Here is a 47,970-nt window from a genome sequence, read left to right on the forward strand (position 1 = left end):
GCGAGCAAGCGGCCAGCAGCAGTGCCGCGGCCAGGACATTCGGGAAGGTTCTCATGCGGCTGCGCTTTAATGCCAGGGAGGCGCCAAGACCAGTGGGAGGGGCCCCGCAGGGCATCAGGTTGCGGTGAACGGTAGCGCCGGGCGGAACGTCGCTTGTGCGCGATGCATGCGCGATGTGGTTCGCGGAACTTGCGCCAAGCCGTGATTTGTCTAAGGGGACTTTCGACAGGGGCAGCCTCGAGGCTGCTAAACAAGGCAAAAGGGATTCGAAAGAGCCATGGCCAAAGACGGCACCAGGAACCGTCCGCTTTCGCCCCATCTCCAGATCTGGCGTTGGGGCCCTCACATGTTCGTCTCGATTCTGCACCGCGTGACCGGTGACGGAATGGCGTTCGCCGCCCTCGGCGTTCTGCTGTGGTGGCTTGGCGCCCTCGCCGGCGGCCCGGCGTCCTACGAGACCTTCAGCTGGGCCATGACGACGCCGATCGGCTATATCGTTCTCGTCGGCATCTCCTGGGCGTTCTTCTCCCACATGATGAGCGGCCTGCGGCACTTCGTGCTCGACGTGGGCGGCGGCTTCGAACTCAAGACGAACAAGACCTGGTCGATCGTCTGCCCGATCCTGGGCGTGCTCGCCACCGTCGCCTTCTGGGCGATCCTGCTGCTTCGCTGAGGAACGGGTATCATGGGTAACGGAACTTCCATCGGCCGCGTACGTGGCCTCGGCTCTGCGAAGCACGGTGTTCATCACTGGCTGCTCCAGCGCTTCACCGCCATCGGCAACCTTCTTTCGGTGCTGTTCCTGGTCGTCTCGATCCTGCTGCTGCCGGACATGAGCTACGCCACCGTCGTCGAATGGATCTCGCGCCCGGTTCCGGCCGTGGTGATGATCCTGCTGGTCGTCACGACCTTCTGGCATGCGCGCCTGGGCCTCCAGGTGCTGGTCGAAGACTACGTCCACGATCACGCCAACAAGTTCGCCTGCATCGCGGCGCTGAACCTTGCCGCCTGCGGCGGCATCGCCTTCGGCGCCTTCTGCATCATCCGTCTCGCGCTGGGAGCCCATTGATGTCCGCCCCTGCCTACAAGATCATCGACCATATCTATGACACCGTCGTCGTCGGCGCCGGTGGCTCGGGTCTGCGCGCCACGATGGGCTCGGCCGAAGCCGGCCTGAAGACCGCGTGCATCACCAAGGTCTTCCCCACCCGCTCGCACACCGTTGCGGCGCAGGGCGGCATCGCCGCCTCGCTTCAGAACAACACGCCGGACCACTGGACCTGGCACATGTACGACACCGTCAAGGGGTCGGACTGGCTGGGCGACCAGGATGCCATCGAATACATGGTGCGTGAAGCCCCGGCAGCGGTCTACGAGCTGGAGCACGCCGGCGTGCCCTTCAGCCGCAACGCCGACGGCACGATCTACCAGCGCCCGTTCGGCGGCCACATGCAGAACATGGGCGAAGGCCCGCCGGTGCAGCGCACTTGCGCCGCCGCGGACCGTACCGGCCACGCCATGCTGCACGCGCTCTACCAGCAGTCGCTGAAGTACGATGCGGACTTCTTCATCGAATACTTCGCGATCGACCTGATCATGGACGCCGGCAAGTGCGTGGGCGTGATCGCGCTCTGCATGGATGACGGCTCGATCCACCGCTTCCGCTCGCAGGCCGTCGTGCTCGCGACCGGCGGTTACGGCCGCAGCTACTTCACCGCCACCTCGGCCCATACCTGCACCGGCGACGGCGGCGGCATGGTCCTGCGCGCGGGCCTGCCGCTGCAGGACATGGAATTCGTGCAGTTCCACCCCACCGGCATCTACGGCGCGGGCGTGCTGATCACCGAAGGCGCGCGCGGCGAGGGCGGCTACCTCACCAACTCCGAAGGCGAGCGCTTCATGGAGCGCTACGCGCCTTCCGCGAAGGATCTCGCCTCGCGCGACGTCGTCTCGCGTTCGATGGCGATGGAAATCCGCGAAGGCCGCGGCGTCGGCCCGCACAAGGACCATATCTACCTGCACCTCGATCACATCGATCCCAAGGTGCTGGGCGAGCGTCTGCCGGGCATCACCGAAAGCGGCAAGATCTTCGCGGGCGTCGATCTCACGCGTCAGCCGCTGCCGGTGGTTCCCACCGTCCACTACAACATGGGCGGCATTCCCTGTAACTACCACGGCGAAGTCGTGACCATCGGCCCGGATGGCAATCCGGACACCGTGGTCCCCGGCCTCTTCGCGGTAGGCGAGGCGGCCTGCGTCTCGGTCCATGGTGCCAACCGCCTGGGCTCGAACTCGCTGATCGACCTTGTGGTCTTCGGCCGTGCCACCGGGCATCGCCTGAAGGAACTGGTCAAGCCGGGCGCCGCCCAGCAGGAACTGCCCAAGGACTCGGCCGACATGGCGCTCACGCGTCTTGATCACTTCCGCAATGCCAACGGCGGTTCGTCGACGGCGGAAGTCCGCACCGAGATGCAGCGCACCATGTCGGGCCACGCGGCCGTGTTCCGCACCGACGAACTCATGGTCGAAGGCAAGGAACAGCTCGCCAAGACCTATGAGCGCATGAACGACATCAAGGTCACCGATCGCGGCCTGATCTGGAATTCGGACCTGGTGGAGACGCTGGAACTGGACAACCTGATCTCGCAGGCTTCGGTTACCCTGCACGGTGCACAGGCGCGCAAGGAAAGCCGCGGCGCCCATGCGCACGAGGACTTCCCGAACCGCGATGACGCGAACTGGATGAAGCACACCGTTGGCTGGTTCAACGGCTGGGGCGGCAAGGGCGGCGAAGTCCGTCTCGATTACCGCCCGGTTCACGAATATACGCTGACGGACGACATCGAGTATATCAAGCCCAAGGCTCGCGTATACTGATCCGGTTGTTTCGAATAGTCTAGCGAAGGGCGGCGTATCGATGGATGCGCCGCCCTTTTGCGTTAACAGTTGAACTTTGCGCTGCAACTGAACGATGTTTCATGTATTTTCCTGACCAGACGCAGGTCACGAAACAGGAGGCATTGGCATGACTCGTACGGAAATGGACCCGCTACTCGAGCCGCATGTGGAGAACGATCCACTGGTCAACTCTATGGCGCAGGCTTCGGGCAAGGCCTGGGGTTGGGTCCTGGCCTATGGCATCCTGCTGTTGCTGATCGCCCTGATCGTCATATCCAACCCGCTGGTGGCCGGGGTGGCAACGGGGCTGCTGGTCGGCGTGGTGCTGGTGATCTACGGTATCGCAGGCATAGCTTCCGGATGGACCTCGCTCTCCCAGCGTGCGCGCTGGCTGGAGGTGCTGCTTGGCCTCCTTGCCATCGTCGCGGGTGTTTTCGCCGTCATGAACCCGGTGGCGGGCGCCCTGTCGCTGGTCTGGGCGATCGGAGCATGGCTGACGGTTTCGGGCGGTTTCCAGATCGCCTTCGCGCTCAAGTCTCGCCATGACAAGGGCTGGCGGCTGTTCCTGGGCGCACTTGATGTCGTGCTGGGCCTGATCCTGCTGTTCTCCAACCCTGCGACGGGGCTGGCGTTCCTGGCCGTGATCATCATGATCAGTCTGGTGGTTCGCGGCGTGTTCCTGATCATGCTGGCCATGTCTCTCCGCAAGCTCGCCCACTGACCTATTCATCTGGCGTTCATGTTTACACACGTAATCGATTACGTGTGTAAACGATGGAGGGCGCCATGCCTGCCGATACGCCATCCGACCTTTCCTCATCGAACGACCAGCCTGAACGCATTTCCGACGCCGAACATGCGGTGATGGAAGTGCTGTGGGAGCGGAGCCCGCTGACTGCCGCAGAAGTGTGCGAGCAGGTCTGCGCGCCGCGCGGGTGGAGCCTCGCCACCGTGAAGACCCTGCTTTCGCGGTTGGTCGCCAAGCAGGCTCTGGCGACGGAGCCCGATGGCAAGCGGTTCCTCTACTCTCCGCGCGTCGCCCGCGAATCCTATGTCGGCAGCGAGAGTCGCCGGCTCGTCGATCGCCTGTTCGGCGGGCGGGCCGCACCGCTGTTTGCGCATCTTGCCGAATCCGATGCACTCACCCAAGATGACATTGCCGAGATCGAAGCCCTCCTGAAGGAGCTGAAGTCATGATCGAATGGCTTACCGATACGCTCGTGATGACCGGCGCGCTGATGGCGCTGATCCTGCTGGTTCGTCGGCCGGTGTCGCGCTGGTTCGGTCCGGCGGCGGCCTACGCGCTTTGGGCGCTGCCGGTACTGCGCCTGGTCCTGCCACCGCTCGCGCTGCCACGCGGCCTTTTCGCCAGGCCCGAAATCGCGGCGGAGCCCGTAGCCGCCACGCATCAGGCGATCCCCGCGGCGGTCCAGGCAATCCACCCGCTGGCTGCGACCGATAATGTCCCGGCCATGTCCGCGGGGGAAATCGATCCGGGCATCCTGTCGCAAATCCCCTGGTTTCAACTCGCCGTCGCCATCTGGCTGATCGGAGCGGCGGTCTTCCTCGTCCAGCGTTTCCGCAACTACCGCCTCATGCGGGCAGAACTGCTGACCGACGCGCATCAGGTCGCCCACGCGGGGGACATCCGGATCGTCGAGACGCCCATGGCGGCTTCGCCCTTGGCGTTCGGTGTCAGGAACAAGGTCGTGGCGCTGCCGCAAGGCTTTCTGGCGACCGTCGATTCGGAAAGCTCCGACTTCGCGATCGCTCATGAACTGGAACACCACGCCGGCAACGATCTCCTGGCCCTGATCGTCCTGCAACCGCTGTTCGCGCTGCACTGGTTCAATCCTCTGGGATGGGCGGCATGGCGTGCTCTGCGGGCCGATCAGGAAGCGGCCTGCGATGCCCGTGTCATGGCGGGCCGCGATCGCGCGACCCGCGCTCGCTATGGCCGCGTAATCGCCTCTTTCGCGGCCGGCCCGCGACTGACGCTTGCTGCGCCGATCGCCGGCGCGCTCGCAGGCGAAAAGCCGATCATCCAGCGGCTGAAGGCGCTGGCTACGGCCGAGATTTCGCCCGGACGCCGGGTGATGGCGCGAAGCCTCTTCGCCTTCGCCGTTATTTCGGTACCCTGCACGGCAACGGTCACTTACGCCGCCATGGAAGAGCGGGACGGCGCCGAAGCATCGGATGTACCGCAGGTGCCCGAAGTTCCTTCGGTACCCGCGCCCGCCGCGCCTTCCGCGTCGCTGCAATATGGCAGCGAAGACGGCGAAGTACCGCCCCCCGCACCAGCGCCCGAAGCGCCGCAAGCTCCCGAAGTTTCGGAGGCCGTCGCGGTGTCGGACGGCTCCTGGATGCCCGCGCCGCCCGTACCGCCAGTGCCGCCAGTGCCACTCAGCCGTGGCAGCGTTCCGCCCGCCCCTCCGATTCCTCCGGCGCCGCCTCGATCTCTCGAACGCGATCGTCAGGCAGCAGATCGTCAGGCCGCACGCGCAGACTATCGTGCCGCGATGGCCAATGCCTTGCGCAACGTGCCCAAGGTCGAACAGTCGACGACCGCGGACGGCAAGATCCAGACCATCCGTATCGTGCATAAGGGTGAGGATGGCCGCCGCGAGATCCGGCAGACGATCTCGATCGACAGCACCTGTCCCGCCGATCGACAGCAGTCCGCTTCACGAAATCGCGGAGGATCAAGCACCCATATCTGCACTGGCGTTCCGCTCCAGGCGATGAACGCGTCCCTGCGAGGCATTTCTACAGCAAGGGCATCGATTGCCAGCAACCGCTCGCTGAGTAGCCGTGTAAGGAGTGAGATACTCGCGGAACTGGACGGTGAAATGGCCGATGTCCGGGCCGAAATGGCTGACCAATCCGACCGATAAAACCGTAAGGCGCGGATCGCCGGTGAGGTCGATCCGCGCCTTCCGCGCTTATGGAACCTTCTGAACGACCGGCTGGGAAGTGTAGGACACGTCGTTGTCCGCGCCCTTGCGATCCTTGGCGTCGGATTTGGCCTCCTTGGCGCTTTCCTTCGCGTCTTCGTTATGCCGCTGAAGCTCCTTGGCCTGGATGATCGCGGGCGTTGCGGGCGAGGCGGGATACTTGCAGCCACGCTCCGAACCCACGCCCTTCAGGAAGCCCCGCCGTGCCACGCCAGCCTGCACTGCTGCCAGCACGGCGCGTTCCTGCGCATTGGCGCCGGAAATCTCGCGGATCAGCCCGCGAAAGGGAATGAACGAACTCACCACCCACTTCGCCAGCTTGCCGGTGCTGACGCGATCGCGCGCTTCCTGGGGAAGATCGATGTCGTCACCCAGAATGCCGTCCAGTTCGATCACGGCGGCGCTGATCTGCCGGCAGCTGCGCATCGAACCCAGGTCGTAGGGCTTCTTGATGGCGGCGATGAGAACCGGGGGAATATCGGTCTTGTCCAGATTGAGATCGGTCACCGGCGTCTTGGCGATATCCACCGCGCTAGGCTCGCTACTGGTGATCGGCTTGTCCTGACGGGCCTCGGCAGCGGTTGTCGCAAGCAGACCGGCCGTGGCTGCCATGATCAGGATAGGGCGCATCGTTTCCTCCTGTTTTACCCCCGGGCGGCGCGGTCGCACCCACGCGCAAGGAGGGAAGCGCCAGCCTACTGGTCGATTACTGTTGGTTGAACGTGTCGCAGGCGTCCTCGTTCCCTGTTTCCAGGCCGCGCCGCAGCCACTCCATGCGTTGCGCGCTGGAACCGTGGGTGAAGCTTTCCGGACTTACCCGCTGGCCGGCATTCTTCATCAGCGTGTCGTCGCCGATCGCACTGGCGGCGGTCAGGCCTTCCTCCATGTCGCCGGCTTCGATGCGATCCTTGTTCCGGCCTGCCCAGACCCCGGCGTAGCAGTCCGCCTGAAGCTCCATGCGGACCTGGAGCGCGTTGGCCTGCTGCGGGTTCTGTCGCTGCGCCTGGCGGACCTGACGGTCGATGCCCAGCAGGTGCTGGATATGATGGCCATATTCGTGCGCGACGACATAATAGCGAGCGAAGTCTCCCTTGGCGCCCATCTTGCGGTCGAGTTCGTCGTAGAAGCTGGTATCGATGTAGATGCCCTGGTCGGCCGGGCAATAGAACGGCCCCATCGCGCTTTGGGCGGCGCCGCAGCCCGACTGGTCGGAGCCGTTGTAGAAGCGCAGATTCGGCTGGTCGAAAGCGATGTTCGCCTTCTGGAACAGCGGCTGCCAGGTCTTGTTCAGCGACGAGAGCGCATTGCACGATTCCAGCGAATAGGCATTGTCGCGGCAGATCGAGGAGGCGTCCTGCGGCTGACCCGGCGCCACTTGCGTGGAGGGTTGCTGCTGCTGGACGCTGTCCAGGGAGCCGAGCATCTGCGCCGGATCGACCCCGAAGACGAGCGCGCCGATCAGCACGATGACGAGCGATCCGCAGCCCAGCTTGCCGCCGGAACCTCCCGGAAAACCGCGCCCACCCTGGCTGACCCGGATATTGTCGGGGTCGAACTCGTCGAGCCGCATCGCTGAGATCCTTTTCGAAAGTGCCGGGCTTACATGAACTAGCCACAGGCTCAGGTTCTGTTCAATCGAATTTGCCGACAGAGGTTCCAGCGTGTCTCTGCGGCAACAAATGTCGCATCGCGTTCGGATGCCTGCGAAAATTGTAACAGCGGGGCGAAATTGATCGTATAGGCTGCAATGCGATGAACAGGGGAATGAAGGCAGGATTGGCTCGTGCCGCCGGCGCGGTGGCGCTCGGCGCTTTGCTTGTGAGCGGCAATCCCCTGTTTTCAGCGATCTCGCGCGCGGATCAGGAACTCGTCTCGCGCCTGCGCGCCCATATCGAAATTCTCGCCAGTGATGATTTCGACGGTCGCGAGCCGGGGACCGACGGCGAGGCAAAGACGCTGCGCTATCTGGGCAAGCAGTGGTTCGACATCGGGCTGGTGTCCGGCACCAACGATCCGGGGCACGAGTGGTTCGCCCCGGTAACCCTGGTCGCGCGCGAACCGGATTCGTCGGCGGCCCGCTTCCTGCGGAAAGGTGCTCGCTCCACGGTCTCTCCGCCGGGCGTGCTGGTCCTGACATCCGGCAAGCGCAGCCTGGTGCGGAACGTGCCGATGCTGTTTCTCGGCAAGGGGCGTGGGCGCGACTATACCCGCACCGAACTGGCGGGCCGGGTCGCGGTCGTCCTGGATGGCGATACCCCCGATGGCGAGCGTCAGAACGACCTTCTGGCGCTCGGCGCCTCCGCCGTGTTGACGGTGCTCGATGGGGAGCGCAGCCTCGATCAGGTCGCGGCGCGGCGCAAGCGGTCCGGCTATGCCCTGTCGGACGATTCGCTGGGCGGCGATCTGGAGGCCTTCATCACGCGCGAGGCGATGGCGGCTCTGCTCAAGGGCACGTCGCGTTCGTTCGACATGCTGGAAGCCGCCGCCTCCAAGCCAGATTTCGTGCCCATCGCGCTGGACATGACCGCGTCGTTCGAGGCGACTACGCGCGAGGCGACGATCCACACGCACAATCTCATCGGCAAGCTGCCCGGCAAGAAGCAGGACAGCGGCGCGGTGCTGTTCGTGGCCCACTGGGATCATTTCGGCGAATGCGGGGAAGCGCCGGCCGAGGACGTGATCTGCAACGGCGCCATAGACAACGCCAGCGGCGTCGCCGCGCTGACCGAAGTGGCCCGGCGCCTGGCGCGCGCACCGCAGCTCGATCGCGATGTCTATTTCCTGGCGACTACGGGCGAGGAACTCGGGCTGCTGGGCGCCCACGCATTCGCCGAAAACCCTCCATTGCCGCTGGGGCGGATCGTGGCGGCCTTCAATATCGATTCGATCGCCGTCGCACCGCGCGGCACGCCGTTCGCCATCGTCGGTCGCGGGATGACGGGGTTGGACGGCGAGATCGCCAAAGTCGCCAAGGCAGAGCGGTTCAAGCTGCGTTCCGGTGACGATGCCAACGAATATGCCCGCCGCCAGGATGGGTGGGCGCTGCTCCAGCACGACATTCCCGCCGTGATGGTGACCACGGCCTACGGCGACATCGACCGCATGCGTGCGTTCTTCGACGGCGACTACCACCGGCCCAGCGACGATCTGGAGCATATGGCAAAGCCGCTCGAACTGGGCGGCGCGGCTGACGACGTGAAGATGCTGACCGCGCTCGGCCGCTGGTTCGCGGATGTGCGGCGGGTGCCCGTCTCGCCTGTCGAGCCTTCTCCTGCAGCGCCGGAGAGAAAGCGCAAGTGAGGCGATCCGGCGCCGTTTGAAAAGGCTCTAGCCCTGACGCCCCCCTTTGATTACATGGGCCGCCACGATTCTCCCCGGTAAAGGTTATGGTGGCGCACATGGATATCCAGCTCGGACTTACTTTCGACGACGTACTGCTTCGTCCTGCGAAGTCCGACATCGTGCCTACCCAGGCCGATACGCGCACCCGCCTCACGCGCGATATCGCGCTCAATATCCCGGTGATTTCCTCGGCCATGGACACCGTGACCGAAGCCGACATGGCGATCGTCATGGCGCAACTCGGCGGCATCGGCGTGCTGCACCGCAACCTCACCATCGAGGAACAGTGCGCCGCGGTCCGTGCCGTGAAGCGCTTCGAAAGCGGCATGGTGGTCAACCCGATCACGATCTCGCCCGACGCCACGCTTGGGGAAGCGCAGGCGATCATGCTGGCCAACAAGATCAGCGGCATTCCGGTGGTGGAGAACTCGGGCAAGCTCGTCGGCATTCTCACCAACCGCGACGTGCGCTTTGCCGCCAACCCGGCGCAACCGGTGCGCGAACTGATGACGCACGAGAACCTCGCGACCGTTCAGCTGGGCGTCGACCAGGACGAGGCGCGCCGCCTGCTGCACGCCCGCCGGATCGAGAAGCTGCTGGTGGTCGATAACGCCTTCCGCTGCGTCGGCCTGATCACCGTGAAGGATATCGAGAAGGCCGTCACTTATCCGGACGCCACCAAGGACGCCGCCGGCCGCCTGCGCGTCGCCGCCGCGACCACGGTGGGCGACAAGGGCTTTGCCCGCACCGAGGCGCTGCTGGCCGCCGAATGCGACGTCGTCGTGATCGACACCGCCCACGGCCATAACAAGGACGTGGCGCTGGCGGTCGAGCGCGTGAAGAAGCTGTCGAACTCGGCACAGGTGATCGCCGGCAACATCGCCACCGCCGAAGCGGCGCGCGCGCTGATCGACGCGGGTGCCGATTGCGTGAAGGTGGGCATCGGGCCGGGCTCGATCTGCACCACGCGCATCGTCGCCGGTGTCGGCGTACCGCAGCTCACCGCGATCATGGATGCCGCCGAAGAGGCCGACAAGTCGGGCGTCCCGGTGATCGCCGACGGCGGCCTGCGCACTTCGGGCGACGCTGCCAAGGCGCTGGCCGCCGGTGCCTCGACCATCATGGTCGGTTCGATGTTGGCAGGCACCGAGGAAGCGCCCGGCGAGACGTTCCTCTACCAGGGCCGCGCCTACAAGTCGTATCGCGGCATGGGCTCGGTAGGGGCGATGGGCCGTGGTTCGGCCGATCGCTACTTCCAGGGCGACATCAAGGACCAGATGAAGCTGGTTCCCGAAGGCATCGAAGGCCAGGTCGCCTACAAGGGCCCGGCCAAGGACGTCATCCACCAGCTGGTGGGCGGCGTGAAGGCGGCCATGGGCTACACCGGCTCCGCGACCATCGAAGACTTGCGCAAGGGCGCCCAGTTCGTGCGCATCACCAATGCCGGCCTGCGCGAAAGCCATGTCCACGACGTGACCATCACGCGCGAGGCGCCGAACTATCCTTCGCGCTGATCGTCGGAAGGGCGGGGCAGCGGCATGACACCGGGCGCGCGGGTACAGGCGGCGATCGAGATCCTGGATCTCGTGATCGACGCCGCGCGCGCCAATGGCGCACCGGCTGACCGCCTGATCTCGGACTGGTTTCGCACGCGCCGGTTCGCGGGAAGCAAGGACCGGCGTGCCGTGCGCGAGCTGGCCTACCGGGCCATCAGGGCCTGCGGCGAAATCCCGGAATCCGGGCGTGCCGCCATGCTGCGGCTTGCCATCGGGGATGCTGACCTTGTCGCTCTGTTCGACGGATCGGCCCATGCTCCCGCGCCTGTCGTTGAAGGCGAGCCCGTGGCGGAGCCGGGTCTGGCACCGCGCTGGCTGGTCGAACGGTTCGCCGCCAGCGACGTTGCCGAAGCCGATGCCATGGCCTTGCTCGATCGTGCGCCGCTGGACATCCGCGTCAACACCTTGCGCAACGAGCGGTTCGATCTTCCGGAGGCGGGCGAGCGTTCCATTGCCGCGCATGGCTGGCGTTATCCGCCCGAAACGCGCATCGAACAGGCCGAAGCCTATCTTCAGGGCGCGATCGAGGTGCAGGACACCGGCTCGCAGCTGACCTGCGAAGCGGTTGCCGCGCTGCCGGGCGAAACGATCATCGATCTCTGTGCGGGCGCCGGGGGCAAGACCCTGGCTTTGGCAGCCGCCATGGACAATCGCGGCACGCTACTCGCCTGCGACACCGACCGGGCGCGCCTTTCGCGTCTGGCCCCGCGCGCCGCGCGGGCCGGGGCAACGGAAATCGAGACGATATTGCTCGATCCTGGCAAGGAAGTGCAGGCGCTCCAGCGCTATGCCGACGCCGCCGATGCCGTGCTGGTCGATGCGCCCTGTTCCGGCACCGGCACCTGGCGTCGCAACCCGGAGGCACGGTGGCGCCTGACCGAGGCTCAGCTTTCCCGCTACGTCGCCACCCAGTCGCGGTTGCTGGACGTGGCGGCGAAACTGGTGCGTCCGGGCGGTCGCCTGGTATTCGTGACCTGCTCGCTGCTCGATGAGGAAGGGGCGAACCAGGCACGCGATTTCCTGGCGCGGCATGGGGGCTGGCGCGCGGTCGTGCCGGAACTGCCTGCGGGAACGGTTCGCGGTGCCGGGCTGAGGCTTTCGCCCTGGCATGACGGAACCGATGGCTTTTTCGTCGCGCGCTTCGAGCGGCTGTGATAGCGTCGGTGCCATGATGAGGACGAAGCCCTCGGCCAAGGACATTTTGATGCGTTACACGCCTGCCGCGATTGCTCTATCCTTTGTTGCTGCCATTTCCTCCAGCGCGATCCTTTCGGAGCCCGCCAGGGCGCTCGATCCGCGTGCGGCGAATCTGCTGGCCGAAGGGCAGGCCGCGATCGGCGCTGGAAACGTCAACGGCGCTATCGATGCCTATGAAGCGGCGCTGACGGTGGAGCCGGGCAGCGTCACCGTTCTGCTGGCGCTGGCCGATGCAACGCGCACGCAGGGGCTTCAGGGCAAGGCTCTGCACTATTACCGGGTGGCGCTGGTCAGTGACCCCCGCAATCTCGCCGCCTTGGCGGGAGAGGGCATGGCGCTGGCGGAAAAAGGCGCGACCGACAAGGCGAGCCGCAATCTGGCGCGTCTCCAGACCCTTTGCGGCAAGGATTGCTCCGAAACCGAGAAACTGGCCGCAGCCATCGCGCGCACTCCGGCGACTCGCGTGATGACGGCGGAAGCCACCGCGCCGAAGCCGGTCGTGTCGGAGAACTGAGTTCGGGCGGGCCAGCGCCCGCCTCTCAGCAATTTCAGATCAGGGCGCGGAATTCTTCAAGAACGGCACGGTAGACCCGCTTCTTGAAGGGTACGATCAGGTCCGGCAGCAGTTCCGGCTCGATCCATTTCCACTCGGCGAACTCGGGAGGCGTGTGCGCCTCCAGGTCGATGTCGGCATCCCTGCCGTCGAACCGGGCCAGGAACCAGGTCTGGCGCTGGCCGCGATACTTGCCCTTCCAGAGCTTGCCGATGAGTTCGTCCGGCAGATCGTAGAGCAGCTCTTCCTTCGTTTGCGAGAGGATGGTTACGTGCGCCTCGGTGGCGCCGGTTTCTTCCCATAGCTCGCGCAGGGCTGCGGCCCGCAGATCCTCGCCATCGTCCACGCCGCCCTGGGGCATCTGCCACCAGTCGCCTTCCTTAGTGTCGATCCGCTTTCCGACGAAGACCTTCCCGTCGGGATTGACGAGCATGACGCCGACGCAAGGGCGGTAGGGCAGGGACGCGTAGTCTTTCATCGGTGCAGGGGAATCCATGGTCATCGGGAAAAGCGGGGCTGGAGAAGCGGGGCCGGACAATCGGTCGGATCATCGCGGCGCATTCCCGTAGAATGGCCCAAGCCCCCGCGCAATGCCAGCGCGTTTTATGGTTCCCGATCCGATAACCGATCAAACCCCGAGCGGTCCGCCGTGAAGACCGGATCGCGGACCCGACTGCTTTTTCCGTTTTGCGCGGATAGCAAGCGAGCATAGTCTGGTGGCGGGAAAAGCAATGGCCGGCATCAGATCGGCAGCCCCGGGAGACAGCGATGGTGGCGACGACCTTATCGGATAGCGCATCGACCAGACGGAAGAACGCGGATCCCGCCGGCAACGGGACGGTCGAATCGGTCGTGATGCGGTTCGCCGGTGATTCGGGTGACGGGATGCAATTGACCGGCGGTCAGTTCACGCTTTCCACGGCCCTTGCCGGGAACGACCTGGCGACATTCCCGGATTTTCCCGCCGAGATTCGCGCGCCGCAGGGCACCCTGTTCGGAGTCTCGGCCTTCCAGATCAATTTCGGCTCCAGCGAGATCACGACGGCAGGCGACGCGCCGGATGTGCTGGTGGCGATGAATCCCGCCGCCCTGAAGACCAACATCCATGCGCTGAAGCCGGGCGGGCTGGTCATCATCGACACCGGCGAGTTCGGCAGGCGCAATCTGGAAAAGGCGAACTACGCCGCGAGCCCGCTGGAGGATGGCAGCCTTGCACGATGGGCCGTCCTGGCGTTCGACATTTCTGCGCTGACGCTGGAGGCGGTCAAGCCCTTCGGCCTGGGCAACAAGGAGGCCCTGCGGTGCAAGAACATGTGGACCCTGGGGCTGGCGCTATGGATGTTCGACCGCGACCGGGGCCCGCTGGTCGAGTGGCTGCAGGGCAAGTTCGCGAAGAACCCCGTCCTTGCGAGGGCCAATATCGCCGCGCTCAACGCCGGACATGCCTATGCTGAAACGGCAGAGCTGGCCGGTCCCCTGCGGCGTCTGCACCTCGATCCGGTGCCGAGCGCGCCGGGCCTCTATCGCACGATCAACGGCGCGGAGGCGATCGCTCTGGGCCTGATCGCGGGCTGCCGACTGGCCGGGCTGCCGATGTTCTTTGGCGGCTATCCGATCACGCCGGCCTCCGCGATCCTGCATCATCTGGTGAAGATGAAGGAATTCGGCGTCACCACGTTCCAGGCCGAGGACGAGATCGCCGCGATCTGCTCCGCGATCGGGGCCAGCTATGCGGGCCAGCTTGGCGTCACCTCCTCCTCCGGCCCCGGTCTTGCCCTCAAGGGCGAGGCGATGGGGCTGGCGGTAATGACCGAGCTGCCTCTCGTGATCGTCAATTCGCAGCGGGGCGGGCCGTCCACCGGGCTTCCCACCAAGACCGAACAGTCGGACCTCTACCAGGCCGTCTACGGCCGCAACGGCGACGCGCCCCTGCCGGTGATCGCCGCATGCTCGCCGGCCGATGCCTTCGAATGCGCGATCGAAGCCTGCCGCATCGCCACCAGCACCATGACGCCGGTGATACTCTTGACCGACGGCTATATCGGCAATGCCTCCGAACCCTGGAAGGTGCCCGACCCCGAAGCCTTCGAACCGTTTCCGGTGCAGTTCCTGAAGGAGCCCAACGGCGCGGACCGCGTGCTTCCCTACAAGCGCGACGAGCGAGGGGTGCGCCCATGGATCAGGCCCGGCACGCCGGGGCTCATGCACCGTATCGGCGGGATCGAGAAGGCCATCGATACCGGCAACATCGACTATGCCCCCGACGTCCATCAAGCCCAGACCGATGCGCGCAAGGCCAGGATCGACGGCATTGCCGCCGCCATTCCGGCTCAGGAGCTTAGTCTTGGCGAACCGGCCGGGAAGCTGCTGGTGATCGGTTGGGGATCGACGTTCGGAGCGATCCATCAGGCCGTGCGTCGTGCCCGCAGGAAGGGGCTGGCGGTGAGCCATGCCCATGTTCGCCATGTCTGGCCGCTGCCGGCCAATCTGGGCGACCTGTTGTCCGGGTTCGACCACGTTCTGGTGCCCGAGATGAACACCGGGCAGTTCAAGACCATCCTGCGGGATCGGTTTCTCGTCGATGCGGTGCCGCTGACCAAGACCAGCGGCCAGCCCTTCGCCATCGCCGAACTTGAGGAGGCCATCGCCCGATTCTTCGATGAGATTCCCGGAAATGAGGGTGGCGAGGTGGAGGTCAACGCGTCCCAGCTTCCGGCCCCCGAGATCGAGCAGCCCTGACGGTTCCGACGGAGACACGATCATGAACGAGATGACTTCGATCGAGACGACGCTCAAGGACTGGGAGACCGATCAGGAAGTGCGCTGGTGTCCCGGCTGCGGGGACTATGCGATACTCAAGGCCGTGCAGCGCACTCTGCCGATGCTGGGGGCCGATCCGAAGAATACGGTCTTCGTTTCGGGCATCGGCTGTTCCAGTCGCTTTCCCTACTACGTCGAAAGCTATGGCTTCCATTCGATCCATGGCCGGGCGCCGGCCGTGGCCACGGGGATCAAGCTTGCCAATCCGGATCTCGACGTCTGGCTGGTGACGGGCGACGGGGATGGCATGTCGATCGGCGGCAACCACACGATGCACGTCCTGCGGCGCAACCTCGATTGCCAGATCCTGCTGTTCAACAACGAGATATATGGCCTGACCAAAGGGCAGTATTCACCGACGAGCCGCATCGGCACGCCTTCGCCGACATCGCCCGCAGGTTCGGTAGACCGTCCGGCCAGCCCTTGTGCTTTCGCGCTGGGTTCGGGCGCCCGGTTCGTGGCGCGCAGCTATGACGTGTCCAGGGATCTGCCCGAGGTGCTCAAGGCCGCCTATCGCCACAAGGGCGCGGCTTTCGTGGAGATTTTCCAGAACTGCATCGTCTACAACAAGGACCGTTTCGACGATTTCACGGACAAGGCGGTCGCCGCCGACGCCCAGGTCTATTGCCGGGATGGCGAGCCCTTGCTGTTCGCCGGGGGTGCGAAGGGGCTTGCGTTCGACATGGCCACGCTGTCGCTGAAAGTCGTCGATGTGGTGGATGGAGACTGGCGCGCCGCCGACGTGCTGGTCCACGATGTGCGGAACCGGAGCCTGGCCCATATGCTGGTGGAGATGCCGTTCGGCCCTTATCCCATGGCGCTCGGGGTGATCCATGACGATCCGGCGCCGACCTTCGAAAGCGCGGTGATCGCCGAGAGGGAGGGGCACGCGGCAAGCAAGCCGGCGGACCTTGGCCAGTTGCTTGCGCGCGGGCAGACCTGGACGGTCAGGTGACCCGTTCGGCTCCGGCAAGTTCGTCGGCGGCGTGGATCGCCGTTTCCGCCGGGCGATAGAGCAGGGCACTGGCGAGGAACGCCCATCCGGCGCCGCCAAGCCATCCGGCCATGACGTCGCTCGGCCAGTGAACGCCCAGCCAGACGCGGCTCCAGGCAATGGCGAGACTGAGCACCATGGCGCTCGCGACCAAGGTGTGGCGCACCGCGCCGCGATGACTCAGCGCGGCGAATGCTAAGGCGAAGGCGATGTAGGTGGAGGCCGCGTTGAAGCTGTGCCCGCTGGGGAAGCTGGCGCCGCCGGCCTCGGTGAGATGAGGCACGATTTCCGGACGAGGGCGCCCGAACAGCGCCTTGAAGCCCAGGTTGACGAGACTGGCGCTGAGCACGGTGAGTGCCAGCAGCATCCCCTCCCGGCGACAGCGCAGCCAGAACAGCGCCACGACCGCGAAGATCGTGTAGAGCTTCAACTGCAGGAACCCGCCCATCGCGGTGAGATCGCGCACCCATTCCAGCAGCCAGGTCGGCCCTTCAGGGCGCAAGTCCTGGGCGCGCCAGAAGAGCAGCCCGATCCGGTCGAATTGCGTGGTGCGGCCTGCCGGCATGGCCCATGCGAAGAAGGCGAATCCCGTCCAGCAGATCGCGGCCGCCAGCAGGGCCTTGCGGGGGTCGATCCGATGGCGGAAGGCCGCAGACCTCTTCGACGAGGCGGGCGCTGGCTTGGAAATGGACATTGACCTAAGGAACGGCGATGACCGACAAGCGTTCCGGCAGCATGAAACCCCCCGTCATTGTCTGGCTGCGGCGCGACCTGCGCCTTTCCGATCAGCCTGCCATCTTAGAGGCCGCAAGCCAAGGCGCCATCGTCCCGGTCTATGTGCTGGACGACGAAACCCCGAAGCACCGCCGCATGGGCGCCGCCTCCCGATGGTGGCTGCACCATTCCCTGGAAAGCCTGGACGCCGCCTTGCGCGAAAAGGGCTCGCGGCTGGTCCTTCGCCAGGGCCGCAGCGATGAGGTGTTGAAAGCCATCGCGGACGAAGTGGGCGCCCGCGAGGTTCATGCTCTTCACCATTACGAGCCCTGGTGGCGCAACGCCGAGAAAGCCGTTTCGCAGGTGCTCGACCTGCATCTGCATCACGGCAACTACCTCGCGCCGCCGGGTTCGGTGACCACGGGGGCGGGCCGGCCTTACAAGATCTACACGCCGTTCTGGCGCGCTTTGCATGAACGCCTGCCGCCCGTCGAACCCCATCCCCGACCTGCCCGGATCGAAGCCCCGAGCCGGTGGCCCCGGTCCGATCGTCTGGCGGACTGGAACCTGCCGCCCGCGCAGCCCGACTGGGCCGGCGGCATGCGCGAGATGTGGGAGCCCGGCGAGGCAGGCGCGCGGAAACGGCTCGACGCCTTCGTGGAGGAAGCTTCGGCTTACGAGGCGCAGCGCAACCTGCCGTCCGAGGAAGGAACCTCCTTCCTCTCGCCCCATCTCCACTTCGGGGAAATCTCGCCCGCGAAGGTCTGGCATGCGGTGGCCGATGCCGGGGGATCGGTCGAGACCTTTCTCGGCGAGCTGGGCTGGCGCGACTATGCCCAGAACGTGATCCTCCAGTTTCCTGAATATGGCAGCCGATCGGCCAAGGAAGACTTCGCGCGCATCCACTGGCGCACCGGCAAGGCAGCCGATTCGGATCTGAGGGCCTGGCAGCAGGGGCGGACCGGCTATCCGATCGTCGATGCCGGCATGCGCCAGCTCTGGCACACGGGTTGGATCCACAACCGGGTGCGGATGATCGTCGCCAGTTTCCTCATCAAGCACCTGCTGATCGACTGGCGCGAAGGCGAGCGATGGTTCTGGGATACGCTCGTCGATGCGGATTACGGTTCCAATGCGGTGAACTGGCAATGGAGCGCCGGTTCCGGCGTGGACGCGCAGATGTTCGTGCGGATCATGGCGCCGCTCACGCAGTCCGAGAAGTTCGACGCAGCGGACTATATCCGCCAGTGGGTGCCGGAACTGGCCGTCCTCGACGATGCGGATATCCATGATCCGGCTGAAGGAAAGCGACCAGACGGCTATCCGCCCAAGCTGGTCGAGCATCGCGACGGCCGGGAGCGCGCCCTGGCGGCCTGGGGACGTTCCAAGGTTCGGTGAGCCTCGCCAGGACCATCAGCGCTTCCTGATGTTTCCAACCAGACTTCTAAGCAATTGCCCGCGGCCATTTTCCGGATAATATCCGGTTCATGAACGCAAGTGCGCCAGGCAGGGGAGAGGGGCTGGTCGAGGGTGGCCGCTCCATCGGTGTTGGTCCGCAATGGCTGGCGCGGTTCTGGTCAGGCGGCGTCTCGAAGGTTCTGGATCGAATCGACAGGGGCCTTGAAAGCGGCTCGATAGAAGCGACGCTGCCGGGAGGCGGGACGCGCCTGCTGGGCGGAAGGGCGCCCGGTTTCGATGCGGTCGTCGAGATTCGCAGCTGGCGCGCCTTGCTGCGTCTGGCCACGGCAGGCTCGGTCGGCTGGTATCAGGCATGGGAGGAAGGCGAATGGGACAGCCCGGATCCCGTGCCGATCTTCGCCCTGTTCATGGAGAATGCCGATAGTCTCGGCAATGTCGGCAGGGCTACGGGCCCCTGGCGGGCGCTGGCCAAGTTCCTGCATTGGCTTCATCGCAATACGCGTTCGGGCTCCTTGCGGAACATCCATGCCCATTATGACCTGGGCAACGACTTCTACGAGCAATGGCTTGGCGAAACGATGCTCTATTCCAGCGGCATCTTCCCGCGTTCGGGAAGCGGGCCGAACGCACTCAGCCAGTTCGTCACGACACTGGACGCCGCCCAGTCCAACAAGATCGGCGCGATCGCGCATCGGCTCGATCTTCATGAGGGCGCGCGCGTGCTGGAGATCGGCTGTGGCTGGGGCACGCTTTCGGCCTTCCTGGCGGAGACGGAAGGCGCGCAGGTCGATGCCATCAGCCTTTCCGACGAGCAGCTTGCCTATGCACGCCAGCGTTGGAACGGCAGGGTGGAGGCGCGCGGCGGCCGGGTCGATTTCCTCAAGCAGGATTATCGCGACGTCTCCGGCGATTACGACGCGATCGTCTCCGTCGAAATGGTGGAGGCGGTGGGGCGTGGCTTCTGGCCGGATTTCCTCGATTGCATAGAGCGGAACCTCAAGCCGGGCGGCCGGGCGGCGATCCAGTATATCGCCATGCGCGATGACATCTTCGACGCCTATGCCGGCAGCGCGGACTTCATCCAGACGTTCATTTTCCCCGGCGGCATGTTGATTCACGAGCCGGAATTTCGCCGCCTTGCGCAGCAGCGTGGACTGTTATGGCAGGACAGGCAGGCCTTTGGCCTGGACTATGCCCGCACCCTTCACGAATGGCGCCGCAACTTCGACAAGGTGGTCGCGGAAGGCAGGCTCCCCGCCGGGTTCGACGAGCGCTTCGTGCGGCTCTGGCGCTTTTACCTGATGTATTGCGAAGGCGGCTTCTTGGGCGGCGGCATCGACGTTGCCCAAGTGACGCTGGTCAAGCCCGCCGAGCCGTGAAATCCTGATCAGTTTCCCAGGCCGCGCCAGCGGGTCAGCACCGTATCGAGGTCGATCGGGTTCAGCAGTTGCTCGAAGGCGCAGCCGACGAGTCCATCTTCCCACCAGATCACGCGTGCGGACAAGGCTTCCATGCCGGGCAGGGTCAGCCAGCAACAGGTACGCGGAGCGATGCGGCTGATCGCCGTCGCCGAAAAACCGGATAGCGAAAGATCGCGCACCGCCGTCTGGAAGCCTTTGGTTCCGGATGCGCGAAAACCGGCCGGTATCGAGATACGCTGGCGGATCGCGCTGCGGTCTTCCTGTGCGGCCAGTTCGTAGATGTCCTGCGGGGATTTCGTCGTCATTTTTCCGAGATCCATGCATTGGGATGACGCAATCGTAGCGTCGTCAATGGTAGAAAATCAGGAAAGGGTTACCACAGGATTAAAATGCGGACGAGACGGTTTCGCGGTGCCCGCTCTCGAAGGCTTCACCCAGCAGCGCGACCAGTCGGTCAGCCACGACTTCCGGCGGCTTGACCGAGGCAGGGGCCTCGCCCGGATAGGCGCGGGCGCGCATGGCGGTGCGCGTGGCGCCGGGGTTGACGATGGCGACGCGGACCTTCGTGGCGTTGCGCGTTTCCTCGGCATAGCAGTCCAGCAGCATGTCGCTGGCGGCCTTGGTGGCGGCATAGGCGCCCCAGAACGCGCGCGGCTTTTCCGCGACGCTGGTGCTCAGGCCGATCACGCGGGCATTGTCGCTCTTGCGGAGCAGGCCGTCGAAGTTGGCGATCAGCGCCTGCGTGGCGAGAACGTTGGTGGTGAGGGCCTTGTTGAAGGCGCGCTGGTCGATATCGGCCACGCTCGTCAGTTCGGGCAGGACCGCTGCATTGACGACGAGGATGTCGAGCTTGCCCCAGCGCTGCGAGACGGCGGTGGCCAGGCGGGCGATGCCGTCCGGTTCGACCAGATCGACCGGCGCGATCGTTGCCGAGCCGCCGGCCTGGTAGATCTGGTCCTCGATCGCTTCGAGCGCCTTGGTGTCGCGCCCGGTCAGCAGGACATGCGCCCCTGTCGCCGCGAGTGCGAGCGCCGTGGCCGCGCCTATGCCCCGGCTTGAGCCGGTTACGAGCGCAACCTGACCTTCGAACGGCTTGCCGCCAACATTCTCGCTCACGCTGCGTTGAGCTCCCCCGAGAACCTTTCGGCGAAGTCCGTCAGCTTGGTGGGATATTCGCCCGAGAAGCAGGCGTCGCAGAACTGCGGGCGCTTCCGGTTGCGCTTTTCCTCACCGACGGCGCGGTAGAGGCCGTCGATCGAGACGAAGGCAAGGCTATCGGCCTTGATGAAGTCGGCCATGGCCTGGATGTCCATGTTGGCAGCCAGCAGCTTCGACCGCTCCGGCGTGTCGACGCCGTAGAAGCACGAATGCTCGGTCGGCGGGCTGGCGATGCGCATGTGGACTTCGGCGGCGCCGGCATCGCGCATCATCTCGACGATCTTGAGCGAGGTGGTGCCGCGCACGATCGAATCGTCGATCAGGATGATGCGCTTGCCTTCGACGATGGCGCGGTTGGCGTTGTGCTTGCGCTTCACGTCCGCGTGGCGGGCCGCGTCACCCGGCTGGATGAAGGTGCGGCCGACATAGTGCGAGCGGATGATGCCGAGTTCGAAGGGAATGCCCGATTGCTGGGCATAGCCGATGGCAGCGGGAACGCCGCTGTCCGGAACCGGGATAACGACGTCGGCGGGGGCGGGCGCTTCCTTGGCCAGTTCCATGCCGATCTGCTTGCGCACCTGGTAGACTGAGCGGCCGTCCATCACCGAATCGGGTCGGCTGAAGTAGACATGCTCGAAGATGCAGGGGCGCGGAGCCGGATTGCCGAAAGGCCGGTGGCTGGAAATCGTGCCCTTGTGATCCACCTGGACCAGTTCGCCAGGCTCGATCGAGCGGATGAATTCGGCGCCGATCACGTCGAAGGCCACGGTTTCCGAAGCGAATACGGTGGCGTCGCCGATGCGGCCCATGACCAGCGGGCGGATGCCCAGCGGATCGCGGCAGGCGATCATGCCTTCGGCCGTCATGCAGATCAGCGAATAGGCGCCTTCCACCATGCGCAGCGCGTCGACGAAGCGATCGAGCAGGGTGGGATAGCGGCTGGTGGCGACGAGGTGGATGATCACCTCGGTGTCGGAGGTCGACTGGAAGATCGAGCCCTTCGACACGAGATCGCGCTTCAGCGTCATCGCGTTGGAAATGTTGCCGTTGTGGGCGATCGAGAAACCGCCCGCGGCAAGGTCGGCGAAGAGCGGCTGCACGTTGCGCAGGCCCGATCCACCGGTCGTCGCATAGCGGACGTGGCCAGAGGCCATGGTGCCCGGCAGTGTGTCCAGCTCTCGCTGCGAGAACACTTGCGCCACGTGGCCGAGCCCGCGGTAGGAGTGGAACTCCGACCCGCTGAAGCTGGTGATGCCCACGGCTTCCTGACCGCGATGTTGAAGGGAATGGAGCCCGGCCGCGGCGATATTCGCCGCGTCCTTGGAACCGATTACGCCGAAGATGCCGCACTCTTCGCGCAGCTTGTCCCCGTCGGCGTCACGAAAGGGGTGAGTCAGGTTCATGGGTGTTTTTTCCGGCCCGCTGGCGCGTCAATATCTGGCGCGCATTTGGAGCGGATCGCCTCGAAATGCAAGGGGGGTCGAGTGCCGGAAGTCGGGTTGGCGCATTTGAGCCCGCTACGTGACGACATCATGACAGCCTCGATGCCATCGGAACCCGGCAGGATCCGAGGCATTATGAAGGGCCCGTTCAGCGCCCCGTCACCTCGGGCGGGCGATCCGCTTGCCAGTCTATCCACTTCTGCTTAATGCCGGGCCACCTGCCCGATCACAGACGGACCCGTCGCTTGATCCTATCCCCTTTCGAATGGACCATCGCCAAGCGCTATATGCTGCCCGGAAAGGGCGAGCGCTTCATCGCCCTTGTCGCCGGCATCAGCCTGGTGGCGGTCATGCTGGGCGTCGCCGCGCTGGTGATCGTCATGAGCGTGATGAACGGCTTCCGTGCCGAACTGTTCGACAAGATCGTCGGGCTCAACGGCCATGCCATCATCAATGCCTATGGCGGCCGGCTCGACGATTGGCGGGACGTGCTCAAGGACGTTCGGGCCACGCCCAATGTCGTCAATGCCTCGCCGCTGATCGAACAGCCGCTGGTGACGACCTTCAACGGCCGCGTCGAAGGCGTGCTGGTTCGCGGAAACACGAATGAGGATATCGCGCGCCTTGGCGAAAAGGTGAAGGCGGGCGATCTGCGTGAACTGGTGCCGGGAAGCGACAATGTGGCGATCGGCTCGCAGCTTGCGCAGAACCTGGGCGCGCAAGTGGGCGATACGATCACGGTGATGAACCCGCTGGGCCGCTCGACGCCCTTCGGCACGGTGCCGCGCCAGATCGCCTATCGCGTCGCCGCGATCTTCGAGATCGGCATCTATGACTACGACAAGGCCTATGTGGTCATGCCGATGAAGGATGCGCAGACGCTGATGCTGACCGGCGACACCATCGGCATGATCGAGGTGACGACGACCAATCCGGACAAAGTCGGCGAAATCCTCGCCCCGCTCGAACGCAAGCTGAAGGGCAGGGCGATCGTCACCGACTGGAAGACCATCAACGCCTCGCTGTTCGAGGCGCTGTCGGTGGAGCGCGTGGCGATGTTCGTGGTGCTCTCGATCATCGTGCTGGTGGCGGTGTTCAATATCCTGTCGTCGCTGATCATGCTGGTGCGCGCCAAGACGCGGGATATCGCGATCCTGCGCACGATGGGGGCCACGCGGCGCTCGCTGCTCAAGGTCTTCGTGATGACCGGGTTCTGCATCGGTGCGATGGGCACGGCTGCCGGCGTGCTGCTGGGCTTCGCGTTCCTCTACTTCCGCCAGCCTATCGTCCATTTCGTGGAGATCGTGACCGGCCAGAATCTCTGGGATCCCTCGATCCGTTTCCTGACCGAGCTGCCCTCGCGGCCCGACCCGGTGGAGATCGCGGTGATCTGCGTGATGGCCCTGATCTTCAGTTTCCTTGCCACGCTCTATCCCGCCTTCAAGGCGGCGAGCACCGATCCCGTGCAGGTGCTGCGCTATGAATGACCCGGTAGTTCGCCTCGACAGACTTACCCGCAGCTTCGAGCAGGGCGGGGTGCGCATCGACGTGCTGCGCGGCGTCGATCTTGCGGTCCAGCCCGGAGAGATCGTCGCCCTGCTGGGGCCTTCTGGATCCGGCAAATCGACCATGCTCCAGGCGATCGGCCTTCTGGAAGGCGGTTTCGGAGGACGGATCGAGATCGCGGGCATCGATGCCTCGAAACTCGGCAAGGATCGCCGCGCGGCGGTGCGGCGCGATCACATCGGTTTCGTCTACCAGTTCCACCATCTCCTGCCGGACTTCAACGCGATCGAGAACGTGGTGCTGCCGCAGCTCATCACCGGCAAGCCGCGCGAGGAGTGCGAGGAGCGCGCCAGGGATCTGCTGGGCGCGCTGGGCCTGGGGCAGCGGCTCGATCATCGTCCCAGCAAGCTCTCGGGCGGCGAGCAGCAGCGCGTGGCCGTCGCCCGCGCTCTGGCGAACCGTCCGCGCCTGGTGCTGGCCGACGAGCCCACCGGCAATCTCGACGAGTCCACGGCCGACAAGGTTTTCGCGCAGTTCCTCGAACTGGTGCGCGGACAAGGCAGCGCCGCGCTGGTGGCTACCCACAACGAGCGTCTGGCTGCGGCGATGGACCGCGTGGTAAGACTGCACGATGGCGTGCTGACCTGATGTTCGTCTAGGGATACCCCAGAGGCCCCAGGGAACATCGCAGACGGTCCAAGCGTTTTACCTTCAGAGGCAAGACGCGCGAAAGGAGCGTTTTTATGAGCGACTTTCCCACAACCATCCAAGGCCATCCGGCAGGCGAAGGCCTGGGCTGGAACGATAGTGCCGAACTGCACAAGACGGCCGACGGTGGAGGTGTATTCAACGTATTCAAGGCCATCCGCAGGGATACCGTGGCCAATCTGATCCGCTATGTCATGCATCTGCCGGAAGCGGACCAGGGCAACTATTCCGTCCAGAAGGACGGTGACAGGTTGCTGGAAATAGGGGACATACGCCGTCTTTATCGAAGGACGGATTTCCCTCATGGCGTCGCCGGCTGATCCCCGCACTGTCGCGGATTTCGAAACCCAGTTACCCGGCGGCGAGACGACCAGTCTCGCCGACCGGCTCGGGAAAGTGCTGCTGGTCGTGAACACCGCCAGCAAATGCGGATTTACGCCGCAGTACGCCGGCCTCGAAGCGCTATGGCGCAAGTATCGCGATCGGGGCTTCGAGGTGATCGCTTTCCCCTGCAACCAGTTCGGTGGCCAGGAACCGGGCTCTGCGGAAGAGATCGCATCCTTCTGCGACGTCAACTTCGGCCTCTCGTTTCCCCTCATGGGCAAGGTCGATGTCAACGGCGATCATGCCGCGCCGCTATGGACCTGGCTCAAGAGCGAGGCACCCGGCTTCCTCGGCAGCAAGTCCATCAAGTGGAACTTCACCAAGTTCCTGATCGGTCGAGACGGCAAGGTCGTGCGGCGCTATGCGCCGACCGATCGCCCGGAGCGGCTGGAGAAGGACATTGAGGCGTTGCTGTGAGCGGCCATGCCGCGATGTCCTCCTGCGTTGTTCAATAGAACGCGCCGTAGATCACATCGACCACGCGCCGGGTTCCGCGATTCACCAGAAGAAGGTCGGGGCCATAACGGACCCAATAGTAGCCTGCGGGCGGTCTGCCCACGCCGATCATCGCATAATCCTGGAACAGGTAGGTCGATGACAGGAAGATCGCCGGCAGCACCATGTTGGTCGACCAGCGGCGATAGCCGTACCCCCTGGGGTAGCGGTAGGCCGGCGCTCGCATCGGTCGGAAGGTGTTGGGTCGGCCTGCGCCGGGCCGATGCGGCGTAGTCACGGCCGGCGGGCGTTGGTTGCCGCCTTGGCCGGGCCGGTTCGTGCCCGGCTGGCCCGGACGATTGCCGTTCTGCGGAGGGCGCTGGTCGTTGCCGGCGCCGGGCCGGGAAGGTTGGGTCTGGTTGCCGCCGGGGCGTGAGGGCTGCGTTGAGGGTTGCGGTTGGGGCCTGTTGTTGCCGGCTCCGGGATTCGTCGGCCTCCCGCCTTGCGATTGTCCGCCTCCGGGTCGATTCGTGCTGCTTTGATTCCCGCCCGGCGGGCGCGTGTTCTGGCCTTGTGATCCTTGTGGGCGGTTCTGCTGGGCCATGGCCGCAGAAGGCAGGAGTCCTTCGGGTACGAGCAGCAGAGGGATCAAGGCGAGATAGGCTACCTTCATTCACGCGTCTCCAGAACCGCCACATGGGCAAAAAGACGAAGCGCCAGAGCGGGCGCGGGGCTTGTGAATTCTCGGGCTTTCGAACGGCGCGGCGGCCCGTACGCAGGAAGGGGAACGGGCCGAACATGACGCGATTTACCGGCATTTACAAGGCTGTCTCCGGCACTGCCGGCGAGGTTCGCAAAGTGGGGGTGCGCGCCCAGCGGGCACCCGTTCTTGCACCATTTTGGCGGCATCAGTGTCCTTTCCCCCGGCTTATCCGCAGGCGCGCCTTGATCGGGAGGTGGGGCAATGCCTAAATTCCGCCGATGGCCCACGCACCTTTCGTACCGCTCCGCATCTTTTCGAGTTTCACGATGCTGGACGGCGCGATCGATCCCAAGGCCGCGGCCAAGCTTGCCAAGGAGCGCAAGTTTCCCGCCGCCGCGATCTGCGACCGCAACGGCCTCTATGGGGCGCCGACTTACGCCCAGGCGTGCAAGGGCGCCGGGGTGCAGCCCATCGTCGGCACGTTCCTGGCGGTCGCCCGGCCGGGTGCCGTGAAGCAGGGCCAGGATCGTCCGATCGACTGGCTGGCGCTGTTCGCCCAGAACGAGGCGGGCTGGCTCAACTTGTGCGATCTCGTCAGCCGCGCGCATCTCGATCGGCCGCTTCATCTCGAAGCCCATGTCGAACTGGATAGCCTGCGGGGCCATACCGATGGCCTGATCTGCCTGACCGGCGGCGGCGAGGGCGCCTTGGCTCGCCTGTTCGCGGCCGACCGGGTGGAGGCTGCCGAAAGCTATTGCGATACCTTGCAGGCGCTGTTCGGAGACCGTCTCTACATCGAGATCGCCCGTACCGGCGACGAGGCCGAAGATGGCAGTGAAGAAGATCTGATCGCGCTTGCCTACGCGCGAGACATCCCGCTGGTCGGCACCAATCCCGCGCAATATGCCGAAGCGCAGTTCCATGCCGCGCATGACGCCATGCTCTGCATCGCCAATTCGACGCAAGTCGATGCGGCGGATCGCCCGCGTTCCTCGCCGGAGCGCTGGGTCAAGCCGGCCGAAACGATGCAGGAACTGTTCGCGGACCTGCCCGAAGCCCTGGCCAACACGCTCGTCGTGGCCCAGCGCTGCGCCTATATGCCGCCGCGCCGCAAGCCGCTGTTGCCCAGCCTCGCGGGTGACCTGGAAGGCGAGGCGCGGATGCTGGCGGACAATTCGCGCGCCGGCCTTGCCCGCCGACTCGCGCCTTACTGGCCGGAGGTGACGGAGGAAGAACTCGATGCCGCCATGGCGCTTCAGGGCGAGGAGCGAGAGGCGGCGTGGCGCGAACTGGCCGAACGCGGCGTCACCGACGATTTCCTGGACTATGCCAGGCGCCTCGATTTCGAAGTTCAGATCATCGCCGGCATGGGCTTTCCCGGCTACTTCCTGATCGTTGCCGACTTCATCAAGTGGGCCAAGGACAACGACATCCCGGTGGGACCGGGCCGTGGCTCCGGCGCCGGCTCGCTGGTCGCCTGGGCGCTGACCGTGACCGACCTCGATCCGCTCAAACTGGGCCTGCTGTTCGAACGCTTCCTCAACCCGGAACGCGTCTCGATGCCGGACTTCGACATCGACTTCTGCGAAACCCGTCGCGGCGAAGTGATCCGCTACGTCCAGGGCAAGTACGGACACGACCACGTCGCGCAGATCATCACGTTCGGCAAGATGAAGGCCCGCGCGGTGCTGCGCGATTGCGGGCGCATCCTGCAAATGAGCTACGGCCGCGTCGACAGCCTCTGCAAGATGGTGCCCAACCATCCGACCGACCCCTGGACGCTGACCGAGGCGCTGCACGGACGCAAGAAGCACGGTGTCACCGCCGACCCGCCGGTGGCCGAATTCCGCCGGGAATACGACGTCGACCACGAGGTCAGGCGTCTCGTCGATCTGGCGGTGCAGCTTGAGGGGCTTCCGCGCAACTCGTCCACCCACGCGGCGGGCGTGGTCATCGGGGACCGCCCGCTGGCGCAACTGGTGCCGCTCTACCGCGATCCGCGCTCGGACATGCCGGTTACGCAGTTCGACATGAAGTCGGTGGAAGACACCGGCCTCGTGAAGTTCGACTTCCTAGGCCTGAAGACGCTTTCCGTGCTGAAGAAAGCCTGCGACCTGCTGGAACGGCGCGGGATCTCGATCAACCTTTCCACGCTCGGCTGGGACGATCCTGCGGTCTACGAACTGCTCAAGCGCGGCGACACCGTCGGGGTGTTCCAGCTGGAATCGGAAGGCATGCGCCGCACCCTGGCGGCGGTGAAGCCGACCAACTTCGGCGACATCATCGCGCTCGTCTCGCTCTACCGTCCCGGCCCGATGGACAACATTCCGCTGTTCGGCCGACGCAAGAACGGGCTGGAATCGATCGAATACCCGCACGAGAAACTCTCGGGCATCCTGGGCGAAACTTACGGGATCTTCGTCTACCAGGAACAGGTCATGCAGGCAGCGCAGATCCTGGCGGGCTATTCGCTGGGCGATGCAGACCTTCTGCGCCGCGCCATGGGCAAGAAGGTCCAGGCGGAAATGGACAAGCAGCGCCAGCGCTTCGTCGATGGTTGCAAGGACGTCTCCGGCATCGATGCCGCCAAGGCCAACGAACTGTTCGACTTGATCGACAAGTTCGCCGGCTACGGCTTCAACAAGTCGCACGCTGCCGCTTACGCGCTGCTTGCCTATCACACCGCGTGGTTCAAGGCGCATTACCCGCACGAATTCTACGCCGCCTCGATGTGTTTCGACATGCATCAGTCTGAAAAGCTGGCGATCTTCGTGGACGATGCCCGCCGCAACGGCATCCAGTTGGCCGCGCCCGACATCAACATGTCGGAAGCGGAGTTCTGCGTCGAGGAAACGCCGGACAGCCACGCGGTGCGCTATGCCCTGGCCGGCATCCGCAACGTCGGTGAGAAGGCGATGGAGGCCTTGGTTGCCGAGCGGGAGGCGAACGGCAAGTTCGTCAGCCTGGACGATGTGTTCCGCCGCGCCCCGGCAGGATCGATGAATCGCCGCCAGCTCGAAAGCCTGGCGGCGGCAGGCGGGTTCGACGCGCTTGAGCCCAACCGCGCCAAAGTGCTGGCCAATGCGGACACCCTGCTGGCCGAAGCCGACCGATCCTCGCGTGAGCGCAATTCCGACCAGAACAGCCTGTTCGGCGGTGACGATCACGTCGAGCAGGGCTTGCGCCTCGTCGAGGCCGAACCGTGGAATCGCACCGATCAGATGGCCAAGGAACGCGAGACTTTCGGCTTCTATTTCGCGGCGCACCCGGTCGAGCAATACCGCGCCGTGGCTTCGGCCAATGGCGCGCGGACATACTCCAGCCTGATGACGGGCGGCGGGGCGGGCCGGACCGGCGCGGTGATGGCGGCGATGGTGGAGAACGTTCAGAAGCGCAAGACGAAGCGCGGCAAGGACTTCGTCATGGCCGATTTCTCGGACCAATCGGGCAATTTCTCGGCATCGTGCTTCGAGGAAAGCCTGGTGGAGAACTTCGTCAGATGGTCGAAGGAGGGCACCTGCATCCTGCTCAACGTCGAACTCGACAGTCCCAGCCCGGATGAACCACCCCGCGTCACGGTTCGCAGTGCGAGGCCGCTCAACGAAGTGAAAGCCGATGCGCGGATGTTGCTGACGCTCGACATCGATCGGGTGGACGCGGTGCAGGAGCTGGCGATGCTGATGCGTGAAGGCGCGCCGGGCTGTGGGGAGGTGGTGGCGACACTCGACCTGGGTGAGGGAAAGAAGCAGAAGGTCCGTCTTGGCCGCAGCTTTGCGCTCGACGGTGATTTCGCCGAGCATCTCGCCAGCGTGGCGGGGATATCCAACGTGTCCCTGATTGCGCGCCGCGGGCCGGAAGGGCTTCGTCGCGCGGCCTGAGGCGGGTCCGATCGCTCGGACCCGCTCACTCTCGTCAGTTGCCGCTGTCCTTGGATACGCTGTCTGCCGCGTCCTGGGCGGCATCGCCAACCTTGTCGGCCGCGGCGCCGACGTTGTTCGCCGCATTGGCAACCGCGTCGTCCTTGGCGGCCTCGCTCTGCGTGCCCTGGCTGAAGAGGTAGATGCCGCCGACGACCGCGATCAGCAGGATCAGTGCCATCACGATCCCCGTGGCGCTGCCGGAGGAGCCGCGTTCGCGAATGATCGTTGTGGTCGTCGTGGGGGCTTCGGGAGCGCGCTCGGTGGTTACGGTTTCATCTGCCATGACGGCCTCCTGTCCGATTTTTTATCGTTGCAGGGAACGCGCGAGGATGGATCCGGTTGCCGGACGCGCGGTGATGGGCAAGGCGTTCATAACAGCGAAAGCTGGCCGTCCAGCGAAGGACGGCGAAAACCCGAACAATCCAGCGAAATCTCCGGCCGGGAAAATCCCATGCGCTGCATGGCGACCTTGAACCGCCGACGAAACAGGTCCGCCCAGACACCGCTGGGTCGCATGCGGGTGAAGAATTCGGGGTCGTTGTCGCGCCCACCGCGCATCGACTGGATCGTTGCCATGACCTTGCTCGCGCGATCGGGAAAGTGCGCCTCCAGCCACTCGCGGAATAGCGGCGCCACTTCGTGGGGCAGGCGTATCATGATCCAGGTTGCGCGATCGATGCCCTGTTCGCGCGCGGCAAGGAGGATGTCCTCCAGGAACTGATCCGTTATCGAAGGGATTACCGGCGCTATCGAGACATGGGCCGGCACGCCTGCTTCCGCCAGCTTGCCAAGCGCCGCTATCCGCTTTGCAGGCGCGGCTGCGCGCGGTTCCAGCAGGCGGGAGAGCTTCGCGTCCATGCTAGTGACCGATATGGCGACCGCCACCAGGTTCCGCCGCGCCAATTGAGAGATCAGGTCGAGGTCATGAAGAACCCGGTCCGATTTGGTTGTGATAGTGACCGGATGCCGCGCCTCAAGGCACACTTCGAGCAGGTTGCGCGTGATACGATAGCGTCCTTCGATGGGCTGATAGGGGTCGGTATTGGTGCCCATGGCTATGGGAGCGGGACGGTAGCTCGGCTTGGCCAGGGTTTCGCGCAGCATCTTCGCCGCGTCCGGTTTTGCGAACAGCTTGGTCTCGAAATCGAGGCCCGGCGACAGATCGTGGTAGGCATGGGTCGGGCGGGCAAAGCAATAGATGCAGCCGTGCTCGCAGCCCCGATAGGCATTGATCGAGCGGTCGAAGGGAATGTCGGGAGACTTGTTGAACGACAGGATCGAGCGGGGGTGCTCTTCGGTGACGGTGGTGGCGGGGTGTCGGGCCGGACCGTCGATGTCCTCCATTGCGTCCAGCCAGTCGCCGTCCGCCTCCCGTTGGGGAAGATTGAAGCGCTTGCTGGCCTGGCCGCTGACGGCCCCTCTTCCCTTGTGAACTTGCATCGGACAAATATGAACAAAAAGGGAACATAACGCAAGCCGAACCGTCCGGTTGATCTGGCCGTTGGCAGAGCCTAGTCAGGCGCGGACATCGAACCGGACCGTGCCGAGCGGCTGGCGGGCACAGGAGATTGCATGGCAGGCGCAGCGCGCAGGATTGGGGCAGAAACATCCGCGACGCGGGCGCGCATCGTCGAGGCGACGGTGGAACTGATCAGGGACGAGGGCTATGCCGCCGCCAGCACCCGGCGCGTGGCGGCCAGGGCGGGGCTGAAGCCATCGCTGGTCCACTACTACTTTCCCACGACGGACGACCTGCTTCTGGAAGTGTGCCGCCAGGGCGCAGCCGACAGCGACCGGATGATCGATTCCGCGCTGGCTTCCGACGATCCCGTGCGGGCGCTCTGGCGCTTTTTCGTCGATACCAGCCGGACAGCGATGTCGCTTGAATTCATGGCGCTGGCCAACCATCGTCCCGCCGTTCGGGAGGCCATGGCGGAGCACAGCTTTGCGATGCGTGCGCGGCAGGTCGAGCTTCTGAAGCACCTCCTCGGCGATCGGTTGAAAGCGCTGGAGGGGTTCGATCCGGCGGGTCTCTCGGTTATCCTTGCCGGGATCGGTCGCTGCATCGTGATGGAACAGTCGCTCGGCGTCGAAGATGGGCACGAGCAGGCCCGCGCCATCGTCGAGTCCTGGCTGGACAGACTGCTGCCCCCTGGTTGAGCAGATCCCTGAGAAGCGCCCTAAGCTGTACCGGCCGGCCGCGCGATAGATCGCGGCTGCATTGCACATTTGTTTGAACTGGTGTTCAGGCGGCGTATTGTTCTCCCATGAGTCGCTATGGCGGCAGACCATGATACGGGAGAATACGAGAGATGTCGGTGGCAACCCAGACCAAGCTCCGGGCCGAGGAGATCAAGCCCAAGATCGGCAGTCGCGTGCTCAACACCCGCGAAGAACTGCTTTCGGGCGCTGTCGCCACGGAAATCCGCGAGCTTCTTGAGGCGCGGGGCGTTCTGGTTTTCCCGCAGGTGAACTTCACGGACGAGGAACAGGTCGCCTTCACCAAGACCCTCGGCACTTTCGCGCCGGAGCGGAAGGGCGGAGAGGAAGTGATTTCCAAGATCACCCTCGATGCCAAGGAAAACCCGATGGCCGCCGAGTACCTGAAGGGCTCGCTCTACTGGCACATCGACGGCACCCGCAACGACGTGCCGATCCTGGCTTCCCTGCTGTCCTGCCGGGTGCCCAGCCCGCGCGGCACGGGTAACACCGGTTTCGCGAACACTTACGCCGCTTTCGAGGAACTGCCGGCGGACAAGCAGGCCGAGTACGAGCAGTACCGCATGATCCACGGCCCCTGGGCCAGCCTGTTCTACTACGAACCCGAGCCGAGCCTCGCCAAGTTGCAGGGCTATGCGCAGATCGGCGAGCAGGAACTGCCCCTCGTCTGGAAGCACAAGTCCGGCCGCAAGAGCCTGGTGATCGGCTGCACTTCGGCGCAAGTGGTCGGCAAGTCCGCGCTGGAGAGCGCGATGATCATCCATGGCCTGCGCGAATGGGCTACCGGACCGGAGTTCACCTATAGCCACGAGTGGGAAGTGGGCGATCTCGTCATGTGGGACAATACCGGCACCATGCACCGGGCCGAGGCCTATGACCCGAACTGCGGCCGCATGATGCACCGCACGAAGCTCGAAGGCGAAGAGCCCTTCGAATAAGAGACGTTCCGCAAGGCGGCGTCGCCGCTTGAAGGGGCAAGAAAAAACACTCCGCCTGCGAAGGCGGAGGGTTTTTTGCACCCCGGGTCCGAAGACCCGGGGGTCGATGCGAAGGCCTCAGGCCCAGGCAGCCATCTTGGTTTCGAGGTTCTTGACGATTTCCTCGAAGAACTGCTCGGTGGTCATCCAGTTCTGGTCCGGACCGATCAGCAGCGCGAGATCCTTGGTCATCTTGCCGCTTTCGACGGTTTCGATGCAGACCTGCTCCAGCGTCTCGGCGAACTTCACCACTTCCGGCGTTTCGTCGAACTTGCCGCGATAGGCGATGCCGCGCGTCCAGGCGAAGATCGAGGCGATCGGGTTGGTCGAGGTCGCCTTGCCCTGCTGGTGCTGGCGGTAGTGACGGGTCACGGTGCCGTGGGCGGCTTCCGCTTCGACGGTCTTGCCGTCGGGCGAGAGCAGGACCGAGGTCATCAGGCCCAGCGAGCCGAAGCCCTGCGCAACGGTGTCCGACTGGACGTCGCCGTCGTAGTTCTTGCAGGCCCAGACGAACTTGCCCGACCACTTGAGCGCCGAGGCGACCATGTCGTCGATCAGGCGGTGTTCGTAGACGATCTTGGCTTCGGCGAACTTTTCCTTGAAGCCTTCGGTGTCGAACACTTCCTGGAACAGATCCTTGAAGCGGCCGTCATAGGCCTTGAGGATCGTGTTCTTGGTCGAAAGGTAGACCGGCCAGCCGAGGTTGAGGCCGTAGTTGAACGAAGCACGCGCGAAGTCGCGGATCGATTCGTCCAGGTTGTACATCGCCATGGCGACGCCCGGAGCCGGGAAGTCGAACACGTCGAGGTCGATCTTCTCGCCGCTCTCGCCGTCCCACACCAGGCGCAGCTTGCCGGGGCCGGGGATCAGGGTGTCGGTGGCCTTGTACTGGTCGCCGAAAGCGTGACGGCCGACGACGATCGGGTCGGTCCAGCCGGGGACCAGGCGGGGCACGTTGGAGATCACGATGGGCTCGCGGAACACGACGCCGCCCAGGATGTTGCGGATCGTGCCGTTGGGCGACTTCCACATCTTCTTGAGGCTGAATTCGGTGACGCGCGCTTCGTCGGGGGTGATGGTCGCGCACTTGACGGCAACGCCATGTTCCTTGGTGGCGTTCGCGGCGTCGACGGTGATCTGGTCGTCGGTCTCGTCGCGCTTCTCGACGGACAGATCGTAATACTTGAGATCGATGTCGAGGTAGGGGAGGATCAGCCGTTCACGGATCCATTCCCAGATGATCCGCGTCATTTCATCGCCGTCCATCTCGACGATGGGATTCTTGACCTTGATTTTTGCCATTCCGGAAAACTCCCCTGGAGGTGAGAAATTGGGCGTCTCTTAGGCAGGAGGGGAGCGGCTGGCAAGGCGGGTTGCGGATGGGGCGCCCGCTTTGCGCGGGGGCGGAGTTGCGCGGCGCGCATGAAGGCCCGGCGGTTTGTGGCCGGTTTGTATCCTTGCGCGAACAGGGGTGGAAAGTTCGCCGCTGTCGCGGAAGCCGAAAAGAGAAAACCCCGCTAAGCCAGAGGCTTGCGGGGCTCTCGAATGGTGGGCGTAGCAAGGATTGAACTTGCGACCCCTACGATGTCAACATAGTGCTCTACCACTGAGCTATACGCCCACACCATTCGGTTGGTCCGTTGCGGCGCCGTAGTGCCGCTCGGTGGAGTGGGCCTCTAACGGTGAGGCCGGATGTTGGCAACCGGTTTTTTCAAAAAAGTTTCACATGCCTGTGGGCAGCCCTGTGGATAGCGATTTCAGAGCCGCGCATGTTCCGAAAGCCCGAAAACGCGCTGAACTTCCAGGACGATATCCCGCAGATGGAACGGCTTCGACAGAACCTTGGCATGGGGGGCTTCCCTGCTTGCGCGCAGGGATACGGCGGCAAAGCCGGTGATGAACATGACTTTGGTTGCGGGAGAAATTTCGGCGCAGCGCTGCGCCAGCTCGATCCCGTCCATCTCGGGCATGACGATGTCCGAAAGCAGCAGATCGAAATGCTGCGCTTCCAGATAGGGGAGGGCCTCGGTTCCGCGATCGACGGCCAGCACGTCATAGCCCGCGTTTTCGAGGGCGCGGGCAAGATAAGTGCGCATGGCCTGGTCGTCTTCGGCAAGCAGGATGCGGATCATCGCGTTTTCATATCCAGATTCATGACCATATTCGTATGCTCGGGCGTGTAGCACGCTCTCATGCGCCAAGTTTTAACCCGTGTCTGGTTAAAATTCTCGTCTGGAATAGCGACTGACCGGGAACGGGACGCTTTGACAGCGATTGGGGAAACGGCCAGCTTCACAGACATGATCGATCCGAGTGGCGATAGTGATTCGCAACAAGGCGCCGGGGGGCTGATTCCGGGCTCTGCCGGCATTCCCGCCTTCGTCCTTTCGGCTTCCGCGCCGTCCGCCATACCCGTCCTGATCGCGGCTCCCCATGCCGGGCGTGCCTATCCGCCCGGTTTGCTCCGGACAATGAAGCAGCCGGAGACGACGGCCTTGCGGCTGGAGGATCGCTTCGTCGATCGTGTCGCGAAGGGGGTTGCCCGGGCGACGGGGGCGCCCTTGCTGTTCGCGCAGGCTCCGCGTGCCATGATCGACCTCAATCGATCGCCGGACGACATCGATTGGGAGATGTTCAGCCGTGCCTCCCGGCCGGAAGGCCAGCGTGCATTGCCGAGCCGCCGGGTGCGCAACGGATTGGGGCTTATCCCGCGCCGCCTTCCGGGTGTCGGCGAGATCTGGCGGGGCCGCCTGGAAGGGGACGATCTCCAGGCCAGGCTCGATAATGTGCACGAGCCGTATCACGCCGCGCTTGCTCAGGCCCTTGGCGCCCTGCGTGAGCGCTGGGGAGCGGCATTGCTGCTCGATCTCCATTCGATGCCGCCGCTGGCAGCTCGCCCGGGATGCGAGCCTGCCACATTTGTCGTGGGCGATCGATTCGGGGCGAGTTGCCACGGCAGCCTGGTGGCGGGCGCGTTCTCGCACTTCGCGGCCCATGGTTGGGAGGCGGCTCATAACCGCCCTTACGCAGGAGGCTATGTGCTGGATCGCCACGGCAATCCGGCCGAATCGATCCATGCGATGCAATTGGAGATCGACCGCAGCAGCTATCTTGATTCGCGTCTCGTCGAACCGGGGCCGGGGATGGAGGTGATCGTGGATCTTCTGGCGGGCCTTGTTCGCTGCCTGGCCGCAACCGTTTGCGATCTCGCTCAAGAGCGGGCCGGGAAGGGCTGGGCGCAAGCCGCCGAATAGCTGGTGCCGAATATCTTGGGGAATGCCTTGACCGGGCTTCGTCTCACAGAGATCGGCGTGTGGGGGAGGCATTAAAAAACCACCTCGCGCGATGCGCGAGGTGGCCAAGGTTCAGGGAGGAGGTGCACGATGTGCACCAAACCCAACCGGGCCATGAGGGTAGCGCCGATCAGGTAGCCCTAACATAGCAAGCCTGATCGCACATTCAACCCCTAGAATGGGGCGAACAACATATGATTTGCAAGAGCGTGTTCGAAAGCTGCTGCATAATGGAGCGGGCATGTGACAAATATGTCATAAATGCCCGCTCCATGGGTCATGCGATCAGGCTGCGGGAAGAACCTGCGGGCCCTTGCCCTGAGAAACCTGGCGACCGAAGATCTCGCGAACCAGGTCGAGCGAGAAGAGGTGCGCGTAGATCAGGGGCAGCATGCCGTTCTGGTTCCACTGGCGCAGGACGTCGCCGCGCACTTCGCGCAGCTTGGTCTCGTCGACCATCTGGAAGCCACGGTAAGTGAAGGGCTGGCCGGTGCCGATGTCGATGTTCAGCTCGCCGTCCATCAGCAGGTTGTGCTTGGCCAGTTCCGCCATGAAGTTGGCGGTCTTGGTGCCGGCGATCTCGAAGTTCTCGCAGAACTTGAGCATGTTCGTGGTGGTTTCGGTGGGCTCGGTGCCGTCGAACAGGGCCTGGCCGTCATCGCCTTCGCCAACGAGGTCGCTGGTGGGATCGATGCAGAGCGACAGTTCCTCGGCATCCGGGCGCAGGCGCGCCAGCATGAAGGGATAGCGACGCGCGTAAGCCGGGATATAGACCGGCGTGTTCACGGTGCCGTCCTCGTCGACGTAGACGTTCACGCCTTCGTTCATGCCCATGAGCACGAGCGGGACCGGGTTCTCTCCAGCGGTGAAGATGATCGGGAAATTGCGCTGGGCCTGCGGGAATTCCTCGACCGTCAGCGGAATCGAATTCACGCCGACGAGCCAGGTCGCCTTGTCGGTGGAGCGGGTCTTCCAAGTGGCATGCTGCTGGGAATTCAGCGGCACGAGATCCTTGTAGAACAGGGGAAGGGCAGGATTCTGCGGCGCGGTGGCCATTGCGATACTCTCCGCAAGACAGGAATTTTCGAAGGCGCCGCTTTAAGGGCTGCGTGCGACGGAAGCAAGCGCGCTGCCCTGCCGAAACGGGGATATCGGGCGAGTCGGGCTTGTCCAGCCGTCCGATCCTGATTCGGCACGCGGCAGCGCGCCGAAATGCATGCTCAGACCAGCTTTCCGGGGTTGAAGATGCCCTGGGGATCGAGCGCATTCTTCACGGCCCGCAGCATCGACAGCGCCACCGGATCTCCCAGCCGCGCCAGTTCGTCCCGCTTCAGCTGGCCGATGCCATGTTCGGCCGAGATCGAGCCGCCCCATTCGGTCACGAGGTCGTGCACGTAACGGCTGATCGCCTTGCCTTCGCTGGCCTGCCAGGCTGGGCCGTCGGTCACGCTGGGGGCAATGACATGGTAGTGCACGTTGCCGTCGCCGAGATGGCCGAAGGCGATGGCTTCGGTGCCGGGCCATTTCGCCTCGATCATCGGGATCGTCGTTTCCACGAAGTCCGGCATTTTCTCGACCGGAACCGAAATGTCGTGCTGCACGGCCGGGCCGCGCGCGCGTTCGGCGGGCGAGATCGATTCGCGCAGCAGCCACATGGCCTCCGCCTGGCTTTCGCTGGCGGACATCGCGGCATCCTCGACCAGCTCGGCCTCGAAAGCCTCGGCCATCATCGCCTCGCAGCGATCGCGCAAGGTCGATGCCGTCGAACGGTCCGCAACCACTTCGATCAGCACATGCCAGGCATGCGCATCGGTCAGCGGCGCCCGGGCGTCCGGCAGGTGATCGAGCACGGCTTCGAGGCATGCCTGAGGGAGAACTTCGAAACCTTCCAGCGCCTCTCCGGCTAAGGCCTCGCAGTGAAGAAGCAGTTTGCGCGCGGCGCCAAGCGACGGCACTCCTGCCCAGATCACGACGCGCTCCGCAACCGCCGGCAGCAGTGCCAGCGTGGCGGCGGTGATCACGCCCATGGTGCCTTCGGATCCGATCAACAGCTGCTTGAGGTCGAAACCGCGATTGTCCTTCTTCAGCGGGGTGAGCATCGAGAAGACCTGACCGTCCGCCAGAACCGCTTCCAGCCCGAGCACCAGTGCCCGCATCGAGCCGTGCCGCAGGACTTGCGTGCCCCCCGCATTGGTGGAGATCAGTCCCCCCACCGTAGCGGAGCCTTTGCCTCCCAGTGAGAGGGGGAAGCGCAAATTGCGGGCTTCCGCCGCGTCATGGAGGGTCTGGAGCACCACTCCGGCCTCGCAGGTGACCTGCCGGGCCTCTTCATCGAGGGTGCGAATCGCATTCATGCGCCGCAGCGAGAGCAGGATGGCCGCTCCGCTGGCGTCCGGCGTCGCGCCTCCCGACATGCCGCTGTTGCCGCCTTGCGGAACGATCGGCACCCCGTGCTTCGCGCAGAGCCGCACGATCCCCGAAACTTCCGTCACATCGGCGGGCGATGCCAGGGCCAGGGCGCGCCCCGTATAGCGACCGCGCCAGTCGGTGAGCCAGGGCGAGAGCAGGTCCGCATCGGTCGTCAATCCACGCGGGCCGAGCAGGTCCGCGGCTTCGGCGAGAAAGGTGTCGGTATCGGTCATCGCCGCGATATGGCACAGGCGCGAGCAGGATTCACCAGCACTCTTCGGAAGATATCGATCGGGTCTTGCGTTGCTTCAAGTTAAGCGCTGGTTCAAGCTCTTGCTCTATGGCGGCCTGACGCGCGCGCCCGAGGACCGGTCCTTTTCATGAATCTCGCTTCCGTACTGCTCTATCCTTTCACGCTGCTGCTACCCGCGGTGGGCCTGGGGGACGGCGCTCGCACGAAGCATGAGGACCGTTCGGAGGCGCAGGTGGCTTCCCCGGTCGTCGAGGTGCAGGGTTATGCCTGGCCCGATGAAGTGCCTGCTTCGCCAAGCGCATGGCCGTTCGCCGCCCAGGCTTTCGAGCATGTGGAGCCGGATGCCGCATGGCAGGTGAGAATCGAGCAGCGCATGACGATTCGCATCAGTCCGCGCGCGCAGATGCCCGCGCCGCCGGACATGCTGGTCGGCATGCCGGGCGGCGGCGGTGAAAGGCCGCGCTATTCGGAGCGCAAGATCGGCAAATGCCTGCCTATGTCGGGGATCGCCGGCGTCCAGCCCGACGGCCAGGCAAGGCTCCTGCTGTTCATGCGGGATCGGCGCGTCGTCGGCGCCGAGCTGGAGCGGGGCTGCCGGGCAGGGGCCTTCTATTCGGGATTTCTGCTGTCCCGCACCGCCGACGGACAGCTTTGCATCGATCGCGACGAACTGCTGTCGCGAAGCGGCACGAGCTGCAAGCTCACGCGCATACGCCAGCTCGTGGCGACCGGCCGCTAGGGCGGATCGACATTCAGCTCATGCGGGCCTGCGAAGCGCGATTTCCTGCGCTTCGGTGCTCACGGACCAAAAGTCCGCTGCGCTCCGATGCTCGGAGAATCACGCTTCTCGTCTCCACCTGACCTGAATGTCGATCCGCCCTAGGTAGGCGCAAGAACGGCGATATCGTTCCGCGCGCCTTGAGGATCAGGCCCAAACCCGCGTTTTGGGCCGTATCGGGTGGATTTCCTTGACTTCTGCGGCAGTTCCCGCCTAGGCGGCGCGCAGGTGTACTATCGGCATGCGCGCGAATCCGTTGATTCGGAAGTTCGCTGCCGCGCCGCGACGTAATCGAAGTACCCCGGATTATCGAAGTACCCGCGCATTTTCGCAAGCTTCCTGCCTATGAGACCTGTCTGTCTATGAACTTTGCCGATCTCGGCCTGTCTGACGAATTGCTGAAGGCGGTGGAAACCGCTGGCTACAGCGAGCCGACTCCGATCCAGGCACAAGCCATCCCGCCGGTCCTGATGATGAAGGATATCATCGGCATCGCCCAGACCGGTACCGGCAAGACGGCCAGCTTCGTGCTGCCGATGATCGATGTTCTGGCACATGGTCGCCGTCGTGCGCTGATGCCGCGCTCGCTCATCCTCGAACCGACGCGCGAACTCGCTGCACAGGTGGCCGAGAACTTCGAGAAGTACGGCAAGAATCACGACCTGAAGATGGCGCTGCTGATCGGCGGCGTGCAGATGGGCGACCAGCTCAAGGCCCTGTCGGCCGGCGTGGACGTGCTGATCGCAACGCCGGGTCGCCTGATGGACTTGTTCGAACGCGGCAAGATCATGCTGACCGGCTGCGAACTGCTGGTCATCGACGAGGCCGATCGCATGCTCGACATGGGCTTCATTCCCGATATCGAAACGATCTGCGCGAAGCTGCCCACCAACCGGCAGACGCTGCTGTTCTCCGCGACGATGCCGCCGGTGATCAAGAAGCTGGCCGACCGCTTTCTGACGAATCCGAAGTACATCGAGGTCGCCCGCCCGGCGAGCACCAACACCAACATCGTCCAGCACAAGGTCGCGGTGCAAAGCCGCAAGAAGCGCGAAGTTCTGCGCCACCTGCTGCGCAACGACGACGTTTCGACCGCGATCGTCTTCGCCAACCGCAAGACCACCGTTCGCGAACTGGCCAAGAGCCTGAAGCAGCATGGTTTTGCTGCCGGGGAAATCCATGGCGACATGGACCAGCCCGCGCGCCTGGCCGAACTGCAGCGCTTCAAGGACGGTTCGATCAACATCCTGGTCGCGTCCGATGTTGCCGCCCGCGGGCTCGACGTGAAGGGCGTGAGCCACGTCTTCAACTTCGACACCCCTTGGCACCCGGACGACTACGTTCACCGCATCGGTCGTACCGGCCGTGGCGGCGCTTCCGGCCGGGCCTTTACGTTCGTCTCGCCGGAAGATGCCGAGGCAATCGATAATGTCGAGAAGCTGACCGGCGGCAAGATTCCCGTCTATCAGATGCCGAGCGAAGGCGCTGTCGAGGCGCCGGTCAGGGAAGAAAAACCGCGCCGCGAAAAGCGCGAGCGTACCCGTGCGGAGCCGGCAGGTCGCGAAGAGCGGCCTGTGGTTACCGAGGCCGTTGCCGAGGCCGTCACCGAGAAGCGGGCACCTCGTCGCGAAAGCCGGGGTGAGGAACAGCGGCGCGAGCGTCGTTCCGAGGGCAGCCGTTCGCGTCGCCGCGAGCCGGAACCCGCCGACGATGGCTGGAATGGCCCCGTTCCCGAGTTCCTGCACGTTTCGGCACTGGCCTGACGACCGGCGGCCGGGCCCAGCGCTCCATCGCTGGCTCGGCTTCACCTTCATTTTTCGAAGAATCGCGCCGGTCGTCCGGCGCATGATGCCGCTTGCCTATGCGCGCGGCGGCGTGCCAGAACCGCTGCTCGAAGCGTATCGACAGCGGGGATTCCATGAAGATCATGCACATACTGGCGCTCGGCGGCGTGCTGACCGCCTCTTGCGGCGTCGTGGCTGATGCAGGAACGCAAGTGCGCGTCGAAGGCGGGCAGCTTGCGGGTTCGGTCGAAAACGACGTGGCAAGCTGGAAGGGGATTCCCTTCGCCGCGCCGCCGGTCGGTGCCCTGCGCTGGCGGGCGCCTCAGCCTGTCGTGTCCTGGCAGGGAACGAAGGCGGCAACGGCCTACGGGCATGACTGCATGCAGAAACCCTTCGACGGCGATGCCGCACCGCTTGGCACCCCGCCGGCCGAGGACTGTCTCTATGCCAATGTCTGGCGCCCGGCCGGGGTAAAGGGGAAGCTGCCGGTCGTGGCGTGGATCTACGGCGGGGGCTTCGTGAATGGAGGCGCTTCGCCGCCGACTTATTCGGGCGCGGAACTGGCGCGGCAGGGTGTGCTTTTCGTCAGCTTCAATTACCGGGTTGGCCGCTTCGGCACTTTCGCACACCCGGCCCTGACGCGCGCCGCCGAGGACGGCGGATTGACCGGAAACTACGGTTACATGGACCAGCTTGCCGCCTTGCGCTGGGTGAAGCGCAACATCGCGGCGTTCGGCGGCGATCCGGACAATGTCACGATCATCGGCGAAAGCGCGGGCGGCATGTCCGTGCACAACCTGGTGACCTCGCCCGAAGCAGAAGGCCTGTTCGCCAAGGCCGTGGTGATGTCGGGCGGGAATGGGACGAGCCTTGGCGATTCCAACCTGGCGGCTGCCGAAGCGATCGGCGTAAGGTTCGCGGAAGGCAAGGGCATCGCTCCCGACGATCCGCAGGCCCTGGCCAAGCTGCGCGCGCTGACGCCCGAGCAGGTCACCGATGGCCTCAATCTCGCGGCTCTGTTCGCGCCGTCCGGCCAGCCCCGCAACTTCGCCAGCCCGTTTGCCGATGGACGCGTGGCGGTGGATCAGCGGAAAGCCTATGAAACGAAGCACTTTCATCGCGTTCCGATGATGATCGGCGCGACCAGCGACGATATCGGCGGGGTGAGCGGCGGCATGGTCGCCGGAGCGCGCCAGCTTGCCGCTCTGGTCGCGGAGGCCGGTGTACCCGTCTACGAGTATCGTTTTTCCTACGTGGCTTCGGCGCTCGCCTCGGGAGCGGGAACGGGAGCGGGGACGGGCCGGGGAGCGGGGCACGCCACCGACATACCGTTTTTCTTCGACACGCAGGCCGTGAAGTACGCGGCCAAAACCAGCGATCGCGACAATGCGTTGGGCCGCACGATCAGCGCCTATCTCGTGAACTTCGCCCGCACCGGGAATCCGAATGGCGGGCCCAGTGACGGCAGGCTGCCCGCATGGCAGGCGCGCTCCGGAGATGGCGACGAGATCCTGGACTTTGCGCCCGATGGAACGGCGAGGTTCGGGCCTGATCCCTGGATCGGGCAGATCAGGGCCGCACCAGCCAAGACCGGACTCTAGCGGCGGGCTGTAAGAACGATCAGGCCGGCTTGACGAAACTGTCGAGCACCCGCTTGCGCCCGGCCTGTTCGAACTCGATCTCCAGCTTGTTCCCCTCCTGCGAGAGTACGGCGCCGTAGCCGAACTTCTCGTGGAAGACGCGGCTGCCGATCTCCACATCGGTGCGCGGCTTGGCGGCGAAGCTGGCGGCGCTGCGGGTCGATTCGGCGATCTTGCGCGGAGTCGGATCGAATTCGCGCGCGGCGGCGCGTTGCCAGCCCGGACCGCGCGTGACCGTGCGTGCCGGTTGGGCGCGGGCGACTTCGGCGAACGGATCCGCCATTTCGGTCCACTGCGCCCGCCACAACGAAGCGCCGCCGGAGAGCGTGGTTTCGCTTTCGACGTGATCGTCCGGAAGTTCCGCAATGAAGCGCGAGGGTATGGAACTGGTCCACTGGCCGTAGATGCGGCGGTTGGCGGCGTGGAGAATCGTGCACTTGCGGCGCGCGCGCGTGATGGCGACATAAGCGAGCCGGCGTTCTTCCTCCAGACTGGCAAGCCCGCCTTCGTCCATCGCCCGCTGCGAGGGAAACACGCCTTCCTCCCAGCCCGGCAGGAAAACGTGCTCGAACTCCAGCCCCTTGGCCGCATGCATGGTCATGATCGTGACCTTTTCCTCGTCGGACGCTGCGTCGTTGTCCATGACCAGGCTGACGTGTTCGAGGAAATCGCCCAGCGTGTCGTATTCCTCCATGGCGCGCGCGAGTTCGACCAGGTTCTCGAGCCGACCGCTCGCCTCAGGCGTCTTTTCGGCCTGGAGCGCGTCGGTATAGCCGCTTTCGTCGAGGACGGTACGCAGGAGGTCCGCCGGGTTTTCCGTGCCCGACAGGTCGCGCCAGCGCGCGAAATCGCGCATCAGCGCCAGGAAGGTGTTGCGGGCGCGGGCAGGCAGTTCGTCGGTGTCGGCGATCTCGATCGCGGCCATGGCGAGGGGAATGCCGCGCCGCCGCGCAAGCGTATGCAGGGCTTCCAACGCCTTGGCGCCGAGCCCGCGCTTGGGTGCGTTGTAGATGCGCTCGAACGCGAGATCGTCCGCCGGTTGCGCGATCACGCGCAAGTAGGCCAGAGCATCGCGGATTTCGGCCCGCTCGTAGAAGCGGAAGCCGCCGACGATGCGGTACTTCATGCCGATCGAGATGAAACGGTCTTCGAACTCGCGCGTCTGGTACTGGGCGCGCACGAGAATGGCGATCTGGTCGAGCGGGGCGCCTTCGCGTTCCAGCCGCTCTATGTCGTCGCCCACCCGGCGCGCCTCCTCAGGCGCGTCCCAGACGCCGATGACGCGGACTTTGTCGCCGGGGTGACGCTCGGTCCACAGCGTTTTGCCGAGGCGCTGCGTGTTCTCCCCGATCAGCCCCGAGGCAGCGGCCAGAATCTGCGGGGTGGAGCGATAGTTCTGCTCCAGCCGGATCACCTTGGCGCCGGGGAAGTCCTTCTCGAACTTGAGGATATTGGCCACTTCGGCACCGCGCCAGGAATAGATCGACTGGTCGTCGTCTCCCACCACGCAGATGTTCTTGCGCTCCTGCGCGATCAGCCGCAGCCACAGGTACTGGACCTGGTTGGTGTCCTGATATTCGTCCACCATGACGTATTTGAAGCGCTGCTGGTACTGTTCGAGCACTTCCCGATGGTTGCGCAGGATATTCAGCATGTGCAGCAGGAGATCACCGAAATCGCAGGCGTTCACGGCCTTCAGGCGATCCTGGTAGAGCTGGTAGAACTTCTGCCCCCGTCCGTTGGCATAGGCCTCGTTCTCGCCGGCATCGAGGTCTGCGGGGTTGAGGCCGCGGTTCTTCCAGCGATCTATGCAACCCGCAAGCTGGCGGGCCGGCCAGCGCTTCTCGTCCAGCCCTTCGGCCTGGATAAGCTGCTTGAGCAGGCGCAACTGATCGTCCGTATCGATGATCGTATAGTTGGGCTGGAGACCCACCATCTCGGCATGCCGCCGCAGCATCTTGGCGGCGATGGCGTGGAACGTGCCGAGCCAGGGCATCCCCTCGACGGCCGGACCGATCAGGTGCCCCACTCGCTCGCGCATCTCCCGCGCGGCCTTGTTGGTGAACGTGACGCAAAGGATCTCGCTGGGCCAGGCGCGGCGGCTGCGCACCAGGTGCGCCAGCCTGCGCGTGAGCGCCGCCGTCTTCCCGGTGCCCGCGCCCGCCAGCATCAGCACCGGCCCTTCGGTGGTCAGGACCGCCTCGCGCTGGGGCGGGTTCAGCCCTTCCAGCAGCGGGTCCTGGGGGTCGTCGGGCAGGGAGGATTGCAGATCGTTCACCCGCGAACATCTAGGGAACGGAGCGTCGCGGCGCAAGGCCGGTTCGTCGCAGCCCCGGAACAATCTCCCGGTCTAGGAGTCGCGTTGTCACGGAGAAAACAAAACATAAAAGACAGGAGAGTGTGACATGCGCAAATATCTCCTCGCGGGCGCGGCGGCCTTTTCGCTGATCGGGTTACCGTCCGTCATCCAGGCACAGGACACAATGGGTGCCCCCCCGACCACCGCCGAGCCGCCCGCCGCCGAAATGCCGGCCCCTCCACCTCCCGGTGCGCCATCCGAGCCGCCGGCGCCGCCTGCCAGGCCGATGACGCCGGCATCGATGACGCCCGATCAGAAAGCGCAGTACGATGGCTGGCCTGCCGAGCAGAAGGCGGACTACGATTCGTGGACGCCCGAGTATCAGGCCTATTACTGGAGCCTCACGGCGCCCCAGCAGAAAGGCTATTGGGCACTGACGCCCGACCAGCGCGGCCAGATCTACAAGATGACGCCGGAGCAACAGGCGATCGCCTGGAATTCGATCGCCCAGCAAATGGCCGGCAAGACGCCTACGACTCCGCCGACACAGGCTAACCCTCCGGGCGAAGGCATGCCCACGACGGGCGTTCCCGATCCGCAATCGGCCGATCAGGCGGTCCGCCCGGCGATGCCCGCCGATCAGACCTACCAGGGCGGTCCCTACAAGGGCGCCATGACACCGCCCCCGGCAACCGCGATGAACAAGGATTATCCGGTTTGCAGCAAGACGGTGAAGGACAACTGCCGCAACCGTGGCGGCAAGTAGTTCGAACGGGTCGTCGTTCCGGACCGCGTCCGGGACGACGATCGTCCATCCTGATCCGCTTACTCGGCCGTGCGGCGAAGTATGTGCAGGCGGGCCTTGCCGACGTCTCGCGAGCTTTCCACTTCGAAGCCGCGAATCGAGACCGATTCGTTGCGCCCTGTTTCCAGGCAGACCCAGGTCTGCTCGCCGATCCAGCCAAGCCGCGCGAGCTTGTCGATCGCCACCGATCCCGCGCCGGTATCATAGGGCGGATCGAGCAAGACCAGGTCCAGCACGGCTTTTGCCGGGCCAAGTGACAGGACCGAACCGGCGCGCACGTCGCTGACGGGTTGGGCGTGCAGATTGGCGATGTTCGCACGGATCGCGCGGATCGCCGCCGGATCCTGATCCACGAAAAGGCAATGTGCGGCGCCGCGCGACAGCGCTTCCAGCCCGAGCGCGCCAGATCCTGCGAAGAGATCGGCAACCTTGAGCCCCTCGAACGTCCCCAACCGGCTCGCCAGCATCGAGAACAAGGTCTCGCGCGTGCGGTCGGCGGTGGGGCGGGTGTTTTCGCCTTCCGGAGCAGCCAGCTTGCGACCGCGCCATTCCCCGGCGACGATGCGCAGGCCGGCCTTCGCGGGCGCTCCCTTCACAATTCCGCGCCCGGCAGCGTGCGACGGAAGTTTTCCAGCTCACGCGGGGAGACTTCGACCGCCATGCCCTTGGGCAGGTCCAGCAGGCGGAACGGTCCGTAGGAGACGCGGATCAGGCGGCTGACCTGAAGGCCCAGGTGTTCAAGAACCCGGCGGACTTCGCGGTTCTTGCCTTCGGTCAGGGTCATTTCGATCCACTGGTTGCGCCCGGTGCGGCGCTCCATATTGGCGTCGATCTTGCCGTAGACCACGCCCTCGATCTCGATACCTTCGATCAGATCCTCAAGCTGGGCTTGCGTGATGTCGCCGAAGGTACGCGCACGATAGGTCCGGGGCACGCCGGTGGCGGGAAGTTCGAGCTGACGCTTGAACTCGCCGTCGTTGGTCAGGAGCAGCAGTCCCTCGGTATTGAGGTCGAGACGGCCGATCGGCATGACCCGGCCGCTGCCTTCGGGCAGGGCATTGCGCAAGGCGGTGTAGATCGTCGGGCGGCCGGCCGGGTCACGTTCGGCGGTCAGCAGCCCCGACGGCTTGTGGAAGATGAAGAGCCGGGTTTCCTCAGCGTCGCGGACCGGATTGCCGTCCACGGTCACGCCCCTGAGGTTGGGCAGCACGGTAGAGGGCGTCTCGATAACGTCCTCCCCCAGCTTGACGCGGCCTTCGATGATCAGGCGCTCGGCCTCGCGGCGGCTGGCCACGCCCGCGCGCGCGAGCAACTTGGCGATGCGTTCGCCCTCGCGCTCGGGCATGCCCGGCGTTTTGGGGGTGGGGGCGGCGGCCTGCGGCGCCTGT

Annotated in this window: 44 protein-coding genes and 1 tRNA gene (1 of these 45 running past the window's edge); 26 read left to right on the forward strand and 19 right to left on the reverse strand. The window is 64.8% G+C overall.

The features are described from left to right. A protein-coding gene (gene bla, locus ACI3K3_RS02325) for a subclass B3 metallo-beta-lactamase (RefSeq protein WP_404911741.1) crosses the window boundary here: on the reverse strand, positions 1 to 55 show its 5' end (the start). 938 nt of this gene lie to the left of the window's left edge; the window shows 55 of its 993 coding nt (coding positions 1–55); the start codon lies at positions 53 to 55; the stop codon falls past the left edge of the window. Between the two features lie 222 nt (positions 56 to 277). Between bla and sdhC the strand changes: the two genes are divergently transcribed. From sdhC to ACI3K3_RS02355, 6 genes are all read left to right on the forward strand, one after another. After that, entirely contained in the window at positions 278 to 673 is a 396-nt protein-coding gene (sdhC, locus tag ACI3K3_RS02330) for a succinate dehydrogenase, cytochrome b556 subunit (protein ID WP_404911742.1), read from the forward strand. Between the two features lie 12 nt (positions 674 to 685). Then, positions 686 to 1,069: a succinate dehydrogenase, hydrophobic membrane anchor protein gene (gene sdhD / locus ACI3K3_RS02335; protein WP_313435346.1), complete on the forward strand. Its 384-nt coding sequence runs from the start codon at positions 686 to 688 to the stop codon at positions 1,067 to 1,069. Continuing rightward, positions 1,069 to 2,877, forward strand: a complete 1,809-nt coding sequence (gene sdhA / locus ACI3K3_RS02340) for a succinate dehydrogenase flavoprotein subunit (RefSeq protein ID WP_404911743.1) — start codon at positions 1,069 to 1,071, stop codon at positions 2,875 to 2,877. The genes sdhD and sdhA overlap by 1 nt, the downstream gene beginning before the upstream one ends. 148 nt (positions 2,878 to 3,025) lie before the next feature. Beyond that, a complete protein-coding gene (locus ACI3K3_RS02345) occupies positions 3,026 to 3,619 on the forward strand; it encodes an HdeD family acid-resistance protein (protein ID WP_404911744.1) in 594 nt (197 codons plus the stop codon). Between the two features lie 65 nt (positions 3,620 to 3,684). Continuing rightward, the gene (locus ACI3K3_RS02350; RefSeq protein ID WP_404911745.1) at positions 3,685 to 4,095 is read left to right on the forward strand and encodes a BlaI/MecI/CopY family transcriptional regulator; all 411 of its coding nucleotides are present in this window, start codon (positions 3,685 to 3,687) and stop codon (positions 4,093 to 4,095) included. Next, the gene (locus ACI3K3_RS02355) at positions 4,092 to 5,792 is read left to right on the forward strand and encodes a M56 family metallopeptidase (RefSeq protein WP_404911746.1); all 1,701 of its coding nucleotides are present in this window, start codon (positions 4,092 to 4,094) and stop codon (positions 5,790 to 5,792) included. Before ACI3K3_RS02350 ends, ACI3K3_RS02355 begins: the two co-directional genes overlap by 4 nt. Before the next feature lie 48 nt (positions 5,793 to 5,840). On the opposite strand, the gene ACI3K3_RS02360 is transcribed toward ACI3K3_RS02355, so the two are convergent. Next, the gene (locus ACI3K3_RS02360) at positions 5,841 to 6,482 is read right to left on the reverse strand and encodes a hypothetical protein (protein WP_404911747.1); all 642 of its coding nucleotides are present in this window, start codon (positions 6,480 to 6,482) and stop codon (positions 5,841 to 5,843) included. 76 nt (positions 6,483 to 6,558) lie between these two features. Next, entirely contained in the window at positions 6,559 to 7,422 is an 864-nt protein-coding gene (locus ACI3K3_RS02365) for a neutral zinc metallopeptidase (protein WP_404911748.1), read from the reverse strand. Between the two features lie 194 nt (positions 7,423 to 7,616). On the opposite strand from ACI3K3_RS02365, the gene ACI3K3_RS02370 reads away from it, so the two are divergent. The 4 genes from ACI3K3_RS02370 (at position 7,617) to ACI3K3_RS02385 (ending at position 12,461) form a co-directional block, all read left to right on the forward strand. Then, the gene (locus ACI3K3_RS02370) at positions 7,617 to 9,152 is read left to right on the forward strand and encodes a M28 family peptidase (RefSeq protein WP_404911749.1); all 1,536 of its coding nucleotides are present in this window, start codon (positions 7,617 to 7,619) and stop codon (positions 9,150 to 9,152) included. Positions 9,153 to 9,250: 98 nt separating this feature from the next. Further along, positions 9,251 to 10,708, forward strand: a complete 1,458-nt coding sequence (gene guaB / locus ACI3K3_RS02375) for an IMP dehydrogenase (RefSeq protein ID WP_404911750.1) — start codon at positions 9,251 to 9,253, stop codon at positions 10,706 to 10,708. Positions 10,709 to 10,732: 24 nt separating this feature from the next. Beyond that, positions 10,733 to 11,905: an RsmB/NOP family class I SAM-dependent RNA methyltransferase gene (locus tag ACI3K3_RS02380; RefSeq protein WP_404911751.1), complete on the forward strand. Its 1,173-nt coding sequence runs from the start codon at positions 10,733 to 10,735 to the stop codon at positions 11,903 to 11,905. Positions 11,906 to 11,954: 49 nt separating this feature from the next. Continuing rightward, a complete protein-coding gene (locus ACI3K3_RS02385) occupies positions 11,955 to 12,461 on the forward strand; it encodes a tetratricopeptide repeat protein (RefSeq protein ID WP_404911752.1) in 507 nt (168 codons plus the stop codon). A 34-nt stretch (positions 12,462 to 12,495) separates the two neighbouring features. On the opposite strand, the gene ACI3K3_RS02390 is transcribed toward ACI3K3_RS02385, so the two are convergent. Further along, positions 12,496 to 12,978 (reverse strand): RNA pyrophosphohydrolase, encoded by a 483-nt coding sequence (locus ACI3K3_RS02390; protein WP_404911753.1) that lies wholly within the window; start codon positions 12,976 to 12,978, stop codon positions 12,496 to 12,498. A 377-nt stretch (positions 12,979 to 13,355) separates the two neighbouring features. Here ACI3K3_RS02390 and ACI3K3_RS02395 point away from each other — a divergent pair, with 377 nt between their 5' ends. Together ACI3K3_RS02395 and ACI3K3_RS02400 are read left to right on the forward strand one after the other, a co-directional pair. Then, entirely contained in the window at positions 13,356 to 15,239 is a 1,884-nt protein-coding gene (locus tag ACI3K3_RS02395) for a 2-oxoacid:acceptor oxidoreductase subunit alpha (protein WP_404911796.1), read from the forward strand. Between the two features lie 22 nt (positions 15,240 to 15,261). Next, positions 15,262 to 16,275, forward strand: a complete 1,014-nt coding sequence (locus tag ACI3K3_RS02400) for a 2-oxoacid:ferredoxin oxidoreductase subunit beta (protein WP_404911754.1) — start codon at positions 15,262 to 15,264, stop codon at positions 16,273 to 16,275. On the opposite strand, the gene ACI3K3_RS02405 is transcribed toward ACI3K3_RS02400, so the two are convergent. Beyond that, entirely contained in the window at positions 16,268 to 17,008 is a 741-nt protein-coding gene (locus ACI3K3_RS02405) for a phosphatase PAP2 family protein (protein WP_404911755.1), read from the reverse strand. The genes ACI3K3_RS02400 and ACI3K3_RS02405 overlap by 8 nt on opposite strands. Positions 17,009 to 17,049: 41 nt before the next feature. Here ACI3K3_RS02405 and ACI3K3_RS02410 point away from each other — a divergent pair, with 41 nt between their 5' ends. After that, positions 17,050 to 18,426: a cryptochrome/photolyase family protein gene (locus tag ACI3K3_RS02410; RefSeq protein ID WP_404911798.1), complete on the forward strand. Its 1,377-nt coding sequence runs from the start codon at positions 17,050 to 17,052 to the stop codon at positions 18,424 to 18,426. Between the two features lie 89 nt (positions 18,427 to 18,515). Next, a complete protein-coding gene (locus ACI3K3_RS02415) occupies positions 18,516 to 19,826 on the forward strand; it encodes a class I SAM-dependent methyltransferase (RefSeq protein ID WP_404911756.1) in 1,311 nt (436 codons plus the stop codon). Positions 19,827 to 19,834: 8 nt separating this feature from the next. Here the strand turns inward: ACI3K3_RS02415 and ACI3K3_RS02420 are convergent, their stop codons facing one another. From ACI3K3_RS02420 to purF, 3 genes are all read right to left on the reverse strand, one after another. After that, positions 19,835 to 20,173, reverse strand: coding sequence for a PilZ domain-containing protein (locus ACI3K3_RS02420; RefSeq protein ID WP_404911757.1), 339 nt, complete (start codon positions 20,171 to 20,173; stop codon positions 19,835 to 19,837). Between the two features lie 79 nt (positions 20,174 to 20,252). Beyond that, entirely contained in the window at positions 20,253 to 20,984 is a 732-nt protein-coding gene (locus tag ACI3K3_RS02425; protein ID WP_404911758.1) for an SDR family NAD(P)-dependent oxidoreductase, read from the reverse strand. Then, positions 20,981 to 22,429, reverse strand: coding sequence for an amidophosphoribosyltransferase (gene purF, locus ACI3K3_RS02430; RefSeq protein ID WP_313435313.1), 1,449 nt, complete (start codon positions 22,427 to 22,429; stop codon positions 20,981 to 20,983). The genes ACI3K3_RS02425 and purF overlap by 4 nt, the downstream gene beginning before the upstream one ends. Before the next feature lie 284 nt (positions 22,430 to 22,713). On the opposite strand from purF, the gene ACI3K3_RS02435 reads away from it, so the two are divergent. The 4 genes from ACI3K3_RS02435 to ACI3K3_RS02450 all read left to right on the forward strand — a co-directional run bounded on the left by ACI3K3_RS02435 (position 22,714) and on the right by ACI3K3_RS02450 (position 25,483). Further along, positions 22,714 to 23,955 carry a lipoprotein-releasing ABC transporter permease subunit gene (locus ACI3K3_RS02435; protein ID WP_404911759.1) on the forward strand — a complete coding sequence of 414 codons (1,242 nt, stop codon included), beginning with the start codon at positions 22,714 to 22,716 and terminating at the stop codon, positions 23,953 to 23,955. Continuing rightward, positions 23,948 to 24,622 carry an ABC transporter ATP-binding protein gene (locus tag ACI3K3_RS02440; protein ID WP_313435309.1) on the forward strand — a complete coding sequence of 225 codons (675 nt, stop codon included), beginning with the start codon at positions 23,948 to 23,950 and terminating at the stop codon, positions 24,620 to 24,622. Before ACI3K3_RS02435 ends, ACI3K3_RS02440 begins: the two co-directional genes overlap by 8 nt. Before the next feature lie 95 nt (positions 24,623 to 24,717). Then, a complete protein-coding gene (locus tag ACI3K3_RS02445) occupies positions 24,718 to 25,002 on the forward strand; it encodes a hypothetical protein (RefSeq protein ID WP_313435307.1) in 285 nt (94 codons plus the stop codon). Beyond that, positions 24,986 to 25,483: a glutathione peroxidase gene (locus ACI3K3_RS02450; protein ID WP_404911760.1), complete on the forward strand. Its 498-nt coding sequence runs from the start codon at positions 24,986 to 24,988 to the stop codon at positions 25,481 to 25,483. Before ACI3K3_RS02445 ends, ACI3K3_RS02450 begins: the two co-directional genes overlap by 17 nt. A 31-nt stretch (positions 25,484 to 25,514) precedes the next feature. On the opposite strand, the gene ACI3K3_RS02455 is transcribed toward ACI3K3_RS02450, so the two are convergent. Next, positions 25,515 to 25,748 carry an RcnB family protein gene (locus ACI3K3_RS02455; protein WP_404911761.1) on the reverse strand — a complete coding sequence of 78 codons (234 nt, stop codon included), beginning with the start codon at positions 25,746 to 25,748 and terminating at the stop codon, positions 25,515 to 25,517. A 734-nt stretch (positions 25,749 to 26,482) separates the two neighbouring features. On the opposite strand from ACI3K3_RS02455, the gene dnaE reads away from it, so the two are divergent. Next, positions 26,483 to 30,082: a DNA polymerase III subunit alpha gene (gene dnaE / locus ACI3K3_RS02460; RefSeq protein ID WP_404911762.1), complete on the forward strand. Its 3,600-nt coding sequence runs from the start codon at positions 26,483 to 26,485 to the stop codon at positions 30,080 to 30,082. A gap of 34 nt (positions 30,083 to 30,116) precedes the next feature. Here the strand turns inward: dnaE and ACI3K3_RS02465 are convergent, their stop codons facing one another. Further along, positions 30,117 to 30,407 carry a hypothetical protein gene (locus ACI3K3_RS02465; RefSeq protein ID WP_404911763.1) on the reverse strand — a complete coding sequence of 97 codons (291 nt, stop codon included), beginning with the start codon at positions 30,405 to 30,407 and terminating at the stop codon, positions 30,117 to 30,119. Positions 30,408 to 30,493: 86 nt separating this feature from the next. Continuing rightward, positions 30,494 to 31,564 carry a PA0069 family radical SAM protein gene (locus ACI3K3_RS02470; protein WP_404911764.1) on the reverse strand — a complete coding sequence of 357 codons (1,071 nt, stop codon included), beginning with the start codon at positions 31,562 to 31,564 and terminating at the stop codon, positions 30,494 to 30,496. Positions 31,565 to 31,696: 132 nt separating this feature from the next. On the opposite strand from ACI3K3_RS02470, the gene ACI3K3_RS02475 reads away from it, so the two are divergent. Both ACI3K3_RS02475 and ACI3K3_RS02480 read left to right on the forward strand, forming a co-directional pair. Continuing rightward, the gene (locus ACI3K3_RS02475; protein ID WP_404911765.1) at positions 31,697 to 32,284 is read left to right on the forward strand and encodes a TetR/AcrR family transcriptional regulator; all 588 of its coding nucleotides are present in this window, start codon (positions 31,697 to 31,699) and stop codon (positions 32,282 to 32,284) included. Positions 32,285 to 32,436: 152 nt separating this feature from the next. Continuing rightward, on the forward strand, positions 32,437 to 33,282 hold the full coding sequence (locus tag ACI3K3_RS02480) for a TauD/TfdA dioxygenase family protein (protein WP_404911766.1): 846 nt from the start codon (positions 32,437 to 32,439) through the stop codon (positions 33,280 to 33,282). A gap of 117 nt (positions 33,283 to 33,399) precedes the next feature. Here the strand turns inward: ACI3K3_RS02480 and ACI3K3_RS02485 are convergent, their stop codons facing one another. From ACI3K3_RS02485 to cpdR, 3 genes are all read right to left on the reverse strand, one after another. Further along, a complete protein-coding gene (locus ACI3K3_RS02485) occupies positions 33,400 to 34,623 on the reverse strand; it encodes an NADP-dependent isocitrate dehydrogenase (protein ID WP_404911767.1) in 1,224 nt (407 codons plus the stop codon). Positions 34,624 to 34,867: 244 nt separating this feature from the next. Continuing rightward, positions 34,868 to 34,942 (reverse strand) — tRNA-Val (locus tag ACI3K3_RS02490). A gap of 136 nt (positions 34,943 to 35,078) precedes the next feature. After that, the gene (gene cpdR, locus ACI3K3_RS02495; RefSeq protein ID WP_313434314.1) at positions 35,079 to 35,453 is read right to left on the reverse strand and encodes a cell cycle two-component system response regulator CpdR; all 375 of its coding nucleotides are present in this window, start codon (positions 35,451 to 35,453) and stop codon (positions 35,079 to 35,081) included. Positions 35,454 to 35,621: 168 nt separating this feature from the next. Here cpdR and ACI3K3_RS02500 point away from each other — a divergent pair, with 168 nt between their 5' ends. Next, positions 35,622 to 36,575, forward strand: coding sequence for an N-formylglutamate amidohydrolase (locus tag ACI3K3_RS02500; protein WP_404911768.1), 954 nt, complete (start codon positions 35,622 to 35,624; stop codon positions 36,573 to 36,575). 324 nt (positions 36,576 to 36,899) lie between these two features. Here the strand turns inward: ACI3K3_RS02500 and ACI3K3_RS02505 are convergent, their stop codons facing one another. Together ACI3K3_RS02505 and ACI3K3_RS02510 are read right to left on the reverse strand one after the other, a co-directional pair. Beyond that, on the reverse strand, positions 36,900 to 37,670 hold the full coding sequence (locus ACI3K3_RS02505) for a SapC family protein (RefSeq protein ID WP_404911769.1): 771 nt from the start codon (positions 37,668 to 37,670) through the stop codon (positions 36,900 to 36,902). A 164-nt stretch (positions 37,671 to 37,834) separates the two neighbouring features. Continuing rightward, entirely contained in the window at positions 37,835 to 39,256 is a 1,422-nt protein-coding gene (locus ACI3K3_RS02510; protein WP_404911770.1) for an FAD-binding oxidoreductase, read from the reverse strand. 147 nt (positions 39,257 to 39,403) lie between these two features. Here ACI3K3_RS02510 and ACI3K3_RS02515 point away from each other — a divergent pair, with 147 nt between their 5' ends. The 3 genes from ACI3K3_RS02515 to ACI3K3_RS02525 all read left to right on the forward strand — a co-directional run bounded on the left by ACI3K3_RS02515 (position 39,404) and on the right by ACI3K3_RS02525 (position 43,439). Continuing rightward, on the forward strand, positions 39,404 to 40,015 hold the full coding sequence (locus ACI3K3_RS02515) for a hypothetical protein (RefSeq protein ID WP_404911771.1): 612 nt from the start codon (positions 39,404 to 39,406) through the stop codon (positions 40,013 to 40,015). A 401-nt stretch (positions 40,016 to 40,416) separates the two neighbouring features. After that, a complete protein-coding gene (locus ACI3K3_RS02520) occupies positions 40,417 to 41,817 on the forward strand; it encodes a DEAD/DEAH box helicase (protein WP_404911773.1) in 1,401 nt (466 codons plus the stop codon). A gap of 155 nt (positions 41,818 to 41,972) precedes the next feature. After that, positions 41,973 to 43,439 (forward strand): carboxylesterase/lipase family protein, encoded by a 1,467-nt coding sequence (locus ACI3K3_RS02525; protein WP_404911775.1) that lies wholly within the window; start codon positions 41,973 to 41,975, stop codon positions 43,437 to 43,439. A 19-nt stretch (positions 43,440 to 43,458) separates the two neighbouring features. On the opposite strand, the gene ACI3K3_RS02530 is transcribed toward ACI3K3_RS02525, so the two are convergent. After that, positions 43,459 to 45,756 (reverse strand): ATP-dependent helicase, encoded by a 2,298-nt coding sequence (locus ACI3K3_RS02530; protein ID WP_404911777.1) that lies wholly within the window; start codon positions 45,754 to 45,756, stop codon positions 43,459 to 43,461. Positions 45,757 to 45,883: 127 nt separating this feature from the next. Between ACI3K3_RS02530 and ACI3K3_RS02535 the strand changes: the two genes are divergently transcribed. Then, positions 45,884 to 46,543, forward strand: a complete 660-nt coding sequence (locus tag ACI3K3_RS02535) for a hypothetical protein (RefSeq protein WP_404911778.1) — start codon at positions 45,884 to 45,886, stop codon at positions 46,541 to 46,543. A 59-nt stretch (positions 46,544 to 46,602) separates the two neighbouring features. Here ACI3K3_RS02535 and rsmD read toward each other — a convergent pair whose 3' ends face one another. Both rsmD and ACI3K3_RS02545 read right to left on the reverse strand, forming a co-directional pair. After that, a complete protein-coding gene (rsmD, locus tag ACI3K3_RS02540; protein ID WP_404911799.1) occupies positions 46,603 to 47,151 on the reverse strand; it encodes a 16S rRNA (guanine(966)-N(2))-methyltransferase RsmD in 549 nt (182 codons plus the stop codon). Between the two features lie 23 nt (positions 47,152 to 47,174). After that, positions 47,175 to 47,970: pseudouridine synthase (locus ACI3K3_RS02545; protein WP_404911780.1), on the reverse strand; the 796-nt coding region annotated here is incomplete at its 5' end.

The organism is Novosphingobium sp. ZW T3_23, assembly GCF_044987305.1.
GTDB lineage: Bacteria > Pseudomonadota > Alphaproteobacteria > Sphingomonadales > Sphingomonadaceae > Novosphingobium.

Coding starts and splice junctions, on each gene's coding strand:
- ACI3K3_RS02485 (WP_404911767.1), bottom strand. CDS start 34,623: ATGGCAAAAATCAAGGTCAAGAATCCCATCGTCGAGATGGACGGCGAT.
- ACI3K3_RS02465 (WP_404911763.1), bottom strand. CDS start 30,407: ATGGCAGATGAAACCGTAACCACCGAGCGCGCTCCCGAAGCCCCCACG.
- ACI3K3_RS02405 (WP_404911755.1), bottom strand. CDS start 17,008: ATGTCCATTTCCAAGCCAGCGCCCGCCTCGTCGAAGAGGTCTGCGGCC.
- dnaE (WP_404911762.1), top strand. CDS start 26,483: ATGGCCCACGCACCTTTCGTACCGCTCCGCATCTTTTCGAGTTTCACG.
- ACI3K3_RS02385 (WP_404911752.1), top strand. CDS start 11,955: ATGCGTTACACGCCTGCCGCGATTGCTCTATCCTTTGTTGCTGCCATT.
- ACI3K3_RS02440 (WP_313435309.1), top strand. CDS start 23,948: ATGAATGACCCGGTAGTTCGCCTCGACAGACTTACCCGCAGCTTCGAG.
- sdhD (WP_313435346.1), top strand. CDS start 686: ATGGGTAACGGAACTTCCATCGGCCGCGTACGTGGCCTCGGCTCTGCG.
- cpdR (WP_313434314.1), bottom strand. CDS start 35,453: ATGATCCGCATCCTGCTTGCCGAAGACGACCAGGCCATGCGCACTTAT.
- ACI3K3_RS02365 (WP_404911748.1), bottom strand. CDS start 7,422: ATGCGGCTCGACGAGTTCGACCCCGACAATATCCGGGTCAGCCAGGGT.
- ACI3K3_RS02535 (WP_404911778.1), top strand. CDS start 45,884: ATGCGCAAATATCTCCTCGCGGGCGCGGCGGCCTTTTCGCTGATCGGG.
- ACI3K3_RS02505 (WP_404911769.1), bottom strand. CDS start 37,670: ATGGCCACCGCGCCGCAGAATCCTGCCCTTCCCCTGTTCTACAAGGAT.
- ACI3K3_RS02370 (WP_404911749.1), top strand. CDS start 7,617: ATGAAGGCAGGATTGGCTCGTGCCGCCGGCGCGGTGGCGCTCGGCGCT.
- ACI3K3_RS02450 (WP_404911760.1), top strand. CDS start 24,986: ATGGCGTCGCCGGCTGATCCCCGCACTGTCGCGGATTTCGAAACCCAG.
- ACI3K3_RS02515 (WP_404911771.1), top strand. CDS start 39,404: ATGAATCTCGCTTCCGTACTGCTCTATCCTTTCACGCTGCTGCTACCC.
- ACI3K3_RS02525 (WP_404911775.1), top strand. CDS start 41,973: ATGAAGATCATGCACATACTGGCGCTCGGCGGCGTGCTGACCGCCTCT.
- ACI3K3_RS02415 (WP_404911756.1), top strand. CDS start 18,516: ATGAACGCAAGTGCGCCAGGCAGGGGAGAGGGGCTGGTCGAGGGTGGC.
- guaB (WP_404911750.1), top strand. CDS start 9,251: ATGGATATCCAGCTCGGACTTACTTTCGACGACGTACTGCTTCGTCCT.
- ACI3K3_RS02350 (WP_404911745.1), top strand. CDS start 3,685: ATGCCTGCCGATACGCCATCCGACCTTTCCTCATCGAACGACCAGCCT.
- purF (WP_313435313.1), bottom strand. CDS start 22,429: ATGAACCTGACTCACCCCTTTCGTGACGCCGACGGGGACAAGCTGCGC.
- ACI3K3_RS02395 (WP_404911796.1), top strand. CDS start 13,356: ATGCGGTTCGCCGGTGATTCGGGTGACGGGATGCAATTGACCGGCGGT.
- ACI3K3_RS02445 (WP_313435307.1), top strand. CDS start 24,718: ATGAGCGACTTTCCCACAACCATCCAAGGCCATCCGGCAGGCGAAGGC.
- ACI3K3_RS02360 (WP_404911747.1), bottom strand. CDS start 6,482: ATGCGCCCTATCCTGATCATGGCAGCCACGGCCGGTCTGCTTGCGACA.
- ACI3K3_RS02455 (WP_404911761.1), bottom strand. CDS start 25,748: ATGCGAGCGCCGGCCTACCGCTACCCCAGGGGGTACGGCTATCGCCGC.
- ACI3K3_RS02510 (WP_404911770.1), bottom strand. CDS start 39,256: ATGACCGATACCGACACCTTTCTCGCCGAAGCCGCGGACCTGCTCGGC.
- ACI3K3_RS02520 (WP_404911773.1), top strand. CDS start 40,417: ATGAACTTTGCCGATCTCGGCCTGTCTGACGAATTGCTGAAGGCGGTG.
- ACI3K3_RS02410 (WP_404911798.1), top strand. CDS start 17,050: ATGAAACCCCCCGTCATTGTCTGGCTGCGGCGCGACCTGCGCCTTTCC.
- ACI3K3_RS02380 (WP_404911751.1), top strand. CDS start 10,733: ATGACACCGGGCGCGCGGGTACAGGCGGCGATCGAGATCCTGGATCTC.
- ACI3K3_RS02500 (WP_404911768.1), top strand. CDS start 35,622: ATGATCGATCCGAGTGGCGATAGTGATTCGCAACAAGGCGCCGGGGGG.
- ACI3K3_RS02470 (WP_404911764.1), bottom strand. CDS start 31,564: ATGCAAGTTCACAAGGGAAGAGGGGCCGTCAGCGGCCAGGCCAGCAAG.
- sdhC (WP_404911742.1), top strand. CDS start 278: ATGGCCAAAGACGGCACCAGGAACCGTCCGCTTTCGCCCCATCTCCAG.
- ACI3K3_RS02400 (WP_404911754.1), top strand. CDS start 15,262: ATGAACGAGATGACTTCGATCGAGACGACGCTCAAGGACTGGGAGACC.
- sdhA (WP_404911743.1), top strand. CDS start 1,069: ATGTCCGCCCCTGCCTACAAGATCATCGACCATATCTATGACACCGTC.
- ACI3K3_RS02475 (WP_404911765.1), top strand. CDS start 31,697: ATGGCAGGCGCAGCGCGCAGGATTGGGGCAGAAACATCCGCGACGCGG.
- ACI3K3_RS02355 (WP_404911746.1), top strand. CDS start 4,092: ATGATCGAATGGCTTACCGATACGCTCGTGATGACCGGCGCGCTGATG.
- ACI3K3_RS02420 (WP_404911757.1), bottom strand. CDS start 20,173: ATGACGACGAAATCCCCGCAGGACATCTACGAACTGGCCGCACAGGAA.
- ACI3K3_RS02345 (WP_404911744.1), top strand. CDS start 3,026: ATGACTCGTACGGAAATGGACCCGCTACTCGAGCCGCATGTGGAGAAC.
- ACI3K3_RS02390 (WP_404911753.1), bottom strand. CDS start 12,978: ATGAAAGACTACGCGTCCCTGCCCTACCGCCCTTGCGTCGGCGTCATG.
- ACI3K3_RS02480 (WP_404911766.1), top strand. CDS start 32,437: ATGTCGGTGGCAACCCAGACCAAGCTCCGGGCCGAGGAGATCAAGCCC.